At 67.1% G+C, this 55426-nt stretch carries 59 protein-coding genes (2 of these 59 cut by a window edge); 19 read left to right on the plus strand and 40 right to left on the minus strand.

The genetic code is table 11. The features are described from left to right. The 21 genes from SPDO_RS10015 to SPDO_RS10115 all read right to left on the minus strand — a co-directional run. Positions 1-1502, minus strand: partial view of a [protein-PII] uridylyltransferase gene (locus SPDO_RS10015; protein WP_088367326.1) — the 5' portion only. 1246 nt of this gene lie to the left of the window's left edge; only the first 1502 of its 2748 coding nucleotides appear in the window; it begins with the start codon at positions 1500-1502; its stop codon lies beyond the left edge, outside the window. A gap of 50 nt (positions 1503-1552) precedes the next feature. Beyond that, positions 1553-2761, minus strand: a complete 1209-nt coding sequence (locus tag SPDO_RS10020) for an ABC transporter permease (RefSeq protein WP_088367327.1) — start codon at positions 2759-2761, stop codon at positions 1553-1555. A 33-nt stretch (positions 2762-2794) separates the two neighbouring features. Further along, the gene (locus tag SPDO_RS10025; RefSeq protein WP_425441951.1) at positions 2795-3550 is read right to left on the minus strand and encodes an ABC transporter ATP-binding protein; all 756 of its coding nucleotides are present in this window, start codon (positions 3548-3550) and stop codon (positions 2795-2797) included. Then, a complete protein-coding gene (locus SPDO_RS10030) occupies positions 3540-4922 on the minus strand; it encodes an efflux RND transporter periplasmic adaptor subunit (RefSeq protein ID WP_088367328.1) in 1383 nt (460 codons plus the stop codon). The genes SPDO_RS10025 and SPDO_RS10030 overlap by 11 nt, the downstream gene beginning before the upstream one ends. Beyond that, positions 4922-6394, minus strand: coding sequence for an efflux transporter outer membrane subunit (locus SPDO_RS10035; protein ID WP_088367329.1), 1473 nt, complete (start codon positions 6392-6394; stop codon positions 4922-4924). Before SPDO_RS10035 ends, SPDO_RS10030 begins: the two co-directional genes overlap by 1 nt. 64 nt (positions 6395-6458) lie before the next feature. After that, a complete protein-coding gene (locus SPDO_RS10040; RefSeq protein WP_088367330.1) occupies positions 6459-8417 on the minus strand; it encodes an ATP-binding protein in 1959 nt (652 codons plus the stop codon). A 33-nt stretch (positions 8418-8450) separates the two neighbouring features. After that, a complete protein-coding gene (gene bioB / locus SPDO_RS10045) occupies positions 8451-9455 on the minus strand; it encodes a biotin synthase BioB (protein ID WP_088367331.1) in 1005 nt (334 codons plus the stop codon). After that, positions 9443-9829, minus strand: coding sequence for a lysozyme inhibitor LprI family protein (locus SPDO_RS10050; protein WP_088367332.1), 387 nt, complete (start codon positions 9827-9829; stop codon positions 9443-9445). Before SPDO_RS10050 ends, bioB begins: the two co-directional genes overlap by 13 nt. Positions 9830-9884: 55 nt before the next feature. Continuing rightward, the gene (locus SPDO_RS10055) at positions 9885-10676 is read right to left on the minus strand and encodes an enoyl-CoA hydratase-related protein (RefSeq protein WP_088367333.1); all 792 of its coding nucleotides are present in this window, start codon (positions 10674-10676) and stop codon (positions 9885-9887) included. A gap of 17 nt (positions 10677-10693) precedes the next feature. Next, positions 10694-12121 carry a carboxyl transferase domain-containing protein gene (locus tag SPDO_RS10060; RefSeq protein ID WP_088367334.1) on the minus strand — a complete coding sequence of 476 codons (1428 nt, stop codon included), beginning with the start codon at positions 12119-12121 and terminating at the stop codon, positions 10694-10696. Between the two features lie 97 nt (positions 12122-12218). Continuing rightward, the gene (locus SPDO_RS10065) at positions 12219-12710 is read right to left on the minus strand and encodes an MmcB family DNA repair protein (protein WP_088367335.1); all 492 of its coding nucleotides are present in this window, start codon (positions 12708-12710) and stop codon (positions 12219-12221) included. Positions 12711-12783: 73 nt separating this feature from the next. Next, complete coding sequence (locus SPDO_RS10070) at positions 12784-13341, minus strand: cell wall hydrolase (RefSeq protein ID WP_245829360.1); 558 nt, start codon at positions 13339-13341, stop codon at positions 12784-12786. Positions 13342-13548: 207 nt separating this feature from the next. Beyond that, positions 13549-13875, minus strand: coding sequence for a DUF1491 family protein (locus SPDO_RS10075; protein ID WP_088367337.1), 327 nt, complete (start codon positions 13873-13875; stop codon positions 13549-13551). Further along, complete coding sequence (locus SPDO_RS10080; protein ID WP_088367338.1) at positions 13872-14327, minus strand: PaaI family thioesterase; 456 nt, start codon at positions 14325-14327, stop codon at positions 13872-13874. Before SPDO_RS10080 ends, SPDO_RS10075 begins: the two co-directional genes overlap by 4 nt. Continuing rightward, positions 14314-14793, minus strand: a complete 480-nt coding sequence (locus SPDO_RS10085; protein WP_088367339.1) for a PTS sugar transporter subunit IIA — start codon at positions 14791-14793, stop codon at positions 14314-14316. Before SPDO_RS10085 ends, SPDO_RS10080 begins: the two co-directional genes overlap by 14 nt. 13 nt (positions 14794-14806) lie before the next feature. After that, the gene (gene hpf, locus SPDO_RS10090; protein WP_088367340.1) at positions 14807-15403 is read right to left on the minus strand and encodes a ribosome hibernation-promoting factor, HPF/YfiA family; all 597 of its coding nucleotides are present in this window, start codon (positions 15401-15403) and stop codon (positions 14807-14809) included. A 52-nt stretch (positions 15404-15455) separates the two neighbouring features. After that, on the minus strand, positions 15456-16142 hold the full coding sequence (gene dnaQ / locus SPDO_RS10095; protein WP_088367341.1) for a DNA polymerase III subunit epsilon: 687 nt from the start codon (positions 16140-16142) through the stop codon (positions 15456-15458). Positions 16143-16150: 8 nt separating this feature from the next. Continuing rightward, positions 16151-16744 carry a dephospho-CoA kinase gene (coaE, locus tag SPDO_RS10100; protein ID WP_088367342.1) on the minus strand — a complete coding sequence of 198 codons (594 nt, stop codon included), beginning with the start codon at positions 16742-16744 and terminating at the stop codon, positions 16151-16153. Positions 16745-16759: 15 nt separating this feature from the next. After that, complete coding sequence (gene aroE / locus SPDO_RS10105; RefSeq protein ID WP_245829362.1) at positions 16760-17590, minus strand: shikimate dehydrogenase; 831 nt, start codon at positions 17588-17590, stop codon at positions 16760-16762. A gap of 44 nt (positions 17591-17634) precedes the next feature. Then, a complete protein-coding gene (locus tag SPDO_RS10110) occupies positions 17635-18237 on the minus strand; it encodes a Maf family protein (protein WP_281252573.1) in 603 nt (200 codons plus the stop codon). Beyond that, the gene (locus tag SPDO_RS10115; protein ID WP_088367343.1) at positions 18234-19067 is read right to left on the minus strand and encodes a pyruvate, water dikinase regulatory protein; all 834 of its coding nucleotides are present in this window, start codon (positions 19065-19067) and stop codon (positions 18234-18236) included. Before SPDO_RS10115 ends, SPDO_RS10110 begins: the two co-directional genes overlap by 4 nt. A 288-nt stretch (positions 19068-19355) precedes the next feature. On the opposite strand from SPDO_RS10115, the gene hemE reads away from it, so the two are divergent. The 3 genes from hemE (at position 19356) to rho (ending at position 22352) form a co-directional block, all read left to right on the plus strand. Beyond that, on the plus strand, positions 19356-20414 hold the full coding sequence (gene hemE, locus SPDO_RS10120; RefSeq protein ID WP_088367344.1) for a uroporphyrinogen decarboxylase: 1059 nt from the start codon (positions 19356-19358) through the stop codon (positions 20412-20414). Next, positions 20414-20872: a CopD family protein gene (locus tag SPDO_RS10125; protein ID WP_088367345.1), complete on the plus strand. Its 459-nt coding sequence runs from the start codon at positions 20414-20416 to the stop codon at positions 20870-20872. Before hemE ends, SPDO_RS10125 begins: the two co-directional genes overlap by 1 nt. A 223-nt stretch (positions 20873-21095) precedes the next feature. Continuing rightward, on the plus strand, positions 21096-22352 hold the full coding sequence (gene rho, locus SPDO_RS10130; protein ID WP_088367346.1) for a transcription termination factor Rho: 1257 nt from the start codon (positions 21096-21098) through the stop codon (positions 22350-22352). Between the two features lie 33 nt (positions 22353-22385). Here the strand turns inward: rho and SPDO_RS10135 are convergent, their stop codons facing one another. Next, positions 22386-22661 (minus strand): hypothetical protein, encoded by a 276-nt coding sequence (locus SPDO_RS10135; protein ID WP_169716250.1) that lies wholly within the window; start codon positions 22659-22661, stop codon positions 22386-22388. On the opposite strand from SPDO_RS10135, the gene SPDO_RS10140 reads away from it, so the two are divergent. From SPDO_RS10140 to ribA, 4 genes are all read left to right on the plus strand, one after another. Continuing rightward, positions 22590-23318, plus strand: coding sequence for a TerC family protein (locus SPDO_RS10140; protein WP_088367501.1), 729 nt, complete (start codon positions 22590-22592; stop codon positions 23316-23318). The genes SPDO_RS10135 and SPDO_RS10140 overlap by 72 nt on opposite strands. 90 nt (positions 23319-23408) lie before the next feature. After that, positions 23409-24017, plus strand: coding sequence for a LolA family protein (locus tag SPDO_RS10145; protein ID WP_245829364.1), 609 nt, complete (start codon positions 23409-23411; stop codon positions 24015-24017). 377 nt (positions 24018-24394) lie between these two features. Continuing rightward, positions 24395-25225, plus strand: coding sequence for an exodeoxyribonuclease III (locus SPDO_RS10150; protein WP_245829366.1), 831 nt, complete (start codon positions 24395-24397; stop codon positions 25223-25225). Then, the gene (gene ribA, locus SPDO_RS10155) at positions 25222-26271 is read left to right on the plus strand and encodes a GTP cyclohydrolase II (protein ID WP_088367349.1); all 1050 of its coding nucleotides are present in this window, start codon (positions 25222-25224) and stop codon (positions 26269-26271) included. The genes SPDO_RS10150 and ribA overlap by 4 nt, the downstream gene beginning before the upstream one ends. On the opposite strand, the gene SPDO_RS10160 is transcribed toward ribA, so the two are convergent. Beyond that, the gene (locus SPDO_RS10160; RefSeq protein ID WP_088367350.1) at positions 26268-26933 is read right to left on the minus strand and encodes an HAD family hydrolase; all 666 of its coding nucleotides are present in this window, start codon (positions 26931-26933) and stop codon (positions 26268-26270) included. The two genes, ribA and SPDO_RS10160, sit on opposite strands and share 4 nt — an antisense overlap. Next, positions 26930-27625, minus strand: a complete 696-nt coding sequence (locus SPDO_RS10165; RefSeq protein WP_088367351.1) for a YggS family pyridoxal phosphate-dependent enzyme — start codon at positions 27623-27625, stop codon at positions 26930-26932. The genes SPDO_RS10160 and SPDO_RS10165 overlap by 4 nt, the downstream gene beginning before the upstream one ends. A 22-nt stretch (positions 27626-27647) precedes the next feature. On the opposite strand from SPDO_RS10165, the gene SPDO_RS10170 reads away from it, so the two are divergent. Further along, positions 27648-28175 (plus strand): thiamine phosphate synthase, encoded by a 528-nt coding sequence (locus SPDO_RS10170; RefSeq protein WP_245829368.1) that lies wholly within the window; start codon positions 27648-27650, stop codon positions 28173-28175. A 49-nt stretch (positions 28176-28224) separates the two neighbouring features. On the opposite strand, the gene SPDO_RS10175 is transcribed toward SPDO_RS10170, so the two are convergent. Beyond that, complete coding sequence (locus tag SPDO_RS10175) at positions 28225-28929, minus strand: hypothetical protein (RefSeq protein WP_245829370.1); 705 nt, start codon at positions 28927-28929, stop codon at positions 28225-28227. Positions 28930-29151: 222 nt separating this feature from the next. On the opposite strand from SPDO_RS10175, the gene SPDO_RS10180 reads away from it, so the two are divergent. From SPDO_RS10180 to holA, 4 genes are read left to right on the plus strand one after another with little or no spacing between them, the layout of a single operon-like run. Then, complete coding sequence (locus tag SPDO_RS10180; protein WP_088367352.1) at positions 29152-29586, plus strand: DUF3576 domain-containing protein; 435 nt, start codon at positions 29152-29154, stop codon at positions 29584-29586. A gap of 10 nt (positions 29587-29596) precedes the next feature. Further along, positions 29597-32107: a leucine--tRNA ligase gene (gene leuS / locus SPDO_RS10185; protein ID WP_088367353.1), complete on the plus strand. Its 2511-nt coding sequence runs from the start codon at positions 29597-29599 to the stop codon at positions 32105-32107. Beyond that, on the plus strand, positions 32104-32616 hold the full coding sequence (lptE, locus tag SPDO_RS10190; RefSeq protein WP_088367354.1) for an LPS assembly lipoprotein LptE: 513 nt from the start codon (positions 32104-32106) through the stop codon (positions 32614-32616). Before leuS ends, lptE begins: the two co-directional genes overlap by 4 nt. Next, positions 32613-33629: a DNA polymerase III subunit delta gene (gene holA, locus SPDO_RS10195; RefSeq protein ID WP_088367355.1), complete on the plus strand. Its 1017-nt coding sequence runs from the start codon at positions 32613-32615 to the stop codon at positions 33627-33629. The genes lptE and holA overlap by 4 nt, the downstream gene beginning before the upstream one ends. A 94-nt stretch (positions 33630-33723) precedes the next feature. On the opposite strand, the gene SPDO_RS10200 is transcribed toward holA, so the two are convergent. The 6 genes from SPDO_RS10200 to SPDO_RS10225 are packed head-to-tail and all read right to left on the minus strand — an operon-like array spanning position 33724 to position 39250. After that, a complete protein-coding gene (locus SPDO_RS10200; protein WP_088367356.1) occupies positions 33724-34626 on the minus strand; it encodes a ParB/RepB/Spo0J family partition protein in 903 nt (300 codons plus the stop codon). Further along, positions 34623-35405 (minus strand): ParA family protein, encoded by a 783-nt coding sequence (locus tag SPDO_RS10205; RefSeq protein ID WP_088367357.1) that lies wholly within the window; start codon positions 35403-35405, stop codon positions 34623-34625. Before SPDO_RS10205 ends, SPDO_RS10200 begins: the two co-directional genes overlap by 4 nt. Then, entirely contained in the window at positions 35402-36022 is a 621-nt protein-coding gene (locus SPDO_RS10210) for a 16S rRNA (guanine(527)-N(7))-methyltransferase RsmG (RefSeq protein WP_088367358.1), read from the minus strand. Before SPDO_RS10210 ends, SPDO_RS10205 begins: the two co-directional genes overlap by 4 nt. Continuing rightward, entirely contained in the window at positions 36022-37743 is a 1722-nt protein-coding gene (mnmG, locus tag SPDO_RS10215) for a tRNA uridine-5-carboxymethylaminomethyl(34) synthesis enzyme MnmG (protein ID WP_088367359.1), read from the minus strand. Before mnmG ends, SPDO_RS10210 begins: the two co-directional genes overlap by 1 nt. Beyond that, a complete protein-coding gene (gene mnmE, locus SPDO_RS10220) occupies positions 37743-39014 on the minus strand; it encodes a tRNA uridine-5-carboxymethylaminomethyl(34) synthesis GTPase MnmE (protein ID WP_088367360.1) in 1272 nt (423 codons plus the stop codon). Before mnmE ends, mnmG begins: the two co-directional genes overlap by 1 nt. Continuing rightward, positions 39014-39250, minus strand: coding sequence for a DUF6489 family protein (locus SPDO_RS10225; protein WP_088367361.1), 237 nt, complete (start codon positions 39248-39250; stop codon positions 39014-39016). Before SPDO_RS10225 ends, mnmE begins: the two co-directional genes overlap by 1 nt. Before the next feature lie 123 nt (positions 39251-39373). On the opposite strand from SPDO_RS10225, the gene SPDO_RS10230 reads away from it, so the two are divergent. After that, on the plus strand, positions 39374-40075 hold the full coding sequence (locus tag SPDO_RS10230) for a dienelactone hydrolase family protein (protein WP_088367362.1): 702 nt from the start codon (positions 39374-39376) through the stop codon (positions 40073-40075). 48 nt (positions 40076-40123) lie between these two features. Here the strand turns inward: SPDO_RS10230 and SPDO_RS10235 are convergent, their stop codons facing one another. From SPDO_RS10235 to cysD, 3 genes are all read right to left on the minus strand, one after another. Then, the gene (locus SPDO_RS10235; RefSeq protein ID WP_088367363.1) at positions 40124-40861 is read right to left on the minus strand and encodes a 3'(2'),5'-bisphosphate nucleotidase CysQ; all 738 of its coding nucleotides are present in this window, start codon (positions 40859-40861) and stop codon (positions 40124-40126) included. A gap of 2 nt (positions 40862-40863) precedes the next feature. After that, positions 40864-42780 carry a sulfate adenylyltransferase subunit CysN gene (gene cysN, locus SPDO_RS10240; RefSeq protein ID WP_088367364.1) on the minus strand — a complete coding sequence of 639 codons (1917 nt, stop codon included), beginning with the start codon at positions 42778-42780 and terminating at the stop codon, positions 40864-40866. A 163-nt stretch (positions 42781-42943) separates the two neighbouring features. After that, positions 42944-43852, minus strand: coding sequence for a sulfate adenylyltransferase subunit CysD (cysD, locus tag SPDO_RS10245; RefSeq protein ID WP_088367365.1), 909 nt, complete (start codon positions 43850-43852; stop codon positions 42944-42946). Between the two features lie 78 nt (positions 43853-43930). Here cysD and SPDO_RS10250 point away from each other — a divergent pair, with 78 nt between their 5' ends. Then, on the plus strand, positions 43931-44887 hold the full coding sequence (locus SPDO_RS10250) for a hypothetical protein (RefSeq protein ID WP_088367366.1): 957 nt from the start codon (positions 43931-43933) through the stop codon (positions 44885-44887). A gap of 9 nt (positions 44888-44896) precedes the next feature. Here SPDO_RS10250 and pdeM read toward each other — a convergent pair whose 3' ends face one another. The 4 genes from pdeM to SPDO_RS10270 form a co-directional block, all read right to left on the minus strand. Then, complete coding sequence (pdeM, locus tag SPDO_RS10255; protein WP_088367367.1) at positions 44897-45559, minus strand: ligase-associated DNA damage response endonuclease PdeM; 663 nt, start codon at positions 45557-45559, stop codon at positions 44897-44899. A 165-nt stretch (positions 45560-45724) separates the two neighbouring features. After that, complete coding sequence (locus SPDO_RS10260) at positions 45725-46597, minus strand: MipA/OmpV family protein (protein WP_211280044.1); 873 nt, start codon at positions 46595-46597, stop codon at positions 45725-45727. A gap of 67 nt (positions 46598-46664) precedes the next feature. Continuing rightward, on the minus strand, positions 46665-47048 hold the full coding sequence (locus tag SPDO_RS10265) for a DUF2141 domain-containing protein (RefSeq protein ID WP_169716254.1): 384 nt from the start codon (positions 47046-47048) through the stop codon (positions 46665-46667). After that, a complete protein-coding gene (locus tag SPDO_RS10270; protein WP_088367368.1) occupies positions 47020-47814 on the minus strand; it encodes a sterol desaturase family protein in 795 nt (264 codons plus the stop codon). The genes SPDO_RS10265 and SPDO_RS10270 overlap by 29 nt, the downstream gene beginning before the upstream one ends. A gap of 155 nt (positions 47815-47969) precedes the next feature. On the opposite strand from SPDO_RS10270, the gene crtY reads away from it, so the two are divergent. The 4 genes from crtY to SPDO_RS10290 are packed head-to-tail and all read left to right on the plus strand — an operon-like array spanning position 47970 to position 52177. Continuing rightward, on the plus strand, positions 47970-49139 hold the full coding sequence (gene crtY, locus SPDO_RS10275; RefSeq protein WP_088367369.1) for a lycopene beta-cyclase CrtY: 1170 nt from the start codon (positions 47970-47972) through the stop codon (positions 49137-49139). Further along, positions 49136-50620, plus strand: coding sequence for a phytoene desaturase (locus tag SPDO_RS10280; RefSeq protein ID WP_088367370.1), 1485 nt, complete (start codon positions 49136-49138; stop codon positions 50618-50620). The genes crtY and SPDO_RS10280 overlap by 4 nt, the downstream gene beginning before the upstream one ends. Before the next feature lie 40 nt (positions 50621-50660). Further along, positions 50661-51242: an LOG family protein gene (locus tag SPDO_RS10285; protein WP_088367371.1), complete on the plus strand. Its 582-nt coding sequence runs from the start codon at positions 50661-50663 to the stop codon at positions 51240-51242. Beyond that, complete coding sequence (locus SPDO_RS10290; RefSeq protein ID WP_088367372.1) at positions 51239-52177, plus strand: phytoene/squalene synthase family protein; 939 nt, start codon at positions 51239-51241, stop codon at positions 52175-52177. The genes SPDO_RS10285 and SPDO_RS10290 overlap by 4 nt, the downstream gene beginning before the upstream one ends. Positions 52178-52483: 306 nt before the next feature. On the opposite strand, the gene thrS is transcribed toward SPDO_RS10290, so the two are convergent. Continuing rightward, the gene (thrS, locus tag SPDO_RS10295; RefSeq protein ID WP_088367507.1) at positions 52484-54487 is read right to left on the minus strand and encodes a threonine--tRNA ligase; all 2004 of its coding nucleotides are present in this window, start codon (positions 54485-54487) and stop codon (positions 52484-52486) included. Between the two features lie 382 nt (positions 54488-54869). Beyond that, complete coding sequence (locus SPDO_RS10300; protein WP_088367373.1) at positions 54870-55226, minus strand: glycine zipper 2TM domain-containing protein; 357 nt, start codon at positions 55224-55226, stop codon at positions 54870-54872. A 117-nt stretch (positions 55227-55343) separates the two neighbouring features. On the opposite strand from SPDO_RS10300, the gene SPDO_RS10305 reads away from it, so the two are divergent. Next, positions 55344-55426, plus strand: partial view of an esterase-like activity of phytase family protein gene (locus SPDO_RS10305; RefSeq protein WP_088367374.1) — the beginning only. The gene runs 895 nt beyond the window's last position; 83 of the gene's 978 nt are visible here — the first part of the coding sequence; the start codon lies at positions 55344-55346; its stop codon lies beyond the right edge, outside the window.

A 55426-nucleotide genomic window follows, 5' to 3' on the forward strand; every position in this document is an offset into this window, starting at 1 on the left:
GCGAGCAGGCCGATCGCGCGGATGGTATGCTCGTCCACGGTATAATGGTGGTACATGTCGAACTGCATCTGCGCGACGACGCGGCCGAAATCGGGCACGAAACGGCCGAACACGCCCGCCTCGTTCATCCAGCGCAGCACCATCTCCGGATCGTGCCGCGAGGTGAGCAGATCGAGGAACAGCGCATTGGCGCGCGGATCGGTGCGCACCTCGTCGACCAGCTTCGCATCGCGCGTCGCGGCGCGCATGGCGAGCGGGTGGATCTCCACCTCGTGCAGATCGGCGAGCTGGAAGATCTCGATCAAGCGGGTGGGATCCTCGGCGAAGAAACCGTCATGCGGCAGCGCCAGCCGGCCGCGATCGAGCACGAAGCCGTTGAGCTTGCGCGGGCGGCGGCGCAGCAGCGGCAGGCCGAAGCGGCGACCGCGCGCGGCGAACAGATCATCGACATGCGCGAGGAACACACCGGTCAATGCGCCGACATTCTTCACCTGCAGGAAGTAGAATTGCATGAAGCGTTCAACGGCCGCCTTGCCCGGACGGTCGGCGTAGCGCATCCGCTCGGCGATCTCGCGCTGCATGTCGAAGGTGAGCCGGTCCTCGGCGCGCCCGGCAACGAGGTGCAGGTGGCAGCGCACCGCCCAGAAGAAGTTGTCGGCGCGGTGAAACAGGCGATATTCCGCCGGGGTGAACAGCCCCTTGTCGACCAATTGCGCGGCGCGATCGACGTCATAGACGTATTTGCCGATCCAGAAGAGCGCGTGAAGATCGCGCAGCGCCCCCTTCCCCTCCTTCACATTGGGTTCGACGACGTAGCGGCTGTCGCCCATCTTCACGTGGCGCGCGTTACGCTCGGCGAGCTTGTCGGCGATGAACTGCCGCTCGGTGCCGCGCGTCACCTCGCTCCGGAAACGCGTCTGCACCTCCTGGTAGAGGCTGTCGTCGCCGCAGACGAAGCGCCCTTCGAGCAGCGCGGTGCGGATGGTGACGTCGCCCTTCGCCTGGCGCACCATTTCATCGAGCGAGCGCGAGGAGTGGCCGACCTTCAGCCCCAGATCCCACAGCGCGTAGAGTACCGATTCGATCACCTGCTCGGCCCACGGCGTCTGCTTCCAGGGGGTGAGAAAGCCGATGTCGACGTCCGAAAACGGCGCCATCTCGCCGCGCCCGTAGCCGCCGACCGCCACCAGCGTCAGCCGCTCCGCCGCCGTCGGGTTGCTGAGCGGGTATAGCCGCTGCGTCACCAGATCGAACAGTACGATCAGCAATTGATCGATCAGGAACGCCTGCGCGTTGGCCGCGTCCAGCCCGCGCGAGGGGCGTTCGCCCAGACGCCGCGCAATCTCCGCCCGGCCGGCGTCGAGCGCGTCCTTGAGCATGACCGTGGCGGTGCGGCGCAGGTCCGCCGGATCGGCCGGGTCGAGCGCGGCGATGGCATCGGCGACCGCGCGCCGATCAATGATCGCGCGGCGATTGGGCAGGCTGTCAAAGCGCGTGGTCATGCACCCGGATGTAAGCGCGCGGGGCGTGGAGGGCCATGCCCCTTGCGCGCCTACTCGTGGCGAAGCGCGTCGATCGGATTGAGGCCGGCGGCGCGGCGCGCGGGGAAATAGCCGAAGACCACGCCGATCGCGGCGGCGATGCCGAACGCGATCATGTTGATCGTGGGATCGAACGTCCACGGCACCTGCATCAGCGGCGTGGCGGCGGCGATCACCAATTGGGCGAGCACCAGTCCGATCAGCCCGCCGAGCATCGACAGCACCACCGCCTCGACCAGGAATTGCAGCAACACCTCCTGTGCGACGGCGCCGATGGCGAGGCGGATACCGATCTCGCGCGTCCGCTCGGTCACCGACACCAGCATGATGTTCATGATGCCGATGCCGCCGACGACGAGGCTGATCGCCGCCACCGCCGCGACGATGCGGGTGAGGAGCGTGGTGGTGCCGGTCAGCGTGTCGCTGATCTGCTTGGTATCGAAGATGTTGAAATCGTCCTGCTTGGTGCCGGTGATGTTGCGGCGTTCGCGCAGGAGATCGCTGATGGCTGCCTGCACCGCGGCGGTGGAATAAGCCTGATCGACGCCGACCATCATCAGCCGGATGTCGCGGCTGCCGGTGAAGCGGCGCTGCACCGCCTTGATCGGCATCACCACCGTATCGTCCTGATCGCCGCCGAACCCGGCCTGGCCGCGCGCGGTGAGCACGCCGATCACGTCGCAGCTGATGTCGCCGATGCGCATCCGCCGGCCGACCGCCGTGCCGCCGCGGAACAGGTTCTGCCGCACGGTATTGCCGATGATGCACACCGCCTTGCCGGCCTGTTCCTCCGCCGGCGTCCAGGTGCGTCCCTGCGCGAGCGGCCAGGGCTGCACGGTAAAGATCGCGTTGGTGGTGCCCTGCACCGTGGTGGACCAGTTCGCGCCTTCGTAGATCGCGGTGGCGGTGGTCGAGGCCTGCGGGGCGACGGCGGTGACGCCGGCGACCTGCTGCTGGATGGCGGTGACGTCCTCGGGCTTGAAGTCGGGCGGGCGCGGGCCGCCGCCGCCGCGGCCGAAGCCCTGGCCGGGGCGGATCTGGAGCACATTGGTGCCGAGCGCGGCGATCTGCTGCTGCACCGCGCTGGTCGTCGCCTTGCCGAGCGTGACCATCGCCACCACCGCCGCGACGCCGATCACGATGCCGAGCGTCGTCAGGAACGAGCGCAGCAGATGCCGCCGGATCGAGCGCAGCGCGAGAATGAAGGTGGTGCCGAACATGCGCCTGTTACCTCTGCCGTCCCGCCGCGCCGATCATGATACCTCCTCGCCCATGTGGTGATTGGTATCGATGCGCTCGACCAGCCCGTCCTTGAAATGCACCACCGTGCGCGCGAACGCCGCCATTTCGGGCTCGTGCGTCACCATCAGCACGGTGATGCCGCTTTCCTGGTTGAGCCCGGTGAGCAGCTCCATGATCTCCACCGAGCGTTCGGAATCGAGATTGCCGGTCGGCTCGTCGGCGAGCAGCACGTCGGGGCGGGTGACGATGGCGCGGGCGATGGCGACGCGCTGCTGCTGGCCGCCCGACAGCTCGGCCGGGGTATGATCCCACCAATCGGCGAGCCCCACCTTGTCGAGCGCGGCCATCCCGGCCTCGCGCCGTGCCTTGCGATCGTCGCCGCGGTAGAGCAGCGGCAGCTCGACATTCTCCAGCGCGCTGGTGCGGCTCAAGAGGTTGAAGCCCTGAAACACGAAGCCGAGGTAGCGGCGGCGGAGCAGCGCGCGCTGATCGCGATCGAGCGTTTCGACATGGTGGCCGCGGAACAGGAACGTGCCGCCACTCGGCACGTCGAGGCAGCCGAGGATGTTCATGGTGGTCGACTTGCCCGAGCCCGAAGGGCCCATCACCGCGACGAAATCGCCCGCCGCAATGTCGAGGTCGACGCCCTTCAGCGCCTGAAATGCGGTCGGCCCGCTGCCGTACACCTTGGTGACGTCGCGCAAGGAGATGATCGCCTCGCGCCCGTTCCCAGCGGCTGCAGCGGGGGCGTGGTCCTCAGGCGCCACCGCCGCCCCCTGCCCGCTGGCGCCGCTGGCCACCACCGCCGCCGCCCGCGCCTTCTTCGCCACCGGCGAGCTGGCCGGTGATCACTTCCATGCCGGGCTTGAGGCCGCCCGACAGCACTTCGGTGACCGAGCCGTTGGTGTCACCTGTGGTCACCTGCACCGCCTGCGGCTGACCGTCGGCGCCCTTCACGTACACCGTCTGCTGCGCGCCGCGGCCGAGCGTCGCCTGCCGTTCGGGCCGATCGCGGCGCGGGCGGAAGGTGAGCGAGCCGGCGATGCCGCCGCTGCTGCCACCACCGCCGGCCGCGGTGGGCTTGAAGCGGAAGGCGGCGTTGGGGACGAGGAGCACGTTCTTCTTGTCGCTGGTAACGATGTCCGCCGTCGCGGTCATGCCGGGGCGAAGCTCCATGGTGGGGTTCGCGACGGTGAGGTCGGCGGCGTAGGAGACCACTTGCCCGGCCGAGGCGGTGGTCGATGCGGTGCCGCTTGAGGAGGAACTGGCCGCACTGGCGGTGAGGTTCGAGCCGAGATCGACGCGGGTGATGCTGGCCGGAAAGGTGCGGCCGGGGAAAGCGTCCACGGTGAAGCTGGCCTTCTGCCCCTCTTTCACCTCGCCGACGTCCGCCTCGTCGATCGCGACTTCCAGCTTCATCTGGCTGAGATCCTCGGCGATCACGAACAAGGTGGGCGTGTTGAACGAGGCCGCGACGGTCTGGCCGGGATCGACCTGCCGCGCGAGCACCACACCGTTGACGGGCGAGCGGATGATCGCGCGCTGCCGCTGCGTCTGGTTCTGCGACAGATTGGCACGCGCGGCAGCGACATTCGCCTCCGCGACGCGCAGCGCCGCAACCGCGCGCTGGGCATCGGCACGGCCGGCCTGAAGCTCGGTCTTTGAGGGTACGCGGCCGTTGGAAAGCCGGTACACTTCCTCCAGCCGCGCAAGCTGCGCCTGCGCTTCCGACACGGTGGCGCGCGCCTGATTGACGCTGGCGACATTGGCGGCGAGCTGTGCCTGGCCGGCGCGGATCTGATCGTCGATCTGCTCGGGATCGATAAGCGCAAGCGCCTGGCCGGCGGTGACGCGGTCGTTCACGTCCACCACGACGCGGGTGACGAGCCCCGAGAGCTGCGAGCCGACGGTGACCTGGTTGGTCGGGGCGAGCTTGCCCGTGGCCGACACCGTCACGGTGAGATTACCGCGCCGCACCGGCGCCGTGGCATAGCCTGCCTCCTCGCTGCCGCCGAACAGGCGCAGGCCGAGCAGGATCAGGAGGACGACGCCGAGCGCGATCGCACCCCATTTCGCCCAGCGCCGCCATGCCGGCTGCGGCTTCACCCCGAGGAAATCGTCGAGCTGCTCGGTGGCCATCAGCGGGTTCCGTCCTGCCTGGTGTTCTGTGGTGATGGTGCGGTGGGCGCGGCGCTACTATCCCAGCCGCCGCCAAGCGCGGTGTAGAGCTGGACCAGCGCAGTCGCCTGATCGGCGCGCGCCTGCGCGGCGCTGTTGCGGGCGGACAGCAGGGCGGCCTCCTGCTGGCTCAAGGTGGTGAAGTCGGTGAGGCCGGTGCGATACTGGCTGCGGCTGAGCAGCGCGGAATTGTTCGCTGCCTCCAGCGCCACGGTGAATTCTCGCTCGCGTGCCTGCGCGGTCTGGAGCGCGACCACGGCATTCTCGACATCCTCCAGCGCGACGAGCACCGTCTGCTTGTACGCCGCGAGCGCCGCGTCGGCCGTGGCCTCTGCGCCGCGCACCTGGCTGCGCAGCCGACCGCCGTTGAAGATCGCCTGGGTCAGCCCGGCGAAGAGTCCACCGGTGACGGTGTCGAACAGATTGCCGACGGCGCCCGCGCGCGTATCGATACTGCCGCTGATCGCGAGGGCGGGATAAAGCTGCGCCTTGACGATGCCGATCTGCGCGGTGGCGGCGGCGAGGTTGCGCTCGGCAGCGCGTACGTCGGGGCGCTGGCGCAGCACATCGGCCGGGAAGCCGACGCCGGCGGTGGCGGGGCCGCGCGGGATCGGGCGAACGGTGGCGAGCAGCGGCTTCAGCGCACCGGGCGCCTGGCCGGTGAGCACGCCGATGCGCGACACCGCGGCATTATATTGCTGCTCGATCAGCGGCACGGAGGCGGCGGTCTGCGCGCGCTGCACCCGCGCCTGTTCCTGATCGAGACTGGAGACGAGCCCCGCCTGGACGCGGAAGCCGGCGATCTCGAGATTGTCGTCCTGCAACGCCAGGCTGTCGCGGGCATTGGCGAGTTGCAGCTGGTACAGCCGCGCCAGCACGTAATTGCGCGCGACCTCCGCCTCGACCGACAGGAGCACGGTCGCCTGATCGAAGCCCGACGCCTCATATTGCGCCTGGCTTGCCTCGACGGTGCGGCGCACCTCGCCAAACAGGCCGAGCTGATATTGCGCGTCGAGGCCGAGCGAGAAGTTCGAGCCGCCACCACCGCCGATGCTCTGCGTCGTGCCATCGGGGAGCGTGATCAGCGTCTGCCCGCCACGCAGCGTTTCCGAGCGGCTGAACCCGCCCGATCCGTTAAGCGTCGGCAGCAGGCTGGCGCGGCTTTGCACCAAGGCTTCGCGCGCCTGTCGCAGCCGCGCGGTGGCCTGCGCCAGATCGAGATTGCTGGCGGCGGCCTGCTCGACCAGCTGGCCGAGCACCGGATCGTCGAAGCTGCGCCACCATTGCGTCAGATCCGCGCTGGTCGGCGCGGCGGTGACCGAATAGGCATCGGGCACGCCCAGCTCGGCAGCGGTACGGGGCCGATAGTCCGGCCCGACGGTGCAGCCACCAAGGGCGGCGGCGAGGAGAAGCGAAGCCCGCAAGCGCGTCATACCAGCCGAGATGGTTCGAAGGACGGGAAGCGTCCAGCGCTTTTGTGTCGCGATTTGTCGCACCCTAGCGGAGGGTGATGAGCCGCTGATCGACGATTACGCTGTCACCGGCGGCGACATGGACGGCGTCGACGATGCCGTCGGTGGTGGCATGGAGCGCGTTTTCCATCTTCATCGCCTCGATCACCGCGAGTGTCTGGCCGGCCGCGATCGTGTCGCCTGCGCGTACTTCCAATCGCATCAGCAGGCCGGGCATGGGCGCGGCGATCGTCTTTTCGTCGCTTGCGGTGGCGGGCGGCTTCAGGTGGCAGGCGTAATCCGCAATGCGCCGCGGCAGCACACGGACAGCGTGCCGGGCGCCGCGAGTGTGGAAGACGTGGCCGGTGAGCGTGCGGTCCGCCTGCACCATCACGGGCTCGCCATCGATCGTCAGCTCCATCGGTGCATTGCCGCGAGCACGGTGCAGCGAAAGGGCGAGCGGTGTGCCGTCGATCGTGAGCGTGTCGTCGGCGCGATCAACCGCGAACGCCTGTGCGCCGATCCGAACCGTCCAGTTGCTGCGTTCGGCGCCGGGATCGCGTGCCTGCGTCAACAGCACCGCAAGGCCGGCGAGGCCGCGCAGCAGATCGGGCGCGGCGGGGGCGCCGGCGAACCCATCGGCAAATTCCTCCGCGATGAAGCCGGTGGTGAGATCGCCGCGGCGGAAGCGCGGGTGCTGCATCAGGGCGGCCAGGAAATCGCGGTTGGTGGCGGGACCCTCGATAACGAAGCGGTCGAGCGCGTCGACCTGCGCGATTGCGGCCGCATCGCGAGTGGGCGCCCAGGTGATCAGCTTGGCGATCATGGGATCGTAGAAGCGGCTGACCTCGCCGCCCTCGGCAACGCCATCATCGACGCGGACGTGGGCGCCCTGCCCTTCGGTCTGAGCTGGCGCCTGGTAGCGCACCAATCGTCCGGTGCTGGGTAGGAAATCGCGATAGGGATCCTCGGCGTAGAGGCGGGTTTCGATCGCCCAGCCGTTCAGCCGCACGTCGGCTTGCGCAAAGCCGAGCCGTTCGCCTGCAGCGACGCGAATCATCTGCTCGACCAGATCGAGCCCGGTGATCGCCTCGGTCACCGGATGCTCGACCTGAAGCCGGGTGTTCATTTCGAGGAAGTAGAAGCTTTCGCCGCTCGGATCAGCGCCCGAGACGATCAGCTCCACCGTGCCGACGCTGTGATAGCCGACTGCGCGGGCGAGCGCGATCGCTTGGTCGCCCATCGCCTGGCGCATGGCGGGCGTGACGAAGGGCGATGGCGCTTCCTCCACCACCTTCTGGTGGCGGCGCTGGATCGAACATTCGCGCTCGCCGAGGTGGAGGATGGTGCCGTGCTGGTCGCCGAGCACCTGAATCTCGATGTGGCGGGGCTGGGCGATGAACCGCTCGATCAGGATGCGATCGTCGCCGAAGCTCGCCAGCGCCTCGCGGCGGACGGCGTCGAAGTGGGCCCGGACCTCGCGCTCGTCCTGCGCCAGCCGCATTCCCTTGCCGCCGCCGCCGGCCGAGGCCTTGATCATCACCGGATAGCCGATGCGCGCGGCGACTTCCGCCGCCTCCGCTAGGTCTTCGATCGCGTGCGGGTGGCCGGGCACCACGTTCACGCCGGCGGCGCGGGCCAGCTCCTTGGAGGCGATCTTGTCGCCCATGGCGGCGATCGCGGCGGGCGGTGGGCCGATGAAGGCGATGCCGGCGTCGGCGCACGCCTCCGCGAAGGCGGCGCGCTCCGACAGGAAGCCATAGCCGGGGTGAATCGCATCGGCGCCGGTCGCGCGGGCGGCGGCGAGGATGCGATCGGCGTCGAGATAGCTGTCGCGCGCCGCCGCCGGGCCGATCCGCACCGCCTCGTCCGCCATCGCGGCGTGCGGTGCGCGCGCGTCGGCATCGGAATACACCGCCACCGTGGCGATGCCCATCGCCCGCGCGGTGCGGATGATGCGGCAGGCGATCTCACCGCGATTGGCGATCAGGATCTTGGCGAACATCGTTCTATCCGGCCGAGACGGCGGAGCCGCGCGTTACGCCGCGACCTCGCACGCGCGCATCGGCTCTTCGGCGGCCATCGGCTTCAGGCCGAGCTTGGCGAAGAGCGTCGCGTCCGCGCTGTCGCCGCGATTGCCGGCGGTGAGCAGCTTGTCGCCGGTGAAGATCGAATTGGCGCCGGCCATGAAGCACAACGCCTGCGTCGCCTCGCTCATCGACTCGCGCCCGGCGGAGAGGCGCACCATGCTCAAAGGCATGGTGATCCGCGCCACCGCAACGGTGCGGACGAACTCGATGTCGTCGATCTTGGCGAGCGGCGTATCGGCAAGCATGTCGCCGAGGACGGTGCCCTTTACCGGCACCAGCGCATTCACCGGCACGCTTTCGGGGTGGCGCGGCAAGGTGGCGAGCGCATGGACGAAGCCGACGCGATCCGCGCGCGTCTCGCCCATGCCGACGATCCCGCCGCAGCACACGTTGATCCCGGCGGAGCGGACATGCTCGAGCGTTTCGAGCCGCTCATCGAACGAGCGCGTCGTGATCACGTCGCCGTAACGCTCGGGCGAGGTGTCGATGTTATGATTGTAGTAATCGAGCCCCGCGCCGGCGAGCCGCTGCGCCTGCGATGGCGTGAGCATGCCCAGCGTCATGCAGGTTTCCATGCCCATCGATCGCACGCCTTCGATCATGGCGATGATCGCGTCCATGTCGCGATCCTTGGGATTGCGCCACGCGGCGCCCATGCAGAAACGCTGGCTGCCGGCGTCGCGCGCTTCGGCCGCGCGCTGCAGCACGGCGCGCACGTCCATCAGCTTGGTCGCCTTGACGCCCGTTTCGGCGCGGGCTGATTGCGAGCAATAGCCGCAATCCTCCGGACAGCCGCCGGTCTTGATCGACAGCAGCGTGCACAATTGCACCTCGCCTACCGCATGGTGCGCGCGGTGCACGCCCTGCGCACGCCACATCAGCTCGTCGAAGGGAAGATCGAACAGCGCCGCGATGTCCTCTCGCGACCAGTCATTGCGGCTTACCGCGTCCACATGAGATCCTTTAACTGCTTGGTCCGCTCACGCGTGAGCCGTGCCAGGCATTGCGCGCGCGCGAACGGCTGCAACGAGCCGCCGGCGAACTCCCCGCCTTCGATCACGCATTGCCGATCGCGGAACTGCAACCAAGCGCGCTGGCTGGCAAGCGTTGCCGCCGCATAGCCGAAGCCGCCGCCGCGCGTATGATCCTGCGCGTCGCGTTGCTTCATGCCGGCGTAGGTCTGTTTCCATTGCGCGTTGAGCGCGGCATCGGCGCGGCGCAGCTCCTGCGCGGCCTGCGCATTCATGTCCGCCTGGGTCTGCGCACTGGCGGCTGGGATCGGTGCGAGAAGCGCCAGCGAGAGCGCGATTGCCGGAAGCCTGATCATGGGATCTCCTTTTCTTGCGTCCCGGCACCAACGCACCGGGACGCAAGAAGGATGATCAGCGGCCCTTGAACGCAGGCTTACGCTTTTCGAGGAAGCTGAGGCCGCCTTCGCGCGAATCCTCTGATCCGCCGGCGAGCCGCTGGCCCTCCGCCTCGGCGCGCAGCACCTGATCGAACGTGCCGTCGAGCGCGACCTGGATGTTCTTGCGCATCGCCGACAGTGCGACCGTCGGCCCGGCGGCAAGGCGCGTGGCGAGCGCAAGTGCCTCGTCCATCAGCTTGTCGTCATCGACCGCCTTGTAGATGAGGCCCCATTGCTCGGCCTGCTCGGCGCCGATCCGCTCACCCAGCATCATCATCTGCGTGGCGCGGGCCTTGCCGATCGTCTTGGCGAGCAGCCAGGTGGAGCCGCCGTCGGGCACCAGGCCGATGTTGACGAACGCCTGAAGGAAATAGGCGTTTTTGCCGGCGAACACGAAGTCGCCCGACAGCCCCATCGAGCAACCGACGCCCGCCGCCGGGCCATTCACCGCCGTCACCACCGGAACCGGAAGGTTCATGATCTGACTCATCAGCGGGTTGTAGAAATTCATCAGCGCGCGGTGGCTGGTGTCGCCGCCCTTGATGCGCGTGTCGCCGCCGCCGCGTGCCTGAAGATCGGCGCCCGAGCAAAAGGCGCGGCCGGCGCCCGTCAGCAGCACGGCGCGTGCGCCCTGCAGATCGTACAAGGCGACCGTCAGGTCCTCGGCCAGCTGGATCGACGCGGCGTTCAGCCGCTCGGGCCGGTTCAGCGTGATGACGAGGACGTCGCCCTTCTTCTCGGTGAGGATGGTTTCGTAATCGGCCATTTCGGTGTCTCTCCCTCTTATGTCCCGCTCCGATTGGAGAAGGTGTTTGGCAGCGTGCTGCCGAATTCTTGGGCATCTGCTGCCTGGCGAAGCGCGGCGGCGATCACCTGCCGGGTGGCGGCAGGGCGGATCACCGCGCGGACCAGGCCGGCGGCGACGGCATGGGTGGGATCAGCGATGCAAGCGGCATAGTCACGCTTTTTCTGGTCCTCGGCCGGGGCGAACAGGCGGTCTGCGGCGGCATCACCGCCCATCGCGGCGGTCTGCGCGCTCGGCCAGGCATAGCAGGTGGCGCGACCGCCGGATGGTGGCGCGAGCACCGCCCAGGCTGCGCCGAAAGCCCGACGGGTGACGATCGTGACGCGGCGGGTAGGCAGTTCGGCAAAAGCAGCGAGGAGCATGGCGGCTTCGCGGACGATCCCCTGCCCTGCTTCGGCGCGGGTGGGGAGGAAACCGGGCGTGTCGATCAGCGTGACAAGCGGCAGGCCGAGCCGGGTGCAGAGCTGCACGAAGCGGACCGCCTTGCGCGTAGCGGCAGTGTCGAGCGCGCCGCCCAGCACGAGCGGCTGGTTCGCGAGAATGCCGACTGGGTGGCCGCCGACGCGGCCGAGGGCGCAGATCAGATTGGGCGCGTGATCGGGCTGCAGCGCGATCAGGTCGCGCTCATCCACGATCGTGCGGGCGAGCTCGTGCATGTCATAGGGGGTCGCGGCGTCGAGCGGGACCAAGGTGTCGAGCGCCGGTGCGAGGCGATCGTCGGCGTCTGACGGGACACGTGGCGCGGCGCGCGGATCGGGCAGCAGGTCGAGCAGCACGCGCGCGGCGAACAGCAGCTCGATCTCGTCGCCGAACACGCCGTCGGCCATGCCGGTCTGCGTTGCATGCAGCGTCGCGCCGCCCAGCATAGCGGTGCTGGCGAGTTCGCCGGTGGCGTCGCGCAGCACTTCGCTGCCGGCGAGCAGCAGGGCAGCATCGGCCTGGAGCATGAAGGTGACGTCGGCGAGCGCCGGCGACAGCGCGGCTGCACCGACCGTTTCGGCGAACACCAGCGCAACCTGCGGGATCTTGCCGCGCGCTTCGGCCTGTTGGCGCATCAGCGTGGCCTGTGCTCGCAATCCGGTGAGGCCGGTGTCGAGGGCGGCGCCGGGCGAATCGTAAAGGCCAACGATCGGCGTGCGTGCGGCGACCGCCTGGTCGATGAGGCGGCCGATCTTTTCGACGTGAGCGGGGGCAATGATTCCATCGCCGGTCGTCACATCCTGGCTGAACGCCATCACCGGGCGCCCGCGAATCGTGCCGTGCGCGGTGATGACGCCGTCACCGGCCGGCTCGGCGTCCTTCAGGCTGCCCTGGTCGAACAGGATGTCCAGCCGCTCACGGGCGACGAGGCGACCGCGCCCGTGCTGCGCGTCGCTAGCGTCCCGTTCCTCGACCGTCGCCGTCATGGCATCCTCCCGCCGTGCGGGCTTCCTGCCTGCCCGCGCGGCGCGACGCAAATGACAAAACGGTCAGGGGCACGAAAGCCGTAGCGTAAAGCCGCACCTACCAGCCCTGCACGGCATCCGGATCGGACACCGCGATCAGGCGGCGCGCGGCGCGGCGGGCAAAGGCCAGCGTGCATTTCTTGCGGGCGTGGGTGTTCATCGCGTCGGTGCGCGCCTCGCGCACCACCGCCGCATCATAGCGGTCCGCCACGATAAGGCCGGTGCGTTCGGGCAGAAAGGCTTGGCTGGCGATCGGGCCGTGATCGAACCCGGCGGGCACCGCCCAGAAGAAGCGGTCGCAATGCGGCAGATAATCCTGCCACTTGTTGTCGCCGAGCAGATCGGCGCGCGACACCTTAATCTCGACGATGGTGATCTGGCCGCGCGCATCGATCGCCATCAGGTCGACCCGGCGGCCGCCGTCCAGCGGCACCTCGGGCATGGCGACAAGCTCATGCCGCAGCAGCAGCCGAGTGACGCCGCGCGCGACATCGGCGGCGCACAGCGGGGAAGACGGATCGTCGACGCAAGAAGCGGGCGTGGTCAGCACGCCCGCTTCCTAGAACAATCCGGGAACAATGAAAAGATAACGACGCGCGGGGTGGCAGGCGTCGCCGATCGGATCAGCGCCAGAAGATGTGGTTGCCGATTGTCGCGACGCGGGTCAGGCCCGAAGCGGGCGCACGGCCGCGGTTGAAATAGAGCGCACGGTCAGCCTCGCCGTCCCATGCCTCGGCCAGTGCGACCTTCGCCACCGCGACGGCGGTGCGATAGGAGCGGCTGTCCTCGTTGATGTTCGGGATACGGCCACCGCGCACAAAGCCGAACTGACCGCGCTGCAACACCACGTCGCAGATATCGGATGGGAAGCGACCCGACTTGGAACGATTGATGATCACGTCCGCCACGGCGAGCTGGCCAGAGAGCGGCTCACCCTTGGACTCGTAATAGATCGCGCCGGCCAGGCACTGGATCGCCTCGTCGTCGCCATCGTGCGTCGACTGGGCAGCGACAGCGGCCGCAAGCGTCGGATATGCAACAATATCGCCCGCGGCGAGTTCATTATTATCGAAGGTGGTCGGGGTGGTGACCGCGACAGCCGGCTGAGGGAGCATCTGCTCAACCCCGGCGGCGAGACCGGCCGTGCTCTGCGCACTCAGGCCGAAGAAAGAGATCGTCATGGCTACGGCGGCCGCAGCCCGCGAGAAAAACGTCATTGTTCACTATCAAAGGCGGTGGGTACGCGGACGCGATCCAGCGTTCTTCATTCAGAACTGCGATCGGCCGGGATCCCCCCCGACTGCGTAACCATGGTGGATCGCACCCACCGCGGCACAACGCGAAATATCGATGGGCCAGCCTTCGCCATACCCTATCGATCCAGTCAATTAAGGGAGGATCGTTTCAGCGGCGAACCGTTTGCCGTCTGCGATATCCAGAGCGACGACCCAGCAATCGGGATCATTTCGGCGCCGGCGACTCCAATAATCGTCGAGCGACTCGTCGCTGCCCGGCTTCGGCCCGCTGGTCACCAGAATGTCGGTGCCGTCCGGCCCCATCGCGCGCTCGATGATGTGCCCATCCTGTTCGAGCAGCACCAGGATAGCGCCGGAATCGCCGTCGCCCCGGGCGCGCACCACGGCAATGCCGCCGGCGTCGTTCACCCGGCGCAGCAGCGCGGCGACGAGGAGGTGAGTCGGCAGTCGTCCGGTCACGCGGGACGGTAACCGGGGAGCGCAGCCAGCGCGATCCGGCTGCGCATGAAGGTGCCGGTACCGCGGGCAACTTCCTCGCCATCGGCGGCGATCAGCCGCGCGTCACCGACGAAGACGCGGCGCTGGCCACTGATCCAGCGCCCCTCGGCGATCACCGGGCCGGCGGACAGCGGACGGGTGAGGACGAGGTTGAACTGCGTGGTGAGCAGGAAGCGATCGGTGATGAGGCTGTTGCAGGCATAGAAGGCCGCATCGTCCAGCATCTTGAAATAGGCGGTGCCATGCGCGGCGCCGGCGGCGTGGAAATGATCGGGCGCGATCTCGAAGCTGATCCGCGCGACGCCCGGCTCCGGAATCTTCAGCGTGGAGGCGAACAGCTGGTTGATCGGCGCGGCGGCATAGAGCGACTCCAGCGCGCGGTGGTGCGCCTCGGCGCCTTCAGGCCGCGTCACGGGCGGCGTCCGTATCGTCGGCGGTCAGCAGCGCGTAGATGGCATCGCGCGAACCTGCGCCGCGCAGCTTGTCGACGAAGGCGCGGTCGCGCAGCCGATGCGACACGCGCGCCAGCGCCTTCAGGTGATCGGCACCCGCGCCCGATGGCGACAGGATCGCCACGACGATATCGACCGGCATATCGTCCACCGCGTTGAACTCGATCGGCTGGATGAGCCGCGCGATCACGACGACGATGCGCGGCAGACCCGCGATCCGCGCGTGCGGCAGGGCGACCCCGCCGCCGAAGCCGGTCGATCCCAGTTTCTCGCGCTCGGCCAGCGCCGTGCCGACCTCGCCGCCGTCCAGATCGAGCGTCTGGGCGGCCATCGCGCCCAGATGCTGAAACAGGTTTTTCTTGTTGGTGGCAGTCACCCCGACCGCGATGAGGTCGGGGTGTAGCAGATCACTCAAATCACTAGGCATGACGTTTCGGCGTTTACCCCGCGCGCTGCGGTTCGACCCAGCCGATCGTCCCGTCGCCGCGCCGATAGACCATGTTATAGGCGCCCGTCCCGCTATTCTTGAACAACAACGCCGCCGTGTTGCGCAGATCAAGCATCATCACGGCGTCAGATACGGTCGCGTCGGGGATGTCGACGCGGGTTTCCGCAATGATGAGCGGGGCGTCGGCCGGCTCGTCCTCTTCGGTCATCCGCTCGGCGAACAGGGTGTAGCCGGCGTTGTCGAAATTGTCATAGGCGACGCTTTCCGCCAGCGCCTGCACTTCGCCCGCGTTGCGATCCTTCAGCCGGCGCATGTAGCGGCGCAGCTGCTTTTCGATCTTCTCGGCGGCTCCATCAAAGGCAAGATGCGCGTCGTGTGCGTCGTGCCGGCCCTTGAGCACCAGCCCCTGCATCACGTGCACGATGATGTCGCAGCCGAAGCCGGCGTCGTGCGGCCCCTTGCCGAAGGTCACGTGCGCGGAGATCGCGCGGCTGAAATACTTATCTGCAATGCCCTGCAGCCGGGTGTCGACATGATCCTTCAGCGCGTCGCCCGTCTCGACCTGGTGACCTGAGATGCGGATATCCATCGACTTCTTACTCCATATGCTGGCCCGGCGTGGTTCGCCGGAGCGTTGGGCGTCAACCGGACGCCTCGGCCCCCCAGAGCGGATTTTTCACCCGTGTCATGAACGCGGCATGCGCGCTTAGTTCCTCCGCGGTGGCGGCGAATTGTCGCGCCGGCCGCGCAATGCGCGGCGCCGCCGCCTCCACTTGTATCTCTTCCACGACCAGATCGCTGACGAGCGACAGCCCGATCTGGCGGCCGCCCATCAACTCCACATAGACCTGCGCCAGCAGTTGCGCGTCGAGCAACGCGCCGTGCAGCACGCGGTGCGAACGATCCACGCCGTAGCGCGAGCACAAGGCGTCGAGCGTCAGCTTGGCGCCGGGGTGCCGCTGCTTGGCGATCGCCAGCGTATCGACCATGCGGCTGGTGCAGATCACGTCGCGCCCGCAGCGGCCGAGCTCGCCATTCAGGAAGCCGAAGTCGAACGAGGCATTGTGCGCGACGAGCGGCGCGTCGCCGACAAAGGCGATCAGCTCCTCCGCCACGGCGTGGAACAGCGGCTTGTCGGCGAGGAACGCGTCCGACAGGCCGTGGATCGCGAACGCGCCGGGCGGCATGGTGCGCTCGGGATGAAAATAAGCGTGAAAGGTGCGGCCGGTCTCGACGCGGTTGACGAGCTCGACGCAGCCGATCTCGACCATGCGATCGTCGCCAAAGGTGAAGCCGGTGGTCTCTGTATCGAAAACGATCTCGCGCATCGGCAGGATTATCGACCTTCGCCGGGCGCGAGGCAAGCGATCACCCGGCGAACATGGGCACGCGTTTCCTCAAGCGACACGTCCGTCGGAATGACGAAATCGGCCTGGGCGCGCTTTTGCGCGTCGGGCACCTGGCGGGCGAGGATCGCGTCGAACTTGGCCTCGCTCATACCCGGGCGCTGCAGCGTGCGGGCGCGCTGCACATCGGGGGCGGCAGAGACGACGACGACCTTGTCCATGGCGCGCTGGCCACCGGTTTCGAACAACAACGGCACATCGAATATGACGACCGGGGCGGCGGCATGTTCCGCAAGAAAGGCGGCGCGTTCCTCACCCACGGCGGGATGCACGATCGCCTCCAGCGCCTTCATGGCGGTGTCGTCGCCGAGCACCGCCTCGGCGAGCGCGGTGCGGTTCACGCCCCCTACCCCGGTCGTGCCGGGAAAGCGCGCCTCGATCGCGGCGACCACGCGGCCGGCGGGGCCCTGGAGCTTGTGCACCTCCGCATCGGCGTCGAACACGGGGATGCCCTCGTCGGCGAACATCTTGGCGACGGTCGACTTGCCCATGCCGATCGATCCGGTGAGCCCGAGCTTGATCATCGTCCTATCCCCCCCTCAGGCGAGCAGCCGTTCGCGCAATTCCCCGTCGTGTTCGCGCGGGGCGGGTGCGCCGAAGAACAATTCGAACGCCGCCGCGGCCTGACCCACCAGCATTTCGAGGCCATCGATCGTCTCCAGCCCGCGCGCCTCGGCGGCGTCGAGCAGGGGCGTGTGGAGCGGGGCATAGACGATGTCGTACACCACCGCCTCGGGTGGGAGCGGCAACAGGTCGAGATCGAGCGGCGGCTGCCCCGTCATGCCGAGCGCGCTGGTGTTGACGAGCAGCTTCGCCTCGGGAAGGCGCGCCGAGAGCGGCAATGCCTCGCCCTTCAGCCCAAAGCGGCCGAGGAGCGCGGCGGCTTTCAGCGGCGAGCGGTTCAGGACGGTGACCTTGCCGACGTTCATGCGCGACAGCGCGAAAAGCACCGCGCGCGCGGCGCCGCCGGCACCGACGATCGCGACCGGCTGCCCGGCGAGATCGAGATCGGCGATCGGACCGTAAAAGCCCGCCGCATCGGTGTTGGTGCCGAACAGCCCCCCACCCTCGCCGCGCACCACGGTGTTCATCGCACCGATACTGTCGCGCACCCCACCGGGATCATCGACGAGGTCGAGCATCGCGACCTTGTGCGGAATGGTGACGTTGCACCCGCGCCAGTTCGGATCGGCGCGGCGCCGCGCGATAAAGGCAGGCAGATCGTCGGGCTTCACCTGCGTGGCGCGATAGTCGGCGGGGATGCCGAGCTTTTCGAGCCAGAAACGGTGGATCAGCGGCGATTTGGAATGGCTGATCGGATCGCCGATCACCTCCGCATACGGCTGATCGGTTGCGGCAATCGCAGTCACGACTTGAGACGCTGGCACCTTTTCCCCTGTCACGCCGCCAGCACTCACGCCGCCAGCACCTGGCGCTCGCGCAGATAGCCGAGCAGCGGTAGCAGCGGCATGCCCAAGACGGTGAACTGGCTGCCCTCCACGCGGCTGAACAATTGCACCCCCGGCCCCTCGATCCGGTAGCAGCCGACGCAGCCCGAGATGGCCGGCCATTCGGCATCGAGATACGCCTCGATGAAGCTGTCGGACAGCGGGCGTACGAACATGCGGGCCTTGTCGACCTGGCGCCAGACGGGCCGGCCGCCCTCCGCCACCACCGCCGCGCTGACCAGATCGTGGCGCTTGCCCGACATCATCGCGAGATGCCGCGCCGCCTCCGCGCGGTCGCGCGGCTTGGACAGGACGGTGCCATCCTCCAGCACGGCCAGGCTGTCGGAGCCGAGCACCAGAGCCTGAGGCTCGCGCGCGGAAACCTTCAGCGCCTTCAGCTCGGCAAGTGCGTCGGCGAGATCGCGCGCGGGAATGTCGCCGAGCGATGCCTTGGCAGCATCCTCGTCCACCATCGCGGGCTGGGCGGTGAAGGGCACACCAGCGGCGACCAGCATCGCGCGGCGCGAGGCGGATTGCGAGGCGAGGATGAGCTTGAGCGGCATGGTCATGGTTCCATATCCACCGGCGCGCCGCCACGCTCGTTGAACAGCGAGATGACCGCGGCGGCGGTTTCCTCGATCGAGCGGCGCGTGACGTCAATCACCGGCCAGCCATTGTCGGCGAACATGCGGCGGGCGTAAGCGAGCTCGCGCGTCACCGCCTCCTGATCGACATAGGCCGTCTCGGGCGCCTGGTTGAGCGAGAGCAAGCGATTGCGCCGTACCTGGATCAGCCGATCGGGGCTGGTGGTAAGGCCGACGACCAGCGGATTGCGGAGCGAATACAGCGTCTCCGGCGGCGGGCTTTCGACCACGATCGGAATGTTCGCCACCTTGAAACCGCGATTGGCGAGATAGATCGAGGTCGGCGTCTTGGACGAGCGCGACACGCCGGCAAGAACGATGTCGGCCTCCTCCCACTCCTCCCACAACACGCCGTCGTCATGCGCGATGGTGAACTGGATCGCGTCGACGCGGGCGAAATAGGCCGCATCGAGCACGTGCTGGCGCCCGGGCTTGTTCTTTGCCTGTTGCCCGAGCAGCGCGGACAGCGCGTCGTTCACCGGATCGAGCGGCGCGACCATCGGCAGGCCGAGCGAATGGCAGCGCTGCTCCAGCGCGCTGCGCGTCGCGGCATTCACCAGCGTGTAGATCACCAGCCCGGGATTCTGCGCAATTTCCTGCAGAATGCGATCGAGATGCGCCTCCGTGCGCACCATCGGCCAGAAATGCCGCACCGTTTCGACATTGTCATATTGCGCGAGTGCGGCCTTCGCGATGTTTTCCAGCGTCTCGCCGGTGGAGTCCGACAGAAGGTGCAGGTGCAGCTTCACCGTCATGGGCATGAACCTGTGGATAACATGGGGACAGGCGCTAGCGTAACCGGGCCGGGGGGCCAAGCGGCAGCGCGCACCGTGGAAAACTCATGAGTCATCCACAATTGCGTCCACGCCGCGTGATTTTATCCACAGCCTGTGAGAATCGGGGATCGTTGAATCGAATCCCCGGGAGTCTGCGCCGCGCTGGCGGTCAAGCTGTTGGCAATCGGGGGATGAACGCATAAGCCCCGCAACCAACGCGCCTACAACATCACACAACCATCAGACTCTTTCCTTTAGAGAAGTAGTATGGACGCCCCGATCGATTCAAAACCTCTGCTGGGCGTGCTGAAGGGTCACAAAAGCGCCCGCCCCCCGATGTGGTTCATGCGGCAGGCCGGGCGGTATCTGCCCGAATATCGCGAGCTGCGCGCCGAGAAGGGCGGATTCCTGGCGCTCGCGACTGACCCAGACGCGGCGGCCGAAGTGACGGTGCAGCCGATCCGCCGTTTCGGTTTCGACGGCGCGATCCTGTTTTCCGACATTCTGATGGTGCCCTGGGCGATGGGGCAGGATCTGACCTTTGGCGCGGGCGAGGGGCCACGTCTGGCACCGCGGCTGATCGATGCGGCGCTCGAGTCACTCACGCCCGACCTGGCGCGGCTCGACCCGGTCTATGCGACCGTGCGGCGGGTGGCGGCGATGCTGCCGGCGACGACGACCTTTCTCGGGTTCGCCGGCTCGCCATGGACGGTCGCGACGTACATGGTCGCCGGACAGGGATCGAAGGATCAGGCCGAGACGCGCGGCCTTGCCTATCGCGACCCAGGCGCGTTCGGCACGATCATCGACGCCATCGCCGCGCTGACCGTCGATTACCTGTCCGGCCAGATCGAAGCCGGCGTCGAGGCCGTGCAATTGTTCGACAGCTGGGCTGGGACCTTGTCGCCGGCACAGTTCGAACGCTGGGTGGTCGCGCCCAATGCCAAGATCGTGGCGGCGCTGAAGGCGCGCCATCCGCATGTGCCGGTGATCGGCTTTCCCAAGGGAGCCGGCGGCAAGCTGCCGCTTTACGCGCGCGAAACGGGCGTCGATGCGATCGGGCTGGACGAAACGGTGGACCCGGTCTGGGCCGATGCGGTGCTGCCGAAGGGATTGCCGGTGCAGGGCAATCTCGATCCGCTGGCGCTGATCGCCGGGGGCGCGGCGCTGGACGATGCGGTCGATCGCATCCTGGCGGCGTTTCCCGATCGCCCGCATGTCTTCAACCTGGGGCATGGCATCGACCAGCATACGCCGATCGCGCATGTCGAACGGGCGATCGCCCGCGTTCGCTCAGGCAGCGGGGCAGACGGAGGGCAGGGCTGATGGGTGCCGGTTTCCTGGGGGCTGCCTATCTATGGGTGAAGGCGGCGCACATCATCTTCGTCATCTTCTGGATGGCGGGCATGTTCATCTTCCCGCGCTATCTGGTGCATCACCAGGAAGGCCTGGGCGATCCCGCCGAGGAAGAGCGCTGGGTGGCGCGCGAAGGCAAGCTCCGGCGGATCATCATGACGCCGGCGATGATTGCCGTGTGGGTGATCGGGCTGGCGCTGGCGGTGAACGTCGGGTTGCTTGCCGGCATCCAGGGGCTGGCCTGGCTGCATGCCAAGCTGCTCGTGGTGTTCCTGCTCTCTGGCTATCACGGCTGGGCGGTCGGCTATTCCAAGAAGCTGGCGAAGGGGCAGGCGAGCCTGAGCAACCGGGGCCTCAGGATGATGAACGAGGTGCCGGCGCTGGCGGTGACGATCATCGTGATCCTGGCGGTGGTGAAGCCGTTTTGACGATGGCCGTGTGACGATCGGTGCGTCATCCCGGGTCGCGCCCGGGATGATCAATCGACCATGCCGGCATCCGCACCGCGCTTGACTAAGCTCTGCCCCGGTCTTACGTCCCGCTCTCGGTGTGGCCTCTCCGGCCCGCTGCCTCCTCTTGCCTCGTTGCCGCGCGACCCTTTCCGCCGACCGGGCTTTCTCCCCCAACCGATTTTCATCGGACACAAAGACCATGCACCTCAAGGATCTCAAGAAGAAAGCCCCGGCCGAACTGGTCCAGCTGGCCGAGGAGCTCGGCGTCGAAGGCGCCTCGACGCTCCGCAAGCAGGACCTGATGTTCGCCATCCTCAAGGTGCAGGCCGAAGAGGGCGAGCAGATCATGGGCGAGGGCACCATCGAGGTGCTGCCCGACGGCTTCGGCTTTCTGCGCTCGCCCGAGGCGAATTATCTCGCCGGCCCCGACGACATCTATGTCTCGCCCAACCAGGTCCGCAAGCACGGCCTGCGCACCGGTGACACGGTGGAAGGCGAGATCCGCGGGCCGAAGGACGGCGAACGCTATTTCGCGCTGACCAAGCTGATGAGCGTTAATTTCGACAATCCCGACGCCGTGCGCCATCGCGTGAACTTCGACAATCTCACCCCGCTTTATCCCGAAGAGCGGCTGAAGATGGAGATCGAGGACCCGACGCTGAAGGACAAGACGGGTCGCGTGCTCGACCTGGTATCGCCGATCGGCAAGGGTCAGCGCTGCCTGATCGTCGCGCCGCCGCGCGTCGGCAAGACGGTGATGATGCAGAACATCGCCCGCGCGATCTCGCTCAATCACCCCGAGGTGTTCCTGATCGTGCTGCTGATCGACGAGCGGCCCGAGGAAGTCACCGACATGCAGCGCACGGTGAACGGCGAGGTCGTCTCCTCGACCTTCGACGAGCCGGCGACCCGCCACGTCGCGGTGGCCGAAATGGTGATCGAAAAGGCCAAGCGCCTTGTCGAGCACAAGAAGGACGTGGTGATCCTGCTCGACAACATCACCCGTCTTGGCCGTGCCTACAACACGGTGGTGCCGAGCTCGGGCAAGGTGCTGACCGGCGGTGTGGACGCGAACGCGTTGCAGCGGCCGAAGCGATTCTTCGGTGCGGCGCGCAACATCGAGGAAGGCGGCAGTCTGACCATCATCTCGACCTCGCTGATCGACACCGGCAGCCGCATGGACGAGGTGATCTTCGAGGAGTTCAAGGGCACCGGCAACGCGGAAATCGTGCTCGACCGCAAGGTGTCGGACAAGCGCATCTTCCCGGCGATCGACGTGTCGAAGAGCGGCACCCGCAAGGAAGAGCTGCTGGTCGAGAAGGACAAGCTTTCCAAGATGTGGGTGCTGCGCCGCATCCTGATGCAGATGGGCACCGTCGATGCGATGGAGTTCCTGCTGGGCAAGATGAAGGATTCCAAAACCAACGAGGATTTCTTCGCCAGCATGAACCAATAGCCGCGTCTGGTCGGCGGCATCCTGCCGCCGGACTCAGACCGGCTCGGGCGACGGGTCGGCGTAGCCGAACCCGATCGACGGCGTGGCTTTGCCACGCCGTTTGCGTGTCAGCGGCTCGTTCGTTTCGCCTTCGAACGAGGAAAGCTGGCGCAGCGTGTTCCTTCCCGATAACGCGACCGGTGCAACCTGCGCGGCAAACGGCCGTTCAGGGACCATCAGCCCGGAGCCGCGATCTTGATCCTTACCTTGCTTGCCCAAGCTGCCGCCGCCGTACAGGGGCCTGGTTCGTTGGGTGATATCTGGCAGCATATCGTCGCCGACTTCTCCAACCTGTCGGAACCGGCGGCGCTGGCGGCATTTGGCCAGGTGCTGATGATCGATCTGGTGCTGGCCGGCGACAATGCGGTGGTGGTCGGCGCGCTGGCGGCGGGCCTGCCGGCCGAGCAGCGCAAGAAGGTGATCCTGATCGGCATCATCGCGGCGTTGGTGTTGCGCATCTTCTTTGCCCTGATCGTCACGTGGCTGATGGGGATCGTTGGCCTGATCTTTGCCGGCGGCCTGCTGCTTTTGTGGGTCAGCTGGAAATTCTGGCGCGAGTTGCGCGTCGACGCGCACGGGAATGCGGGATCGAGCGAGATCGACGGTGACGAGCAATCCGGCCTGGCGCCGGCGCGCTCCTTTGCCGCCGCCGCCTGGGCGGTTGCGGTCGCCGACGTGTCGATGAGCCTCGACAACGTGCTGGCGGTCGCGGGCGCGGCGCGCGAGCACCCCGGCATCCTGGTGGTCGGGTTGGTACTGTCGGTGGCGCTGATGGGCCTCGCGGCGAACCTGATCGCGCGGGTGATCGGCAAGTATCGCTGGATCGCCTATATCGGTCTGGCCGTAATCGTCTTTGTCGCCTTCAAGATGATCTACGAAGGCTGGACGGGCACCGGCGAGACGATCGGCCTCAGCACATTGTTCTGAGCCGCCAGGGCGTGATGTGGGAACCCGGAAGGGTTCACCACGCGTTCAAGCCCGCCCGGCCATGTAGCGGCCATGTCCTTCGGGAGAGCCATGTTGAAGAATTGGGTGCCATTTGCCGCCGCGATCGTCGTTGCGGCGCCGGCGGCGGCGCAATCAGGCGATCTCGCGCAGGTGCAGAACCACCTGCGCGCGGTGAACACCATGACCGCCGATTTCACGCAGACCGATCGGGCCGGCAAGACGCTGACCGGCACGCTGACGCTGAAGAAGCCGGGCAAGATCCGCTTCCAGTATGAAAAGGGCGTGCCGATCCTGGTGGTGGGTGACGGCAAGGCGCTGACGTTCATCGATTATTCGGTGCGGCAGGTGCAGCGCTGGCCGATCAGCAACTCGCCGCTAGGTGTGCTGATCAACCCCGATCGCGACATCGCGAAATTCGCCAAGGTGGTGCCGAGCGGCGACAGCCGTATCCTGTCGGTGGAGGGCTATGACCCCAAGCACCCCGAATATGGCCGCATCACCATGGTCTTCGCGCGCGATGGCGCCGCGCCGGGCGGGCTGATGCTGCAAGGCTGGGTAACGCTCGACAGCCAGGGCAATCGAACCACCATCCGGCTTGATAATCAGCGGTTTAACACGCCGGTCAGCGATGGGACGTTCCGCTGGAACGATCCGCGGCGAACCAACCGACGTAACTGAACGATTGCTGCCCGTCCCGTTCATGCGCGCGACAGGTTGACGGGCGTAGGGCAGTCATTGCGGATGTGGGGCGGTTCAGGATTTTCCCCCTGTTGCCTGAACGGTTTGCTCCACTTCCCCCTGCGTGACGAACGCCAGGTTGGCCCTCGCTCCATGCCCCCGGAGCGAGGGCCTTTCTGCGTGGGGCGCATGGCGCCCGAGCACACGGCTTTGCCGCGGCGGGCGGCAAGCTCACTATTGCTTAGCTTCACCCATCAAGCGGCGAATATGCCCCGCGGCGGATGCCGGGAGCAGCCCGGCATGACGGGTTTTAGAGGCAGCTATTCCACAACCATCGGCAGTTTGCGCGGATCGTTGGACCCCGGATCACGTCCGGGATGACGGGTATGTTGTGGGGCGAGCATACGCTCGCTAAGTCACCGCGCGTGAAGATCGTCAGCTGGAACATCAACTCGGTTCGCTTCCGCCTCGCCATTGTCGAGCAGTTCCTGCGCGAGGCGCAGCCCGATGTGCTGTGCCTGCAGGAAACCAAGGTGATCGACGCCGATTTCCCGTTCGAGATGTTTCGCGCGCTCGGCTACGAGCACATCCTGATCCACGGCCAGCGGATGCACCATGGCGTGGCGATCATCAGCCGCGTGCCGGTCAGCGCGGACGACCGGCTCGACTGGCAGGCCAATCAGGAGGCGCGGCACATCGGCGTGCGGCTGCCCAACGGCGTGCGGCTGGAGAATGTCTATGTGCCCGCCGGCGGGGACGTGCCCGACCGCGAGGTGAACGCGAAGTTCGGGCAGAAGCTCGATTTCGTCGCGCGCATGACGGACTGGTCCGCGGCGCTCGATGTCCCGACGATCCTGACCGGCGATTTCAACATCGCGCCGCTGCCGAGCGACGTGTGGAGCCACAAGGCGCTGTTGAAGGTGGTCAGCCATACGCCGATCGAGGTGGAGGCGCTCGATCGGCTAAAGGCGTCGAACGACTGGGTCGACCTGGGGCGGCAGTTTCACCCCGCGCCGGCGCGGTTGCACACCTGGTGGAGCTATCGCTCGCCCGATTGGACCAAGAACGATCGCGGGCGGCGGCTCGACCATATGTGGGCGACGGGAGACGTCGCGGCGGCGGCACAGTCGCACCAGGTATTCGAGGCGTGCCGTAGCTGGCTGAAGCCATCAGACCATGTGCCGATCATGACGGAGTTCGCCTTTTGACCGACGCCCGCCACGCCGCCAGAGCGATCGACGCGCTGCGGCGCGGCTGGCCGATCCGCATCGGCGCGCTGGCGCTGCTGCCGATCGAGACGGGCGATCCGCGCCGGCTGGCGGCATTCGATCCCGAAGGGGTGGCGCCGGTGCTGCTCTCCGCGGGGCGGGCCGAGACGTTGAAACTGGCCAATCAGCGCGCGGCCGCGGTGCCCGATGCGCCGGTGCTGGTGGAGCGGGCACCTTGGGTGGATTTTGCCATGGCGACGGCGCTGGCCGATCCGCAGCTTGATCTCGCGACACCGATGAAAGGGCCGTTTCGCGCGATTCCGGTCCTGTCGCCCGAGGATGCGGCGGCGGCGCTTCGGCTGGCGCGGATTGCGGGGATGCTGCCGGCGTTCTTCGTGCTGGCGGATGGCGCGGCCGAGGTCATGCTGTCGGCGGCTGACATCGACGCGCATGAGGATGCCATTCGCCTGACGATCGCCGCGCGCGCACGGCTGCCGGTGGCGCATGCCGAGGATGCGGAGATCGTCGCCTTCCGCACGCCCGAAGGGCCGGGGGAGCATGTCGCGCTGCTGATCGGTGCGCCGAACGGCCGGCCGCCGTTGGTGCGGCTCCACAGCGAATGCCTGACAGGTGACGCGCTCGGCAGCCTAAAATGCGATTGCGGGCCGCAGCTCGACGCGGCGCTGAAGGCGATTGCGGCGGCGGGATGGGGCATCCTGCTGTATTTACGGCAGGAGGGTCGCGGGATCGGGCTGGTCAACAAGCTGCGTGCCTATGCGTTGCAGGACCAGGGGTTCGACACGGTCGACGCGAATACCCGGCTGGGCTTTGCGATCGACGCGCGCGATTTCGGGGTGGCGGCGCGGATGCTCGACCTTTTGGGGCAGCGCGAGGTCCGTCTGTTGACCAACAACCCCAACAAGGTTGCTGGACTGGAGGCGCGCGGGATCACGGTAACCGAGCGGGTGCCGCATTTCCTGCCGACGAACCCGCACAACGAGCAATATCTGGCGACCAAACGCGATCGCACCGGGCACCAGTTCTAGAGCTTCAGGAGCCTGCGGACCTCGTCGAAATCATGCGCGATGGCGTGGACGCCGATGTCGCGCAGCGTGGCGTCATGGCCGGGCAGGCAATGCTGGCCCGCGCACAGCCCGATCACATGCCCCCCGCTCGCCACCGCGCCGGTCGCGCCCACCGGTGAATCCTCGAGAATCGCGCAGCGTTCGATGGGAACGCCGAGCTGTTTGGCGCCGTACAGGTAGAGATCGGGGGCGGGCTTGCCGCGGGTGACGTGCTCGGCGCCCGAATAGAGGTGATCGCCAAAGACGTCGGTGAGGCCGAGATGCGCGAGGTGCGTGCGGATCCAGCGGGTCGAGCTGGACGAGACCACCGCCTTGGGCAGATCGGCAGGGAGGCCGCGCACGAACGCGACCGCGCCGGCGACTTCCTCAATGCCTTCGGCGAGCACGCGGTCGTTCTCGGCCATGCGCTCTTCGGTCCAATCGGCCGGCAGCGGCCCGCCGATGAACGCCTCGACACGGGCGATGAAGTCGCGGCCGGACAGACCCATGAAATTGGCCATCGATTGCTCGGGCGTGATCGCGTGGCCGCGCGCGGTCAGGAAATCGGCAATGTGCTTGTTGCCGAGATATTCGCTCTCGATCAGCACCCCGTCGAAATCGAAGAGCAGGGCGTCGAACGTCATGCGCGCTTCCTGAAGCCGGTGGGGGTCCGGACCACGGGGCGATCGCCGAACAGCGCGGAGCCGATGCGCACGTGCGTCGCCCCGATCATCACCGCGGTCTCGAAATCGTCCGACATGCCCATGCTGAGGCCGGTGATGCCATTGTCGCGGGCCAGCTTGGCAAGCAGCGCGAAATAGGGCGCTGCCTCAGTATCGGCAGGGGGCAGGCACATCAGCCCGGCGACTGGCAGGTCGGCCGTGCGAGCCTCGGCAATCAGCGCGGGGAGATCGGCGATGGCGCAGCCGCCCTTCTGTTCCTCGGCGCCGATGTTCACCTGGAGGAAGCAGGTGGGGCGGCGGTCTTGCGCGTCCATCGCCTTGGCCAGCGCGGTGATCAGCGAGGAACGATCCACCGCATGGATCGCGTCCGCCATCGCCACCGCATCGGCGGCCTTGTTCGATTGCAGCTGACCGATGAGGTGGAGGCGGGCGTCGGGGTAGGGGTCCTTCAGCGCGGGCCATTTCGCCTGCGCCTCCTGCACGCGGTTTTCGCCAAAGTCGCGCTGACCGGCGGCGAGCAAGGGCTCGATCGCCTCGGCCGGATGCGTCTTGGAGACGGCAATCAGCGTGACGTCAGCGGTGTCGCGGCGCGCCAGCTTGGCGGCGCGGGCGATACGGTCGCGAATGGCGGCGAGACGGTCGTCGGCGTGCATCGGGCGGGCTATACGACCGCGCATGAGCCGCCGCCACCCTGTCCAGAAGTCCGACATCCCGACGGTTTGGTTGATGACCGATGAGCGGATGGGCGAGGGGATGTGGCAGGCGGTGGAGCGGCTACCGCGCGGTGCGGGGATCGTTTTTCGCCATCATGCGACGCCGGCTGCCGAACGGAAGCGGCTGTTTGCGCGGCTGCTGCGGATCGCGCGGCGGCGCGGGCTGGTGCTGGTGCGGGCCGGCACGCTGCCGATGGCGGGAGAGATGGGGGTGCATGGCGCGCGCGGACATGGGCTGGTGACCTGGCCCGTGCACGACTGGCGCGAGGCTCGCGCGGCACGGCGCGTCGGCGCCGATGTGGCCTTCGTCTCGCCGGTCTTCGGCACGCGATCGCACCCCGGCGCGGCGTTCCTTGGCGTTCACACGGCCGCTCGCCTTGCGCGTACCCTGCCAATGGTCCGCGTGGCTCTGGGCGGTATGAATGCGCGGCGTTTTCGGCGGCTCAGCGGCTTTGCCGGCTGGGCGGCGATCGATGCCTGGCTATGCTGACGACAGCGCGTTGGCTCCGTCGCGCTTGGCTAACGCCCTCGACCAGCAATCAGAAGCGGAAGGCGGTGCCCACATAGACCGCCTGGCTGTCGCGACGATCGTCGTTGAAGCGGGCCAGCCGCTCACGCTCAGACTTGTAGCGCAGGCCAGCGGTAAGATCGAGGTTGCGGGTCAGCGAATAGGAGCCACCAACATCCAGCGAATAGCTGGGGCCTTCTTCAACCAGATTCTGTGCGCCCGGCAGTGCACGATCCGCCCCAGCCTTCACGCGGCCGGTGAACTTCGGCAGCGAATAGCTGACCGCCAGATCCGCCGCCTCGCGGCTGCCCGGCTCGCCTGCCAGGTCGACCTTGGCGATCTCGCCGGACACGGCAAACCGCTTCCAACCCACGGCAACGCCCAGGTTGTAAGCGACCGGCACAAGCCCGACGGTGGGTGCCGCAGCGGCCGCGGCACGGCCGGCATCGGCAACCTGCGTGGAGCGGGCGCGAACGGCCACCGTCACCGGGCGATTGCCCTGCCGGTTTTCCGACGGCGTGAAGCGGAATTCACTGGTGCCGAGCCCACTGCGAGCGAATGCGGCGGCGAGTCGCGGATCGGCGGCGGCGGGCGTAAAGCCGCTCATCACACGGGAGGCGGTGGGCCGACGCGCGTCGCTGCGGTCCACCTCCGAAGCGCCCGATGCCGGCGCAACGGCAATCGCCGCGGCAATCGCCACGACAGACCCGCCAATAAGCGCACGAACAGTGAACACTGAATGCCTCCGACCCTTGGGAACGCTCGTAGCACGATTCGTTCGCACGTCGCCATGTCCCTCCGTTGCTTTTGGTGAAGGTGTTGCATGCTTTCCACAGCTTGGTTCGGCGCTGCCCGGCTACGCCGACGGCGAACGGCGCGGCAGGGCAGCGCGAACTTGCGGGGCCTAGCCATGCTCTGTAGAGGTCAGCGTCACGATTTTTCCATCAGGACGATGCCCATGTTCCGCCCGTTGCGTTCCGCGCTGGTCGTCTGCGCTGCCCTTGCCATCGCCGGTTGCGGCGGTGGCCAGAAGCGGCCGGGGACCGATCTTGCCGCCAGCCGGATCACCACCATCGGGGTGAACAGCTATCTGTGGCGCGCCTCGCTCGACACGCTGAGCTTCATGCCGCTGCTCCAGACGGATTCGAATGGCGGCGTGATCGTGACCGATTGGTACGTCAACCCGCAGACCCCGGCCGAGCGCATGAAGGTGACGGTGACGATCCTCGATCAGGATCTGCGCGCCGACGCGGTGCGCGTAGCCGCGCTGCGCGAGGTGAACCGCAGCGGCCAGTGGGTGTCGGCGCCGGTCGCAGCAGCGACCACGCAGAAGCTGGAGGATATTATCCTGACCCGCGCCCGCGACCTGCGGCGTGCCTCCTCGGCAAACTGATCGCGCACCAATGAGCCAGCGTTTCAACGCGCTCTCTGCCGACGCCCGCTGGCAGCGGGTGTGGGACGAGCGCAAGACCTTCGCCGCCGACGACGCGTCGCCCAAGCCCAAGAGCTACGTGCTCGAGATGTTCCCCTATCCGTCGGGGCGCATCCACATGGGGCACGTGCGCAACTATACCATGGGCGACGTGCTGGCGCGGTTTCGCCGGATGAACGGCATGGAAGTGCTCCATCCGATGGGGTGGGACGCGTTCGGTATGCCGGCCGAGAATGCGGCGATGGAAAAGGGCGTCCATCCGGGCGGCTGGACGCGCGACAATATCGCCACGATGAAGGCGCAGCTGAAGCGGCTTGGCTTCGCGCTCGACTGGACGCGCGAGTTCGCGACCTGCGACGCGGCATATTACGGGCATGAGCAGGCGCTGTTCCTGAAGTTCCTGGAGGCGGGCCTCGTCTATCGCCGCGAGAGTGCGGTGAACTGGGACCCGGTCGACATGACCGTGCTGGCCAACGAACAGGTGATCGACGGGCGCGGCTGGCGGTCGGGCGCGCTGGTCGAAAAGCGCAAGCTGAACCAGTGGTTCCTGAAGATCACCGACTTTGCCGACGATCTGCTGTCTGGCCTCGGCGACCTCAAGGACTGGCCCGACAAGGTACGGCTGATGCAGGAGAACTGGATCGGCAAGAGCCAGGGGCTGACGTTCCGCTTTGCGCTGACCGACGGCGCGGGGACGGGCGAGGGGGTGGTCGAGGTCTATACCACGCGTCCCGATACGATCTTCGGCGCGAGCTTCGTCGCGGTGGCGGCGGATCACCCGCTGGCGCAATCGGTCGCGGCTGGCGATCCGGCGGCACAGGCGTTTATCGAGGAATGCCGCCGCGGCGGGACGACCGCAGCCGAGCTGGAGACGCAGGAAAAGCAGGGCTTCGACACCGGGTACAAGGCGGCGCATCCGTTCGATCCGTCGCTCCTGCTGCCGGTGTACATCGCGAATTTCGTGCTGATGGATTACGGCGTCGGCGCGGTGTTCGGCGTGCCTGCGCACGACCAGCGCGATTTCGAATTCGCCAGCAAGTACCAATTGCCGATCCGCCGCGTCGTGTCGGACGGCGACAAGGATGCGCCGGCGTTCGACGGGACCGAGGCGTATACCGGTCCGGGCACGCTCGTGAATTCGCACTTCCTCGACGGCATGGACATCGAGGAGGCCAAGCGCGAGGTCATCACCCGTGCCGAGGCCGGCGGGTGGGGCGAGGGCACTACGGTGTTCCGTCTGCGCGACTGGGGCATCAGCCGCCAGCGTTATTGGGGCACGCCGATCCCGGTCATCCACTGCGACGATTGCGGCGCGGTGCCGGTGCCGGCCGACCAGCTGCCGGTCACGCTGCCCGAGGATGTGAGCTTTGCGGTGCCGGGCAACCCGCTCGATCGCCATCCGACGTGGAAGCATGTCGATTGCCCGTCATGCGGCAAGCCGGCGGTGCGCGAGACGGACACGCTCGACACATTCGCGGATTCCTCCTGGTATTTCATTCGCTTCGCCAGCCAGCCGGACGACAAGCCGTTCGACCGCGCGGTGGCCGAGCAATGGCTGCCGGTGGGGCAATATATCGGTGGGGTGGAGCATGCGATCCTCCACCTGCTCTATGCGCGCTTCTGGACGCGCGCGCTGCGCCATGTCGGGATGCTTGACGTCGCCGAGCCGTTCGCCGGCCTGTTCACGCAGGGCATGGTGACGCACGAGACGTACAAGTCCTCCGACGGACGCTGGCTGTCGCCGGCCGATATCGAAGGCGGCGTGGAAGTCGCGACGGGAGAGCCGGTGACGGTGGGCCGCGTCGAGAAGATGTCCAAGTCCAAGAAGAACACGATCGATCCCGAGCCGATCGTGGACCAATATGGCGCGGATGCCGTGCGCTGGTTCATGCTGTCGGACTCGCCGCCCGAGCGGGACCTGGAGTGGAGCGAGAACGGTATCGAGGGCGCGTGGCGCTTCATTCAGCGGCTGTGGCGCCTGCTGGGCGACACGGACGCGGCCGAGGGTGAGGATCTGGCGCTGCGCAAGGCCGCGCATCGCACCACCAAGGGTGTGGCGGACGCGATCGAGGGGCTGCAGTTCAACAAGGCCGTGGCGCTGATCTACACGCTCGCCAATGCGATCGAGAAGGCCGCGCCGTCCCAGGACCGGGCAACCGCCACCGACACGCTGCTGCGCCTCGTGGCGCCGATGGTGCCGCATCTGGCGGAAGAGGTGTGGGCGGCGCAGCATGGCGACGGGCTGATCGCCGATGTGGCTTGGCCGGCGGTGGATCCGGCGCTGCTGGTCGACGACGAGGTGACGGTAGCGCTCCAGGTCAACGGCAAGCTGCGCGATACGATCGTGCTGCCCAAGGGCGTGGCGCGCGAGGAAGCCGAAGCGCGGGCGCTGGCATCGGAGAAGATCATGCGTGCCATGGAAGGCAAGCCGCCGCGCAAGGTGATCGTGGTGCCCGACCGCCTGGTGAATATCGTCGCATGAGCCGGATCGCGCCCCTTGCTGCACTGGGTGCCGCAGCGCTGCTGCTGGCCGGCTGTGGGCTGAAGCCGCTGTATGCGGGCGGGAGCTCGGGCACCGTTGCGCAGACGCTGGGGCAGATCGAGGTGGCGCCGATCGAGGGCAAGGCAGGCTGGCTGGTCGCCAACGCGTTGCGCGACCGGCTGGGTGTTGTGCCATCGGGGCAGGGCGCTCGGTATCGGCTGGAAATCAAGCTTGATGACGAGATTACCGGCCTTGCCATCCGCCGCGACGATTCGGTTGCTCGCGAACGGCGCACGCTGCGCGCGCGGTACCAGCTAGTCGCGGTGGACAAGGGCGGGGTGGTCTTGGACGCGACCGCGGGATCGGACGCGGGCATCGACGTGGTCGGTTCCGATTACGCGACGATTGCGGCGGAAAGCACGGCGCTGGAGCGTTTGTCGGAGCGCGTGGCTGACCAGATCGTCACCCGTCTCGCCGTTTATGTGGGGCGCACGCCCAGCGCGCCATGAAGGCGACGGAGGCGCGCCTCAAAGCGGCGCTTGACCGGCCGCCGGCCGATATACGGCTGTATCTGCTCTTTGGTCCGGATGAGGCGGGCGCGCTGGCGCTAGCCGATCGGCTGACGCGGGCGATGGGCCCGGAGGCCGAGCGGGTCGATCTGGACGGTCCGGCGCTCAGAAGCGACCCGGCGCGGCTTGCCGATGAGGCAGCATCACTGTCTCTTTTCGGGGATGCGCGACACATTCGCGTGACCGGTGCCGGGGAGGAAAGCCTCGCCGCCGTCACCGCGCTGCTTGCGGCAGATCGGGCGGGCAACCCCACCGTCATGATCGCGCCGGGGCTGAAGGCCACGTCAAAGGTCACGAAGCTTGCGCTCGATTCATCGGCTGCGATGGCGCTCGCTTGCTATGTGCCGGGCGGTGACCAGCTCGAAGGCATTGCCGCGGATATTGCACGTGAACAGGGGTTACGCCTGGGATCCGGCGTGGCGCGGCGGCTGGCACAGGCGGGCGGCGGCGACCGTGCGGTGATGATGCGGGAGATCGAGAAGCTCGCGCTGTATCTCGATGCCGCGCCGGATCGACCGGTCGACGCAGAAATGACCTCGCTTGCGGCGATTGGTGCCGATCTGGGGGACGTGGAAACCGGGGATGTGATCGCGGCGCTGATCGCCGGGAATCCGGCCGCCCTGGGAGAGGCGTTGCGACAGCTTCAGGAAGCAGGGATCTCGCCCGTGCCATGGCTGCGGGGGCTGGCGCGTCGGCTGGCTGCGCTGGCCGAGATGAAGGGCGAGATTGTGCGCGGCGATGACGTCGGCAGCGTGATGAAGCGGCACCGCGTGTTCTTCAAGGAAGAGGCGAGCACCGCTGCCGCGTTGCGGCGATGGTCGCCGCAAGCGCTGGCCCGGGCGATGACGCTGGTGCGTGAGGCCGAGCGGGCGGTGATGGCGGGCGGGGGAAGCGCGGGCGACGTGCTGGCCGCGCAGGCCATGGTTGATCTGGCCGTAAAGCTGCGCCGCTAAGCCTGCCGGCGGGTGACACGCGGCCGCTCTGCGGCGCTAAACGGCCTTTTTCAGACAGTGCCGGCCAGATCTTTCGGAACGCGCGCGTCGCGCGTCAGATCGGCTCGCCGCTCAGCCGCTGGCACAACATATCGAGCTGATCGAGCGTGCTGTAGTCGATCGTGATCGCGCCGCCATTCGCTGCATGGGTGATCTTCACCCGCAGCCCGAGCAGATCGCCAAGCTGGCGCTCCAGAGCGGCAACGTCGGCGTCGTTCGCACCGACAGCCACGGCGCCGGTCTGCCGACGGGGCTTTTTGGCACTGCCCGGCTTGGCGGTCTGCGCGAGCTTCTCGGTCTGACGGACCGACAGCCCCTTGGTCACGACCTGTTCGGCCAGCGCCTCGGCATCGGGGGCCCCGATGATCGCGCGGGCGTGGCCCATCGACAGTGACCCGTTCACGACACGGGCCTGCACCGGCTTGGGCAGGTCGAGCAGACGCAGCAGGTTGGCGACATGGCTGCGAGACTTGTGGACCGTCTTCGCCAGCACTTCCTGCGTGTGGCCGAACTCGTCGACAAGGCGGCTGTACGCCTCCGCCTCCTCGATCGCGTTCAGATCCTGCCGCTGGATGTTCTCGACCAGCGCGATCTGCAGCGTTTCGCTGTCCGTATAGTCGCGGACGACCACCGGCACTTCATGGAGGCGAGCCCGCTGCGCCGCGCGCCAGCGGCGTTCACCCGCGACGATCTGGTAATTGTGACCGTGCGGACGCACCACGATCGGCTGGATGATGCCGCGCTCGGCGATCGAGCCGGCGAGCTCGTTCAACGCATCATCGTCGAAATGGCGGCGCGGCTGATCGGGGTGGGGCGCGATCGCGCTGACCGGGATCATGCGAACGCCGGTGGTCGCAACGCCATTCAGGTCCGATGGGGCATCATCGCGCGCAATGTCGCCGAGCAGCGCGCCCAGCCCGCGGCCAAGACCGCCGCGCGGTCGCCTGGTATCGGTCATGCTGCCACCTCATCAACTTGGGGGAGGCGCGCGATCAGTTCGCGCGCCAACGCGATGTACGCCTGCGATCCGCTGCACCGGTGATCGTAGATCAGCGCGGGCATGCCGTGGCTGGGCGCCTCCGAGAGGCGAACGTTGCGTGGGATAACCGTCTCGAACACCACCTGGCCGAGCACCGCCCGGACATCCGCGGACACCTGCTCCGTCAACCGGTTGCGGCGATCGTACATGGTCAGCGCCACGCCGATGATCGACAGTGCAGGGTTGAACCGGGCGCGAATGCGCTCGACGGTGGTGAGTAGCTGGCTCAACCCTTCGAGCGCGAAAAACTCGCATTGCAGCGGCACGAACAACGCATCGGCGGCGACCATCGCGTTCATCGTCAGAAGGCCCAGCGACGGGGGGCAATCGATCAACGTGATGTCCCAACGCGGCGGTGCGGCGTCGAGCGCCCGGTGCAGGCGATGGGTGCGCTGCTCCAGCTCGACCAGCTCGATCTCCGCGCCGGACAGATCGACAGTGGCGGGTAGAACGTCGAGGCGTGGCACGCTGGTGCGCACGACGGCCTCCTCAACAGGAGCCTGATCGACCAGCACATTGTAGCTCGAGGACGATCGCTCCGCCTGCGAGATGCCGAGGCCGGTGGAGGCGTTGCCCTGCGGATCGAGGTCGATCAGCAGCACGCGTTTGCCCGTCGCGGCGAGCGCCGTTGCAAGGTTGATGGCCGACGTGGTTTTCCCCACGCCGCCCTTTTGATTGGCAACTGCTATTCTGATCATCGGCGCTGCCTCACTTGCCGCGCGCTGACTATGCCGGATTCAGGGCTGGTGACGCTTTGTTCCACGTGGAACAATCCCTCAAAGCGGCGCTGCGCCTCGTTCACCTCTGTCGTGGCGGATTGTCCCTTCGGGAGCAAGTACAGCGTGTTCATCGAGGCGATATGCGCGGTCGATTGCAACAATTCGGCTAACGACGCGACCGCGCGCGCAGATAAAACCGCTGCCGCCAACCCTGCAACACGTTCGACCCTAGACTGGTGAACGGCGACGCGATGCCCGATACCCGCATCATCGACCGCGGCTTGTAGAAATGCCGCGCGCATTCGCCGTGGTTCGATGAGCGCAACCGGACGATCGGTTGCCAGCGCGATGATCATGCCGGGGAAGCCGGCGCCGGTCCCGAAGTCCACCCATAGACCATCATGGTTGGCGGCGAGCGGCAGCAGTTGGGCAGAGTCCAGGACGTGACGCTGCCAGATTGTTGAGAGCGTAGGTTTGGCAACGAGGTTCTGTTGCTCGCTCTCGGCGATGACGGTGGACACGAAGCGTTCGATCGCCGGCATGGCCGCGGGAGACGTGATCGCTTCAACGGCAGCGCGTGCCTCATCTTCGGTCATCAGCGAGCCTTCGCATCGAGCCACAGAGCGGTCAGCGCCGCAGGGGTGACGCCGCGGATGCGCGACGCTTCACCGAGAGTCGTGGGATTGGCCGCTGTGAGCCGCTCGCGCATCTCATTCGACAGTCCGGCGATGCGGGTGAGGGCCGGGCCGGTCGCAATCGTGATCCGATCGTCATGCTTCATCCGCTGGATCTCTGCGGCCTGGCGCGCGAGGTACGGCGCATACCGGACATCCTCTTCATGTTCGCGGACCAGATCGATGTCAAAAGGCTGGGATGTGTCGCCGCGTTGCAGCCGATCGCGTTGCGCCATGCGGTCGGCCACATGCGCGCGACGGCCAGGCGACAGGAGACCGAGCGCTTCGGCCGACGCGGAAAGCCGCGCCTCGGCATTGTCGGCGCGTAGGGCAAGTCGATACTCGGCGCGCGCGGTGAGCATCCGATAGGGTTCGCTAATGCCCTGCAGCACCAGATCGTCGATCATGACGCCGATATAGCTGGCGCTCCGATCCGGTAGCAGCGGAGCCGCACCGAGCGCCGCGGCGGCCGCATTGGCACCGGCAACGAGGCCTTGTGCGGCGGCCTCCTCATAACCGGTCGTCCCATTGATCTGGCCGGCGAGGAACAGGCCGGTGAGGTGCGGGAGCGCTAGCGTGGCGTCTAGGGCGCGGGGGTCGATGTGATCATATTCGACAGCATAGCCGTGCATGGTGACGGCCACCTGCTCAAGACCCGGAATGGTGCGAAGGAAAGCCTCCTGCACATCTGAGGGGAGGGAGGTAGAGATGCCATTCGGGTAGACGACGTGATCGTCGAGACCCTCGGGTTCGAGAAAGACCTGATGACCATCACGATCGCCGAACCGGCGGATCTTGTCCTCGATTGAGGGGCAGTAACGTGGGCCCTGCCCCTCGATCGCGCCGGTCTGCATGGGCGAGCGATGCAGGTTGTCTGCGATGATCGTGTGGGTCTCGATCGTCGTGCGCGTGATGGCACAGGCGAGCTGGGGCACAGCGCGCCCCCTGGTCATGGGCGACATCGTCCAGGGATCGAGGTCTGAGGGTTGTGGCTCCAGCCGTGCCCAGTCGATCGATCGACCATCCAGACGCGGGGGTGTTCCGGTCTTCAGGCGACCCATCGGGAGGCGTAGCGCGCGCAGCTGTTGGGCGAGCGGCAATGCGGCAGCCTCACCGACGCGACCGCCGGGGAGTTGCTCCTCGCCGCGGAATAATTGTCCGCCGAGGAAGGTGCCGGTCGCCAGTACCACGCTGCGTGCCGTGAGAAGGTCACCCGTGGCGAGTTCGATGCCGGTGACGGCATCACCTGAGATCATCAGCGCGACCGCTTCTCCGGCGATGACAGTCACCAGTGGTTCCGCCGCGATCATCGTCTGAATAGCAATAGCGTAGAGGCGGCGGTCCGCCTGGATGCGCGGGCCTTGGACGGCAAGGCCCTTGCTGCGGTTGAGCATGCGATGGTGTATCGCGGCGGCATCGGCGGCGCGGGCCATCAGCCCGTCATATGCATCCACCTCCCGAACAAGGTGACCTTTTCCGAGGCCACCGATCGACGGATTGCACGACATTGCGCCAATCTTGGCCGGGTCATGGCTAATCAGTGCAACGCGCGCGCGGCGTCTGGCAGCTGCGGCAGCCGCCTCAGTACCAGCGTGGCCGCCGCCAACCACGATGACATCGAATGATTGTTCCACGTGAAACACTACTTTCCGACACAGAAGCGCCCGAACAGTGCATCGAGCATGGCCTCAGTCGCGTCCAGGCCAAGCAAACCGGCCAACGCACGTGAGGCGGTACGTAGCTCTTCGGCGCGCAACAGCAAGTCTGGAGTATCCTTCAGTTTCTGAAGCGCGGTTAGTGCGACCGCGATGGTGTGCCGCTGCGCCTCATTAAACGTCGGGCCATCCGGTTCGCCAAGGACGTGATCGGCACGTCGCTCGATCGCCGACCAAAGGTTGTCGATGGTGCTCAGGTCGTGAATCGAAGTGGCCAGCGCAGCGTGGCTCGGCGACGAACGGCGGTCGGCCTGTGCATGGACGGGAATGGCGCGGGGGTCGGCGGCGACGCTATCGCTCAGATCGAGGATGATGTCGGCGGCGGCGACTGCTTCGCGCGCGCGGGCGATGCCGATCTGCTCGATCGGATCGTCGGTCGCGTCGCGCAGCCCGGCGGTGTCGACCAAAGTGTAGATGCGGCCGCGGCGCACGATGCCGGCTTCCACCCGGTCGCGCGTCGTCCCCGCGATCGGCGACACGATGGCGGCGTCGCGGCCGATCAGCGCATTGAGCAGCGATGACTTGCCGGCGTTGGGCGGGCCGACGAGGACGACGCGGATGCCGTCGCGATACCGCTCGACAGCAGGGCGGGCGAGGGTCTGACGTAGCGCCGTCGCTAGCGCATCGACCTGACGGTCGATCAGCTTGCTGTCGACCGGCGAGACGTCATCCTCGTCGTCGAAGTCGAGGCTCGCCTCGACCAGGGCGCCGATCTGCGCAAGGTCGGTCATCCATTGCTGGATCATGCGGCTGACTGCGCCATCCGCGCTTTCGATCGCCAGGCGACGCTGCTGCTCCGTTTCGGCCTCGAGCAGGTCGGCGAGCCCCTGCGCCTGGACCAGGTCGATGCGACCGTTCGAGAGCGCGCGGCGGGTGAACTCGCCCGGCTCTGCCGGTCGCAGACCGGGTTGCTGCGCGAGTGCCTGTTCAACCGCCGCTACGACCGCGCGGCCGCCGTGCAGGTGCAGTTCGACGAGGTCTTCGCCCGTCGCGGTGTTCGGCGCGGGGAAGAGGAGGACGAGCACCTGATCCAGCGGCTGCTCGGCCTCGTCGCGCAACGTCCTGACGGCGGCGTGGCGCGGGCGGGGCAAGGATCCAGCGAGCCGGGTGCCAGCCGCTATGGCCGCCGGCCCGCTGATCCGCAGCACGGCGATCGCCGCGGGGGGGCGGCCGCTGGAAACGGCGAAGATCGTGTCCATCAACTGCCCGGCTTGGTCGCCTGGTCGAACATCTGACGCCACATGGCGGTGCTGGCTTCGCCCATCGGCGCCCAGTTCTTGACCATGGACTGGAGCGTGTCGGGGCTGATCGTGCTTTGCTCCATCGCCTTTTGCAGCTGCGACACATAGTGATCCTGCAGCGGGGATAGATCCGGCAGGCCCATGAAGCGGCGGGCCTCCTCGGGTGAACAATCGATTTCAATGCTGATCTTCATGCGCCAAGCTCCCTTGAGCAGTGCGGTGGAGGACGATAGCGTCGCCCGTACCCCTTTATGCCCGCGATGCCGCGTCGCTCCAAGCTGCGTGGTGGGGGCTCATCAATCGAGAGGATTAGACGCATGGGTGAGATGATCGACGTTGCCGCGCTGAACGACGAGGGCAGCTTCAAGGCCTATCGCGCCGATCCGAGCGGCACACCGACGGCGGCGATCATCGTCATCCAGGAGGTGTTCGGCGTGAACCCGGGCATTCGGCAGAAGTGCGATCGACTGGCCGAGCAGGGCTATCTCGCGATCGCGCCGGATCTGTTCTGGCGGATCGAGCCGGGTGTCGAGCTGAACCCCGATGTGCCTGAGGAGCTGCAACGCGGGCTCAACCTCTTCGGGAAGTTCGATCAGGACGCGGGCATTCGCGACATCGAGGCGACGATCCATGCAACGCGGAAGCTGCTTGGCGGCACCGGCAAGGTGGGTGCCGTCGGCTATTGTCTCGGCGGGCGGCTGGCGTTCATGACGGCGTGCCGGACCGACATCGACGCGGCGGTTGGGTATTATGGGGTCGGGATCGACGGCTTGCTGGGCGAAAAGCACGCCATCGCCAACCCGGTCATGCTGCACATCGCCGGGGAGGACGGGTTTGTCGACAAGGCGACGCAGCAGAAGATGCACGAGGGGCTAGACGACCACCCTAAGGTCACGCTGTACGATTATGCCGGCGAGGATCACGGCTTCGCGACCGAGATGGGTGACCGCCGCTCGGAGCAGGCGGCTCAGCTCGCCGATGAGCGGACGGCGGCGTTCTTCCGCGAGCATCTGGCCTGATGAATGGGTGGGCCGATCCTGAGGAGGGTCGGCCCACCATGAATTGGGTCAGGCGGGCTTCGCCTCGTTGACCAGATCGAGCACCTGCGCCGCTAGCGGCTTGGGGCAGATCAGCAGATCGGGGAGGTAAACGTCCTCCTGATTGTAGACGAGCGGGCTGCCGTCGATCCGCGAACAGTGCAGCCCGTGCGCCAGCGCAACGGCGACCGGCGCGGCGGAATCCCACTCATACTGACCGCCCGAGTGGAGGTAGATGTCGGCCTCGCCGCGCACCACGGCCATCGCCTTTGCGCCGGCCGAGCCCATCGGGACGAGCGTGGCGCCGAGCCGCTCCGCCACCATCACCGCCTCTGTGGCCGGCCGCGTGCGGCTGACGAGCATGCGCAAGGGATCGGCGGGGGCGGGAACCGGCTGCGGCCGATCGGAGCGTAGCACCAGACCGGCGCCCGGCAGTGCCACCGCGCCGACTGTGGCGACGCCGTTGATCGCCAGGCCGACATGGACCGCCCAATCCTGTCGCGACTCGCCATATTCGCGGGTGCCGTCGACCGGATCGACGATCCAGACGCGTGACTTGCCCAAGCGATCACCGTCGCACTTCATCTCTTCGGACAGCAGGCCATCGTCGGGACGGGCCGCGTGAATGGCGTGGACGAGGAACTGGTTGGCGGTCTGGTCGCCCGCCTTTCCCAGTGCCTGGGGCGAGAAGACGCCGGACGCGCGCACTTCAAGAAGGATGCGCCCCGCCGTCTCGGCGAGATGGGCGGCGAGCTCGGCATCGGACATGCTCATGGAATGATCCTCTTGATGATCAGCTCGGCCGCCTCGTCGGGCGTAATCGTCGTGGTGTCGATACGGATCTCGGGATCCTCGGGCGGTTCATAGGGGCTGTCGATGCCGGTGAAGTTGGCGAGCTGCCCCGAGCGAGCCTTGGCGTAGAGGCCCTTTACGTCGCGGCGCTCCGCCTCCGCGAGCGGCGTGTCGATGTGCACCTCGATAAACTCTCCCGGCTGCATCATCTGACGCACCATGTCGCGCTCGGCGCGGAAGGGCGAGATGAAGGCGGTGATGACGATCAGGCCGGCGTCGGTCATCAACCGCGCGACCTCACCGACGCGGCGGATGTTCTCCACGCGATCGGCATCGGTGAAGCCGAGATCCTTATTGAGGCCGTGACGCACATTGTCGCCGTCGAGGAGGAAGGTGTGGCGGTTCATGCGCACCAGCTTCTTTTCGACGATATTGGCGATCGTCGACTTGCCGGCGCCGGACAGGCCGGTGAACCAGAGCACGACTGGCTTCTGGTTCTTGAGCGCGGCAAGCGTGTCGCGGCTGATGTCGGTCGGCTGCCAGTGGATGTTCTGCGAGCGACGCAGGCTGAAATGCAGCATGCCGGCAGCGACGGTGGCGTTGGTCAGCTTGTCGACCAGGATGAAGCCGCCGAGCTGATGATTGTCGGCATAAGGCTCGAACACGAGCGGCTTGTCGGTGGAGAGGTTCGCGACGCCGATCGCGTTCAGATCGAGTGTCTTGGCCGCGAGCTGCTCCAGGGTGTTGACGTTGACCTGGTATTTTGGCGCCTGGATCGTCGCGGTCGCGGTCTGCGTGCCGAGCTTCAGCCAGTAGGAGCGGCCGGGCAGCATCTCTTCCTCCGCCATCCAGACGAGGGTCGCCTCGAACTGGTCGGCGACCTGCGGCGGCGCGCTTGCGGCGGCTATCACGTCGCCGCGCGAGCAATCCACCTCGTCGGCGAGGGTGAGGGTGACGGATTGGCCAGCGACGGCCTCGTCAAGATCGCCATCCAGCGTGACGATCCGCGCAATCATGGAGGTCTTGCCCGAGGGAAGGATGCGGACGGGATCGCCCGGCTTGATCGTGCCGGTGGCGACCAGACCGGCAAACCCGCGGAAGTCGAGATTGGGACGGTTCACCCATTGCACCGGCAGGCGGAACGGCTTGGCCTGATCTGCCTCCGCGTCGATCTCGACCGTTTCGAGGTGCTGGACCAAAGATGGGCCGGTGTACCACGGCGTGTTGGGAGAGGGCGCCGTGATGTTGTCGCCCCTGAACCCGGAGATCGGCAGGGCGGTGAAGCTGGTGATCCCGATCGAGTTAGCGAAGCCGCGGTAATCGGCGACGATCTCGTCGAAGCGCGCCTGATCGTAGCCGACGAGGTCCATCTTGTTCACGGCGAGCACGATGTTCCGGATGCCGATCAGGTGCGCGAGATAGGAGTGCCGGCGGGTCTGGGTGAGCACACCCTTGCGCGCGTCGATCAGGATGACGGCGAGGTCGGCGGTTGATGCGCCCGTTACCATGTTGCGAGTATATTGTTCGTGGCCGGGCGTGTCGGCGACGATGAACTTGCGCTTCTCGGTCGCGAAAAAGCGGTAGGCGACGTCGATGGTGATGCCCTGTTCGCGCTCGGCGGCGAGACCGTCGACGAGCAGCGCGAAGTCGATCTCCTGTCCCTGTGTGCCGACCTTCTTCGAATCGGATTCCAGCGCGGCGAGCTGATCCTCGAAGATCATCTTCGAATCGTAGAGGAGGCGGCCGATCAGCGTGGACTTGCCGTCGTCGACGCTGCCGCAGGTGAGGAAGCGGAGCAGCGACTTGTGCTGGTGACGATCGAGATAGGCATCGATGTCCTCAGCGATGAGGGTGTCGACCTGGTAGGCGGATTGTTGCTCGGGTGCGTTGGACATCAAAGTGCTCCGTCATGCTGAACTTGGTTCAGCATCCATCGCGCCACCAGCGGTGACAGGGCGTGTCGAGAGATGGACCCTGAAACGAGTTCAGGGTGACGACTGGATGTGAGGCCATAGCGCGCACTCGGCGCGCCAGGCTGCAAAGGAGCATGTTGCAGCATCAGAAATACCCCTCCTGCTTCTTCTTCTCCATGCTGGCGGCGCCGGCATCCTTGTCGATCGCGCGGCCCTGGCGTTCGCTGGTGGTGGTGAGCAGCATTTCCTGAATCACCTCGGACAAGGTGCTTGCCTCGCTCTCGACGGCGCCGGTGAGCGGATAGCAGCCAAGCGTGCGGAAGCGGATCGAGCGTTCGACCGGCACTTCGCCGTCGTTCAACGGAAAGCGCTCGTCATCGACCATCAGGAGCAGGCCGTCGCGCTCGACGGTGGGGCGCTTCGCGGAGAAATAGAGCGGGACGATGGGGATGTCGTTCAGCTGGATATATTGCCAGATGTCGAGCTCGGTCCAGTTCGAGATCGGGAAGACGCGGATGCTTTCGCCCTTGGCCTTGCGCGCATTGTAGAGGTTCCACAGCTCGGGCCGCTGGTTCTTGGGATCCCAACGGTGGTTGGCAGAGCGGAAGGAGAAGACCCGCTCCTTGGCGCGGCTTTTTTCCTCGTCGCGGCGCGCGCCGCCGAAGGCGACGTCGAAGCCGTATTTGTCGAGCGCCTGCTTCAGCCCCTCGGTCTTCCACATATCGGTATGCAGCGGGCCGTGATCGAACGGGTTGATGCCGCGCGCCTCGGCGTCCGGATTCTTGTGCACGAGAAGCTCCATGCCGCTTTCGTGCGCCATGCGATCGCGCATCTCGTACATCGCCTTGAACTTCCAGGTCGTGTCGACGTGGAGGAGTGGGAAGGGGGGCGGTGCCGGATAGAAGGCCTTGCGCGCGAGATGCAGCATCACGGCCGAATCCTTGCCGACCGAATAGAGCATCACGGGGCGTTCACTCTCCGCAACAACCTCGCGCATGATGTGGATCGATTCCGCTTCGAGCCGTTCAAGGTGCGTGAGCGTGCGGGCGGCCATTGTCGAAATTCCCGATTGTTTGCGCCGAGCATGTCACTCCTAGCGTGACACGGCGCCTCCCAAATGGGAGGGTAGGGGATGGCGCTAACGCGGGCGGACGAGACGGACCTGCTGTTGCCGCTCCACGAGGGGCTGCACGAGGCGCAGCCGTGGGCCACCTTTCTTGGCCGGCTACGCCAGCGGGTGCGTGCCGACGCGGTAGAGCTGGTGATCGCGCCGGACGGACAGGCGGCTGAGCGGCGGATTGCGGTGCCGCCCGGCGCAGCGGTGGCGGACGATCGTATGTGGCGCGCCGGATTGCGGCCCGGGCGCGCCTATTCGGTGGAGCATGGGCCAGGTTTCGGCCAAGTGGTGCGGGTTGACGAGCCGGGCGGTGCGGCCGCGTGGCTGGCGATCCGACGTGCGACGCGGGACTTTTCCGCTGCCGATGCGGCGTTGCTTGCCCGGCTGGCGCCGCACCTTGCGATTGCGCTGCGGACGCGCGTGGCGCTGGATCAGGCGGGTATGGATGCAGAGCTTTCTGAAGCGGCGCTGCGCCGGGCTGGTGTCGGCTGGGTTGGCGTTGACGCGGACGGGCGCGTGCTCGCGCTTTCCGACGGTGCGGCCGAGGTGCTGGGGGCGCGATGGGCCGGAGTGGGGCTGGGTGGCGGTGACGTTGCCGCGGCGCTGGACGGGGCAACTGCGCGCCTGGTGCGGGTGCGTGATCCGGGGGCGTGGATGCTGCTGGTGTCGCTCTCCGTCACGCCGCTTGCCACGCCGGCGGTGGCGCTGATCGGCCTGATCCTTGTGCCGCGTACGGGCGACGAGGCGGGGCGCGTGGCGGTGTTGGGGGATCTGTTCGGCCTGCCGCCGAGCGAAGCGCGTTTGGCGGCGGCGCTGGCAGCTGGCGCGAGCCTGACGGAGGCGGCCGGGCAGCTGGGTCTTACGATCGAGACGGCGCGCAATTACTCCAAGCGCGTGTTCGCCAAGATGCGCGCGCGGGGGCAGCCCGATGTGGTGCGGCTGATCGGTGCCAGCCTGGCGCGCCTCGTCTGAGCGTGGTGGTCAGGCGGCGAGCGGGAAGCGGAGCAGGCGGTTTTCGACCGGGACCAGCGCGTCTGCCTGCTTGCCCACCGCACGGACGATTTCCGGATGCGTCGCGTCAAGCCCGCCGGTCAGCGAGCCGAAGGCGGGGAGGATCAGTTTCGAGCCGGTCGCGACAAAGCAGCGGCGCGAGATCAGCTTGCCGCGCACGCGCACGCGCAGCTTGGGATGATAGTGACCGGACAATTCGGGGCGCGGCTCGTCGGCGTGCGCGGCGTGACGGAGCATCAGGCCATCGACCAGCGCCTCGTCCACCACATCGCCGCCGCAGCGATCGACGCCATGCGGATCGTGGTTGCCGGTGATCCAGGTCCAGCGTGTGCCGGCGGTCAGCGCGCGCAGCATGTCCTGCGCGGCGGCGGGCAGGCGATCGCAGCCCTGCGTGTCATGAAAGCTGTCGCCCAGGCACCAGACCTCGCGCACGGCCAGCTTGCGCACCAGCGCGGTGAGATCGCTCAGCGTGGCAAGCGAATCGTACGGCGGCAGCATCTGGCCGCTGCGCGCGAACCAGCTTGCTTTCTCCAGATGCAGGTCGGCGACGAGCAGCGCGTCGCGCGCGGGCCAATGGATCGCGCCCTCGCCAAGAGGCGTCAGCATCTGGCCGCCGAACGAAAGGGGAACCATGATCGCGCCATGCCCTGTTAGCGGCGGCGAATCAACTATTTGCGATGGATAACGGCCGGTGTGGCGGGTGCTGCGAGGTGAGGCACTTGCCCCCTTGTGGTGATCCATTCGGCCCCACCTCGCTGGCGCGCCGTGGGGCGCGCCCTCTCCAACCCGGTTGCGGCGTTAGAAGGTGTAGCCGAGGCCGATGACGCCCAGCCACTGGTTGCGCGAGCCGGCGATGCTGACGGTGGGGCTGGCGGCGACATCGTTGATCAGCTTGCGATAGGTGCCACCGCCGATGATCTTGAAACCTTTCAGCAGGTTGCCGGTCAACGAATAGGTGCCGATCGCGCCCACGGTCCAGCTTTTCCAGCCACCGCGGCCACGGAAGGCGGGGAGGCCCGACACCGCCGCCTGCGCCGGGGTGATGTCGAAATAGGTGCGGACATATTTGTCCTCGATCCGCTCGGCCGAGCCGAACAGGCCGACCGCCGCCTTGGTCGACAGCGGTGTAAAATAGTTGATCGCCGGCTGCCAGATGCCGCTGCGATGCACGCCGGCGACGTCGTGGCGGTAGCTGACCGAGACCGACAGCTTGTCATAGGGGCTGGTGACGACGCCGGTCTTGCCGATGCCGACGAAGCCGCCGAGCTCGATCGCGGTGCCGAGTTCACCCAGCGCGCGGACGCGGGGATCGTCGATGCTCGAGCGACTGCTGCGCATGAAGTTGACGACGCCGATCGGGCCGGCCTGGAAGTCCCAGTCCTGACCCTGCCGGGTGGGAATGAGATCGGCGTTGGCGCGGTTGCCGAGCACCTGGAAGTTGATGCCGCTGACCGAGCCGATCACGCCGGGGACGGGCGCCCAGCGATAATCGTCCGAGCCTTCGTAATCGGGAAGGTAGCCGGCGCCGAGGCCGACGGTGATCGAATCGCCGCCAAGCTCCTGCGCGAGCGCCTCGGCGCTGGTGTCGGCTGCGGGCGCGGTCTGCGCGACGGCGATCGCCGGGGTGAGAAAGGTGACGGCGGCGAGGCCGAGAATATATCTGCTGATCACGTTGCGGTGCGTTCCTGTTGGTTCGCTCCCCAACAAGGCTGCAGCTATTTAGCTCCCGCAATAGGGCTTACAGAATATAGCGAATCTTGATCTGTTGCTCTTCGGCATCACTGTTGATGGTGAAACGCGCGGCCGAGAAACGCGGCGGGCCGAAGCGGATCGCAGGATTGCGGGAAAAGCCGAAGCCTTCGCGCGGGATGCCGGCGATCGTGTCCAGCTTCTTGTTACCATTCTCGTCATGGATCACCGCCACGGCATAATTGCCATAAGGCAAGCCATCGAGGCGCAGCGACCCAGCGGTGGCGGGCACGGAGCGGCGGGTGGCGTTGTGATCGTCGACACAGGTGGGGAAATTGTCCGGCGCCGCCGTTACGCAGACCTGCAGCAGCCCCTTTTCCGAGCGGACCTGGTTGAACCCGACATCAAGCCGCGCGACCGGCGTTGCGCCCATCAGCGGTACCGCGCCCGCGCCGAGCAGCAGCACGCGCCCGGTCGCGCGTGAAATCCCCCAGCCCCTCGTCCGTGCCGCACAGCCGATCCCAGAATCGGAAATAAAGCCCATAATTACACCCGTACCGCTCATGATGGCGCTGATGATGACTCGCCGTGATCAGCCACGCCCCTAATGGCCCCCCCCACATGAACCGGGGAAAAACCTCCCACCCCATATGGTTGGTCACCCCCATAACCGTCATGATCGCAAGGACCACCCCGAGGGCCGCGACGTGGATCGGAATGAGAAAGACCAGTAGCGGAATTGCAACAGCGCCGGTCAGCGCCTCGATCGGGTGAAACGCCATCGCCGCCCAGGCGGTCGGCGGCCGGCTGGCATGGTGCACGGCATGCGCGATCCGGAACGGCTTGGGCCGGTGCATCCAGCGATGCGTCCAGTAGAACCAGGTGTCGTGCGCGAAGAGGAACAGCAGCACCGATACGGGCAGATACCACAAGGGATAGGCGGAAGCGTCGGTATAGATCTGCGTCCAGCCGCGGTTCTGCCACCCCCAGGCGACCACGCCCGCCGGCACGCCGTAGATGGCGGCCGACGCGAGGCTCCACCAGATCTCCCGGCGGATCTGCGGATCGAGGCCGGTGTAGAGGCCGGGATGGCGCACGCGCGTGGCCCAGGCAAAGGCGCCGCTGGTGATGAGATAGCGCACGCCCACGATCATCGTCATCGCGGCGGCGGACAGGAGAATGGCGAGCGCGATGGACATGGCGTCGCTTGTACGGGATGCACCGGGATCGGGAAAGCATCGCCCGCTGGACTGGGGCGGCCACCCGTCAAGCCGCCCGAAAGGGCGTAATTTCGGGACGATGCGCTTCAACGATCCCGCTTCCGTCATCGGGGGTGATGGGCTAGGCCGACGGGATGCCGGTTACCCATGAATGCGACCTCGCCATTGTCGGCGGCGGGCTGGCGGGCGGGCTGATCGCGATGGCGGTAGCGGCCCGGCGGCCCGATGTGACGATCCGCATCGTCGAGGGCGGCGATGTGCTGGGCGGCAATCACGTCTGGTCGTTCTTCGATGCCGATGTGGCCAAGGACGATCGCTGGCTGCTGACGCCGCTCGTCTGCTACGCCTGGCCCGATTACGACATCGCCTTTCCGGCGCATGCCCGCACGATCGCCCAGCCTTATTATTCGATCGAATCGGAGCGGTTCGACGCGGTGGTGCGCAAGGCGTTGCCGGCCGACGCGATCATGCTGGGGCGCAAGGTGCTGGCGTGCAGCGCAACCGCCGTGGTGCTGGCCGATGGCGACCGGATCGAGGCCAAGGGCGTGATCGACGCACGCGGCGCGGGCGACCTGTCGATGCTGGAGGTGGGCTGGCAGAAGTTCGTCGGGCGTACGCTCGATATCCCGGCAGGGCATGGCGTGACGCGGCCGATGGTGATGGACGCGACGGTGGCGCAGCATGACGGCTATCGCTTCGTCTATCTGCTGCCGTTCTCGCCGACGCGCCTGTTCGTCGAGGACACCTATTACAGCGACGGATCGTCGTTGAACGTGCGTGCGCTGAACCACCGGATCGACGTTTATGCCGCGGCGCGCGGCTGGGAGGTCGCGGGCGAGGCGAACGACCTGCGCGAGGAGCGCGGCGCGCTGCCGGTGGTGATCGGCGGCGATTTCGAGGGCTATTGGCGGTGGGGCGGGGCAAAGGTCGCCAAGGCCGGCGCCCGGGCCGGGCTGTTCCACCCGACCACCGGCTATTCGCTGCCCGATGCCGTTCGCCTGGCGGTGCGCATCGCAGCGGCGGACGATCTGAGCGGCGAGGCGCTGCACGAGCTGACGCATGATTATGCGCGCGAACGGTGGGAGGAGCGGCGCTTCTACCGCCTGCTCGACGCGATGCTTTTCCGTGCGGCCGATCCCGATGTGCGCTACAAGGTGCTGGAGCGGTTCTACCGGCTCCATCCGAAACTGATTTCGCGTTTTTATTCGGCGCGATCGACCACCAAAGACAAGTTGCGCGTTCTGGCGGGAAAGCCGCCGGTCCCGGTGCTTCGGGCCCTTCGCGCGATCAGGAACATATCATGAGTAGCCGTGCCATTGTTATCGGTGCCGGGTTTGGCGGCCTGGCGCTTGCCATTCGCCTTCAGTCGGCGGGTGTTGCGACAAAGATCCTGGAAGCACGCGACAAGCCGGGCGGGCGGGCGTATGTCTGGCAGCAGGACGGTTTTACCTTCGATGCCGGGCCGACCGTCATCACCGATCCCGCCTGCCTCGCCGAGCTGTGGGCGCTGAGCGGCGACGAGATGAGCCGCGACGTGACGCTGGAGCCGGTGCAGCCGTTCTACCGGCTCAACTGGCCCGACGGCACCAATTTCGATTACACCAACGACGACAAGGTGCTGCGCGGCGAGATCGCGAAGCTCGATCCCGCGGACGTCGAAGGTTATTCCAAGTTCCTGGAATATTCGGCCGGCGTGTACCGCGAGGGCTATGAAAAGCTCGGCCATGTCGCGTTTCTCGACTTCGCCTCGATGATCAAGGCGGCGCCGGCGCTGGCGAAATACCAGGCGTGGCGGTCGGTCTATTCGATGGTGTCCTCGTTCGTGAAGAGCGAGAAATTGCGCGAGGCGCTGTCGTTCCATACCCTGCTGGTGGGCGGCAATCCGATGACCACCAGCGCGATCTATGCGCTGATCCACAAGCTGGAGCGCGACGGCGGCGTGTGGTTCGCGCGCGGCGGCACCAACCGGCTGGTGGCGGGCATGGTGACGCTGTTCGAGCGGCTGGGCGGCACGATCCGGCTGAACGATCCGGTGGCCGAGATCGAGACGATGGGCGACCGGGTGACGGCGGTGCGCACGCAGAGCGGCTGGCGCGGCGAAGCGGACATGGTCGCCTCCAACGGCGACATCGTCCACACCTATCGCGACCTGCTCGGCTCGTCGCGTGCGGCGGCGCGAACGGCGGCGCGGCTGGAGCGCAAGAAATTCTCGCCCTCGCTGTTCGTGGTGCACTTCGGGATCAAGGGCACGTGGCCGGGCATCCCGCATCACATGATCCTGTTCGGACCGCGCTATAAGGGGCTGCTGGCCGACATCTACGACCATGGCGTGCTGAGCGAGGACTTCTCGCTCTACCTGCACCACCCGACCGTGACCGACCCGAGCCTGGCGCCCGAGGGCTGCTCGACCTTCTACGCGCTGGCGCCGGTGCCGCATCAGGGCAAGTTTCCGGAGGATTGGGATCGCATCGCGCCGATCCTGGAGAAGCGCATCCTCGACGAGGTCGGGCGGCGGCTGATTCCCGATATTCACGAGCGGATCGTCACCAAGTTCAGCTACACGCCGGCCGATTTCTCGCGCGATCTCAACGCGCATCTCGGCAGTGCGTTCAGCCTGGAGCCGGTGCTGACGCAAAGCGCCTGGTTCCGGGTGCACAATCGCGACGATGCGATTTCGAACCTGTATTTCGTGGGTGCGGGCACGCATCCGGGCGCCGGCATCCCCGGCGTCGTGGGCAGCGCCAAGGCGACCGCGGCGCTGATGCTTGAAGGAGTGAGACGGTGATCAAGCGCGTGGCTCTCCGGGTTGATGGGGAGAGCGAGAAGTGAAGCGACTGGCGGTTTATTGCGGCTCGGCGACGCCGAGCGATCCGCTGTACATGGAGACCGGCCGCGCCGTTGGGCGCAGCCTTGCCGAGCGTGGCATCGGCGTCGTCTATGGCGGCGGGCGGCTCGGGCTGATGGGAGCCGTCGCGGACGGGGCGCTGGCCGCGGGCGGCGAGGTGATCGGGATCATTCCCCAGGCGCTGGTCGATGCCGAGGTGGCGCATCGCGGGTTGACCGAGCTTCACGTCGTCGACGGCATGCACGATCGCAAGCGCGCCTTCACCGACCTGTCGGACGGCTTCGTCACCATTCCCGGCGGCACGGGCACGATGGACGAATTGTGGGAAGCACTGAGCTGGGCGCAGCTCGGCTATCATGCCGATCCGGTCGGGTTGCTCAACATCGCGGGCTATTACGACCATCTGATCGCCTTCTGGGAGAAGATGGGTGAGGTGGGCTTCCTTCGGCCGCAGCACCGCGACCTGCTGATCGTGGCGGACACGATGGACGCGCTGATCGAGCGGATGGCGAACCATGTGCCGACCCAGCCGATCGTGCGGATGAACGCGGCCGACCTGTGACGCCGGCCAGCGCCGAGCGCGCCGCTCTGGTCGCCGCCGCCCGCGATTCCATCGCGCGCGGGTCGAAGAGCTTCGCGCTGGCCAGCCGGCTGTTCGATCGGGCGACGCGCGAGCGGGCATGGCTGCTTTATGCCTGGTGCCGCGCGTGCGACGACATCGTCGACGGGCAGGACCATGGGCATGGCATGCGGGCGGTGGCGGATGCCGAGGCGCGCGTGGCGGTGATCGGTGAGAAGACGGCCGCGGCGCTCGCCGGGCAGGTTGTCGGCGACATGCCGTTCGACGCACTGCGCGTCGTGGCGGCGGAGACGGGGCTGCCGGCGCGGTTCGCGCACGATCTGGTCACCGGGTTCCGGCTCGACGCGGAGGATTGGCGACCGCGCAGCGAGAACGACCTGTACCGTTATTGCTACCATGTCGCCGGCGCCGTTGGCTGCATGATGGCGGTTGTGATGGGGGTCGATCCGGCGGACGAGGAGACGCTGGACCGCGCCTGCGATCTCGGCATGGCGTTTCAGCTCGCCAATATCGCGCGCGATATCGAGGAGGATGATCGGGTCGGCCGCTGCTACCTGCCGGTCGAATGGCTGGTCGAGATGGATATTCCGCCCGGGCAGCACATGAAGCCGCCGTTTCGCGACCGGTTGGTGGTGCTGTCGCGGCGGCTGGCCGCGCGCGCGGCGCTGCACGAGGCGAGCGCGCGGGTTGGCGCGGGTAGGCTGCCGGGGCGGGCGCGTTGGGCCGTGCTGTCGGCTGCGGGCATCTATGGGGACATTGCGCGGGAAGTCGCGGCGCGGGGCAATCATGCCTGGGATCATCGCGTGACGACGCCCAAGCGCGCGAAGCTGGCGTGGGTGGCGAAGGCGGCGGTCGCGGCGCGGCGCCCGGTGGCGGATGCGCCGCGCGATCCGGTGCTGTGGACGCGGCCGCGGTAAATGTCCTGGACCTTGGCTGAGGCCGGGGTCCCGTTACGACCGGGTCGATGTCGGGCCCCGGCCTTCGCCGGGGAACAATTGTTGTGGATCGGGCTGCGGCAGACCCGCTGTCACGCCGGAATTGTCGTGGCGTCCGCCGTGGCGGGTATCCTACAGCTGCTGCGTTTGCGGGCCGGTGGACCCCGGGGCAGGCCCGGGGTGACGAAGTGAATTACCGTTCGCCTTGAGCTTGTCGAAGCGCGTGTCTCAAGCGCTGGTGCTGCTTGGCACGTGCTTCGACAGGCTCAGGCACGAACGGAGGAAGCGTTACGCCAGATCGGGCGCCTTCGCCTCTTCCACCAGCCGCGCAATGATCTCGTCCAGCTTGACGATTTCCTGACCCTGCGAGCCCAGGCGGCGGACGGCGACGGTGCCTTCCTCCGCCTCGCGTTTGCCGACCACCAGCATGGCGGGGACCTTGGCGAGGCTGTGCTCGCGCACCTTGTAGTTGATCTTCTCGTTACGCAGATCGGTTTCGACGCGCAGGCCCGCGGCGGCGAGCTTGGCGCGCACCTCCTCGGCATAATCGTCGGCGTCCGACACGATCGTCGCGACCACCGCCTGCACCGGCGACAGCCACAGCGGGAAGCGACCGGCGTGATGCTCGATCAGGATGCCGAGGAAGCGTTCGAACGTGCCGAGAATCGCGCGGTGGAGCATGACCGGACGGTGGCGCTCGCCATCCTCACCGATGTAGCTGGCGTCGAGGCGGTCGGGCAACACGCGGTCCGACTGGATCGTGCCGACCTGCCATGTGCGGCCGATCGCGTCGGTCAGGTGGAATTCGAGCTTGGGCGCGTAGAAGGCGCCTTCGCCCTCCAGCTCCTCGAACCCGTCCTTGATCGTCTGCGGGAGGTTCGACGCCATCACGGCGCGGCGCAGCTCGTCCTCCGACTTGTCCCACATCGCATCGTCCCCGAAGCGCTTCTCGGGGCGCAACGCGAGCTTCACCGCATAATCGGTGAAGCCCAGGTCGCGGTACACGCTGTCGAGCAGGTCGATGAACTTGGCGACTTCATCGACCAGCTGGTCCTCGCGCACGAAGATATGCGCGTCGTCCTGCGTGAACTGGCGCACGCGCATGATGCCGTGGAGCGCGCCGTGCGGTTCGTTGCGGTGGCAGCAGCCGAATTCGGCCATACGGATGGGGAGGTCGCGGTACGACTTGATCCCCTGACGGAAGATCAGGACGTGCGCCGGGCAGTTCATCGGCTTCAGCGCCATCCAATCGGCGTCGTCCGACACCAGCGCGCCCTCATCCTCGATGTTGGGCACCTCGTCGGGAATGACGAACATGTTTTCGCGATACTTGCCCCAGTGGCCGGATTTCTCCCACTGGCGCGCGTCCATCACCTGCGGCGTCTTGACCTCATCATAGCCCGCCGCGTCGAGCCGGCGGCGCATGTACGCCTCCAGCTGGCGCCAGATCATATAGCCCTTGGGGTGCCAGAAGACGCTGCCGTGCGCCTCGGCCTGGAGGTGGAACAGGTCCATTTCCTGCCCGATCTTGCGGTGGTCGCGCTTGGCGGCCTCCTCGAGCATGGTGAGGTGCGCGTCGAGCTGCTTCTTGTTCAGCCAGCCGGTGCCGTAGATGCGGCTGAGCATCGCGTTCTTCTGGTCGCCGCGCCAGTATGCGCCCGACACGCGCGTCAGCTTGAACGCCTGCGGATCGAGCTTGCCCGTCGAGGCCAGATGGGGCCCGCGGCACATGTCGAGCCAGGCGTCCTCACCCTTGCCGGCGCGATAGACCGTCAGTTCCTCGCCCTCGGGAAGCTCCGCGGCCCATTCGGCCTTGAAGGTCTCGCCCTGCTTCGTCCAGCGGTCGATCAGGTCGGCACGCGACCAGACTTCGCGGATCAGCGGCTCGTCCGCTGCGATGATCTCGCGCATCTTTGCCTCGATCGCGGGCAGATCCTCCTCGGTGAAGGGGCCGCGATCCGCCGGGGCGGCAAAATCGTAATAAAAGCCGTCGTCCGTTGCCGGACCGAAGGTGATCTGCGTGCCGGGGAACAGCGCCTGCACCGCCTCGGCAAGAACGTGCGCGTAGTCGTGCCGCGCAAGCTCGAGCGCGTCGGCCTCGTCGCGGTTCGTCACCAGCGCGAGATGCGAGCTGCCCTCGAACGGGCGGTTGATGTCGCGCAGTTCGCCGTCGACGCGCGCGGCGATCGCCGCCTTGGCGAGGCCGGGGCCGATCGCGGCGGCGATGTCAGCGGGCGTCGAACCCGGCGGTACCTCGCGTACCGAGCCGTCCGGAAGCGTGATCGAGAGCATGTTCATGGTCGGTTTCCTGCAATGCGACTGCGCTTAGGCGAGCGGACCCGCGACGAAAAGAGCGTCCGGAGGTCTGGCAGGAACGAAGTGGAGGACGCCGGCCCACCCGTTCCCGGGCGAGCAAGCCGTCAGCGCCTCAGCGCGTGACCGACCGCCCCCGGATGCCCGGGGTAGTCGTAGTGGTCGTGGCACGGTTGCGTGGCATCACCGACGATGTAGCGCCGGGCGGTGGCCGGAACAACCTTTCCCGGCGAACCGCCCACAAAACAACGGGCCCGCCTCCTTTCGGAAGCGAGCCCGCGCCCTCATACGCTACGCGAGGGATACGCAGACCCCCCGCAAGGGGCCATCTCGTCGGCGGGGGATCCCGCCGGCCGCTGGATCAGCGGCAATAGCGTGGGTTGTTCGACTTCTCGATCGCGTTGCCGGCGACCGCGCCGCCGACACCGCCGAGCACCGTGCCGAGCGCACGATCACCGCGGCTGTCGATCACCCGGCCCAGCAGACCGCCGGCGATCGCACCGACGATGGTGCCGGTGGTGCCGTTGTTGCAGCGTTGGTTGCGGGAGTAGCGACGGTCGTTGCCGCGATAGCCGCGGGCGCCACGATAATTATCGTAGCCGCGATACTGGCGCTCATAGCGGTCGCCGTAGTAGCGCTGCGCCGATGCTTCTGCCGGGATCATGGCCACCGTGCTCATCGCGAGAGCGGCGCCGGCGAGCGAAAGCTTCTTGAACATGGTTGCGTCTCCCGTTCCAAATTCCGTCGGAGAGGGCGGATGCCGTCCCCATGACGATGCTTTTGGCCGATTCGCATTGAGCCAAGCCTGAATGTGCTCGTTATCCGCGGTTCAGGTATGAAGGCGTCGCGGCGCGCGGTGCGCTGGGCCTTGTCGGTGGCAGCGATCCTGCTGGTCGTGCCGCGCTACGCCGGCAACGA

It is taken from the genome of Sphingomonas dokdonensis (genome assembly GCF_002197685.1).
Taxonomy (GTDB): domain Bacteria; phylum Pseudomonadota; class Alphaproteobacteria; order Sphingomonadales; family Sphingomonadaceae; genus Sphingomonas; species Sphingomonas dokdonensis.

Bases quoted from the DNA above. Each gene is read 5' to 3' on its own strand.
- SPDO_RS10020 (WP_088367327.1), bottom strand. From the start codon at position 2,761: ATGTTCGGCACCACCTTCATTCTCGCGCTGCGCTCGATCCGGCGGCAT.
- SPDO_RS10030 (WP_088367328.1), bottom strand. From the start codon at position 4,922: ATGGCCACCGAGCAGCTCGACGATTTCCTCGGGGTGAAGCCGCAGCCG.
- SPDO_RS10035 (WP_088367329.1), bottom strand. From the start codon at position 6,394: ATGACGCGCTTGCGGGCTTCGCTTCTCCTCGCCGCCGCCCTTGGTGGC.
- SPDO_RS10040 (WP_088367330.1), bottom strand. From the start codon at position 8,417: ATGTTCGCCAAGATCCTGATCGCCAATCGCGGTGAGATCGCCTGCCGC.
- SPDO_RS10050 (WP_088367332.1), bottom strand. From the start codon at position 9,829: ATGATCAGGCTTCCGGCAATCGCGCTCTCGCTGGCGCTTCTCGCACCG.
- SPDO_RS10055 (WP_088367333.1), bottom strand. From the start codon at position 10,676: ATGGCCGATTACGAAACCATCCTCACCGAGAAGAAGGGCGACGTCCTC.
- SPDO_RS10060 (WP_088367334.1), bottom strand. From the start codon at position 12,121: ATGACGGCGACGGTCGAGGAACGGGACGCTAGCGACGCGCAGCACGGG.
- SPDO_RS10070 (WP_245829360.1), bottom strand. From the start codon at position 13,341: ATGACGATCTCTTTCTTCGGCCTGAGTGCGCAGAGCACGGCCGGTCTC.
- SPDO_RS10085 (WP_088367339.1), bottom strand. From the start codon at position 14,793: ATGCCTAGTGATTTGAGTGATCTGCTACACCCCGACCTCATCGCGGTC.
- hpf (WP_088367340.1), bottom strand. From the start codon at position 15,403: ATGGATATCCGCATCTCAGGTCACCAGGTCGAGACGGGCGACGCGCTG.
- dnaQ (WP_088367341.1), bottom strand. From the start codon at position 16,142: ATGCGCGAGATCGTTTTCGATACAGAGACCACCGGCTTCACCTTTGGC.
- coaE (WP_088367342.1), bottom strand. From the start codon at position 16,744: ATGATCAAGCTCGGGCTCACCGGATCGATCGGCATGGGCAAGTCGACC.
- SPDO_RS10110 (WP_281252573.1), bottom strand. From the start codon at position 18,237: ATGACCATGCCGCTCAAGCTCATCCTCGCCTCGCAATCCGCCTCGCGC.
- SPDO_RS10115 (WP_088367343.1), bottom strand. From the start codon at position 19,067: ATGACGGTGAAGCTGCACCTGCACCTTCTGTCGGACTCCACCGGCGAG.
- hemE (WP_088367344.1), top strand. From the start codon at position 19,356: ATGGACGCCCCGATCGATTCAAAACCTCTGCTGGGCGTGCTGAAGGGT.
- SPDO_RS10125 (WP_088367345.1), top strand. From the start codon at position 20,414: ATGGGTGCCGGTTTCCTGGGGGCTGCCTATCTATGGGTGAAGGCGGCG.
- rho (WP_088367346.1), top strand. From the start codon at position 21,096: ATGCACCTCAAGGATCTCAAGAAGAAAGCCCCGGCCGAACTGGTCCAG.
- SPDO_RS10135 (WP_169716250.1), bottom strand. From the start codon at position 22,661: ATGCTGCCAGATATCACCCAACGAACCAGGCCCCTGTACGGCGGCGGC.
- SPDO_RS10145 (WP_245829364.1), top strand. From the start codon at position 23,409: ATGTTGAAGAATTGGGTGCCATTTGCCGCCGCGATCGTCGTTGCGGCG.
- SPDO_RS10150 (WP_245829366.1), top strand. From the start codon at position 24,395: ATGACGGGTATGTTGTGGGGCGAGCATACGCTCGCTAAGTCACCGCGC.
- SPDO_RS10160 (WP_088367350.1), bottom strand. From the start codon at position 26,933: ATGACGTTCGACGCCCTGCTCTTCGATTTCGACGGGGTGCTGATCGAG.
- SPDO_RS10165 (WP_088367351.1), bottom strand. From the start codon at position 27,625: ATGCACGCCGACGACCGTCTCGCCGCCATTCGCGACCGTATCGCCCGC.
- SPDO_RS10170 (WP_245829368.1), top strand. From the start codon at position 27,648: ATGAGCCGCCGCCACCCTGTCCAGAAGTCCGACATCCCGACGGTTTGG.
- SPDO_RS10180 (WP_088367352.1), top strand. From the start codon at position 29,152: ATGTTCCGCCCGTTGCGTTCCGCGCTGGTCGTCTGCGCTGCCCTTGCC.
- leuS (WP_088367353.1), top strand. From the start codon at position 29,597: ATGAGCCAGCGTTTCAACGCGCTCTCTGCCGACGCCCGCTGGCAGCGG.
- lptE (WP_088367354.1), top strand. From the start codon at position 32,104: ATGAGCCGGATCGCGCCCCTTGCTGCACTGGGTGCCGCAGCGCTGCTG.
- holA (WP_088367355.1), top strand. From the start codon at position 32,613: ATGAAGGCGACGGAGGCGCGCCTCAAAGCGGCGCTTGACCGGCCGCCG.
- SPDO_RS10200 (WP_088367356.1), bottom strand. From the start codon at position 34,626: ATGACCGATACCAGGCGACCGCGCGGCGGTCTTGGCCGCGGGCTGGGC.
- SPDO_RS10205 (WP_088367357.1), bottom strand. From the start codon at position 35,405: ATGATCAGAATAGCAGTTGCCAATCAAAAGGGCGGCGTGGGGAAAACC.
- SPDO_RS10210 (WP_088367358.1), bottom strand. From the start codon at position 36,022: ATGACCGAAGATGAGGCACGCGCTGCCGTTGAAGCGATCACGTCTCCC.
- mnmE (WP_088367360.1), bottom strand. From the start codon at position 39,014: ATGGACACGATCTTCGCCGTTTCCAGCGGCCGCCCCCCCGCGGCGATC.
- SPDO_RS10225 (WP_088367361.1), bottom strand. From the start codon at position 39,250: ATGAAGATCAGCATTGAAATCGATTGTTCACCCGAGGAGGCCCGCCGC.
- SPDO_RS10230 (WP_088367362.1), top strand. From the start codon at position 39,374: ATGGGTGAGATGATCGACGTTGCCGCGCTGAACGACGAGGGCAGCTTC.
- SPDO_RS10235 (WP_088367363.1), bottom strand. From the start codon at position 40,861: ATGTCCGATGCCGAGCTCGCCGCCCATCTCGCCGAGACGGCGGGGCGC.
- cysN (WP_088367364.1), bottom strand. From the start codon at position 42,780: ATGTCCAACGCACCCGAGCAACAATCCGCCTACCAGGTCGACACCCTC.
- cysD (WP_088367365.1), bottom strand. From the start codon at position 43,852: ATGGCCGCCCGCACGCTCACGCACCTTGAACGGCTCGAAGCGGAATCG.
- SPDO_RS10250 (WP_088367366.1), top strand. From the start codon at position 43,931: ATGGCGCTAACGCGGGCGGACGAGACGGACCTGCTGTTGCCGCTCCAC.
- pdeM (WP_088367367.1), bottom strand. From the start codon at position 45,559: ATGGTTCCCCTTTCGTTCGGCGGCCAGATGCTGACGCCTCTTGGCGAG.
- SPDO_RS10265 (WP_169716254.1), bottom strand. From the start codon at position 47,048: ATGGGCGCAACGCCGGTCGCGCGGCTTGATGTCGGGTTCAACCAGGTC.
- SPDO_RS10270 (WP_088367368.1), bottom strand. From the start codon at position 47,814: ATGTCCATCGCGCTCGCCATTCTCCTGTCCGCCGCCGCGATGACGATG.
- crtY (WP_088367369.1), top strand. From the start codon at position 47,970: ATGCCGGTTACCCATGAATGCGACCTCGCCATTGTCGGCGGCGGGCTG.
- SPDO_RS10280 (WP_088367370.1), top strand. From the start codon at position 49,136: ATGAGTAGCCGTGCCATTGTTATCGGTGCCGGGTTTGGCGGCCTGGCG.
- thrS (WP_088367507.1), bottom strand. From the start codon at position 54,487: ATGCTCTCGATCACGCTTCCGGACGGCTCGGTACGCGAGGTACCGCCG.
- SPDO_RS10300 (WP_088367373.1), bottom strand. From the start codon at position 55,226: ATGTTCAAGAAGCTTTCGCTCGCCGGCGCCGCTCTCGCGATGAGCACG.